This is a genomic window from Rhodospirillales bacterium (assembly GCA_016710335.1).
GTDB lineage: Bacteria > Pseudomonadota > Alphaproteobacteria > Rhodospirillales > Defluviicoccaceae > JADJXQ01.
The window spans coordinates 630374-687244 of the sequence record JADJXQ010000001.1 but is presented as its reverse complement, the minus strand read 5'-3'; the positions used below and the strand labels follow the sequence as shown (position 1 = coordinate 687244).

Below are 56871 nucleotides of genomic sequence, written 5' to 3'. Positions count from 1 at the left end.
TGGAAATTCTGCGCCCGCTCGACCGGGTTGCGCTCCGGCATCGGAGTCTGGTGGGGCGGCAGCTCCTTCAGCTTGCGGATGCCGCGCTTGTTGTCCTCGAACAGTTGCTTTTCGAGGTTGCAGGTGTGGGCGTAGTCGGCGTTCGCCGCCGCCTCTTGGCCCTTGAAGCGCTTCTGGCGCGCCATCAGCTCGCGGAAGTCGACGGCGTGGCCGTCGAAGTCCGGGCCTTCGACGCAGGCGAACTTGACCTCGCCGCCGACGTTGACCCGGCACGAGCCGCACATGCCGGTGCCGTCGACCATGATCGCGTTGAGCGAAACCATGGTGCGGACGCCGAACGGGCGGGTCGTCTCGACGCAGGCGTGCATCATCGGCAGCGGCCCGATGGCGACCACCAGATCGGGCGCTTGGGTTTCCAGCACCTCCTGCAAAGCTCCGGTGACCAGGCCCGGCTTGCCGTAGCTTGCGTCGTCGGTGCAGACGATGAGTTCGTCGCAGTACTGGCGGAACTTGTCCTCCCAGAACACCAGGTCCTTGTTGCGGAAGCCGACGATGCCGATGGTTCGGTTGCCGGCGGCCTTGAAGGCGCGGAGCTGTGGGTAGATGGGTGCGACCCCGAGTCCGCCGCCGACCAGCACCACCGTGCCCACCCGCTCCACATGCTGCGGCAGGCCGAGCGGGCCGACAAAGTCGAGGATCGTGTCGCCGGCGGCGTAGTGGTCCCGCATCTCCAGCGTCGTCTTGCCGAGCGCCTGGATCACGAGCGTGATCGTGCCGGCCTCGCGATCGTAGTCGGCGACGGTCAGAGGAATGCGCTCGCTGCCCTCGTGCAGGCGCACCATGACGAAATGCCCCGGCTCCGCCGCCCGCGCGACGTCCGGCGCGTGCACCTCCCATAGGAATGTGGAGTCGGAAAAAACGTTGCAGCGGACGATGTCGTACATGGCCGGTCGGAGCCTGTTCCGTGGCCGCCGGGCGCTCGCCCTGCGCGCCGCTAAGACTTATTCTGGTACTATAATACGAATTTTCCGGCGGTCAACGGTTTCGGCCATGTTGCGTCGAGCCGGTTGGCATTGCGGGCCTGTCCACGGGGCAGGCGTGGCATGGAGTACTCAACGCCGCCTCTCGCGATCCGCCGCAGGGCGTCAGACACCGGCGGTCGAGGCTGCCCGTTCGTCGGTGCTCGCTCGGGGCTGCGGCCGGCGCCGGTCGATAAGGTTGAGCATGGTGGCGATCGTGATAGAGCCGAGGGTCGCGCGGGTAATATCGTCGATCTCGCTGAGGACCTGACGCAGCGCGCGCCCGGCCTCGGTAGCCTCGCCGGTTCCCTGCGCGTCGGGCTCGGCGATGTCCTCGAACAATTGCACGATGTCGAGCAGAGTCGTGCGCCGGGCGTTGCCGCAGAACTGATGACCGCCTCCGACGCCCCGCACCGAGCGCACCAGGTTGGCGCGCCCGAGGGCATGCATCACCTTGGCGAGGTGATGGGTCGACACCCCATACGTCTCGGCAATCTCGACCACGGAAAGCTGCCGATCGGGATGGCGCGCCAGTTCGAGGAGTGCATAGATGGCGAGCTGACTGGCAATCTGAAGTTTCAAGGCGAATTGGACCCTCTTTGCGGCTAGTCGATCTTCGTTTCCAACTGGAGGTACGGCCCCGCCATCATTCCTTCGCTGCGAAAGAACGTCATGTGCAGCGCGTTGTCGCGGGCCACCATGGTGCGCATCGTATCGATGCCGGCGCTTCTGAACTCGGCGGAGATGGCGAGGAACAGGTCGGTGCCGACGCCGCGCAACCGTGTCTTCGGATCGACCGAGAACGCGATGATCCAACCGCACGGTTCGGACCCGAATTCCCAGGCGCGGATCTCGCCGATCAACAGACCAACAATGGCATCTCCGTCTTCGTCTGTGGCGGTTTCCGCCACAAGAAAGAACCGCTCATGCAGGCGTCGCTCCCCATAACGCTCGAACACGTCGGCCCAATACTCCGGCTTGGCCAGGCCGGTCACGGCCTCGTCCAGGCGGATGATCGCCGGGACGTCCGCGATGCGCGCGCGGCGGATGTGGATGTCGCGAGGCCCCGCGACCGAGCGTGCCGCCGGCGCCGTTGTCGTTGTCGTTGTCGTTCCGTCCGGCAAAACCGCCATGAGGTCTTCCAGTCAGGTTCGGGCACCGTGCTCCGCCTGGTCGGCGCCGCTGTCCCGGTACAAGGCCATCCCGACCCTAATCTTAGCATTCTGGTACCAGAATGCCATATGGGGTTCTCCGCGATGGATGTGAACTATTCTCAATTTTTGCGCCGCCGTACGACGTCGGATCAAAACCCCTTGACGGCGGACAAATAAGCATTATGGTACTCGTTTACTAGTTTAAGGGGATTGCGGCGTTCTTCACGCTGCGACCGCAGCCTGGGAGGTTGGCATCGTGTCAGTGCGTCCGTCGCCAGTTGGGCTAGCTCTGCGTCCGCTAACGCCGGACGATCTCGACGCCGTAATCGCCATCGATCGGGCGCATTCCGGCGCGTCGCGCCTTGGGTTCTACCAGAAGCGACTGCAGGCGGCGCTCCGCGACCCCAAGGGTTTCGTCTACGTCGGCGCAACGCTCGATGATCAACTGGTCGGCTTCGCAATGGCCCGTCTGCTCGGTGGCGAGTTCGGCCACGAGAATGCCGCGGCTGCGCTCGACGCCATCGGCGTCGATCCCGCCTACCTCGGCCGCGGCATCGGCAGCGCCTTGATGGCGGGGCTGGACGAAGTGATGCGCAGCAAGGGCGTGCGGGAACTGGAGACCCAGTCGGAGTGGACCGATCATGATCAGCTGCGGTTCTTCGCCCAGATCGGATTCCGACACGCGCCTTGCACCGTCCTCGAACGGGACGCGGCGCCGCTCAACGAAGCGCGGTAGGAGACAGTTTGTCATGCCCAACACCATCCAGTCGTCGCCGGTGGCCGAAGACGCGCGCGAGATCGATTACAGCATGCCTCTTGACGAAAACGGCGACGTGCTGATGCGCGACCGCATCCCCGTCCGTTCCCTCGCCGAGAGCGACCTTCCGGCGCTGATCGCCATTGACCGCCGGGTGACCGGCCGCGACCGCACGCCCTATTACCAGGCCAAGGTGCGGGAGGCCCTGTTCGAATCGGGCATCCGCGTCTCCCTGATAGCGGAAGCGGACGACCATCCGGTCGGATTCATCATGGCCCGCGTCGACTTCGGCGAGTTCGGCCGCACCGAGCCGGAAGCCGTCATCGACACCGTCGGCGTCGATCCCCGCTACGGCCACCACGGCGTCGGCGTCGCGCTGATGTCGCAGTTGCTGGCCAATCTGGCGACCCTGAGGGTCGAGCGGGTGCGCACCCAGATCGACTGGAACGATCTGCCGCTGCTCGCCTTTCTCGACCGCTGCGGCTTTCGCCCGTCCCAGCGCATCGCCTTCGTCCGCCCGATACCGGCGGGGCCGGAGCGACCAGCCGGCCGCTGAAAGAGCCGTCAGTACAAGCCTGTTGGCGGTCCAGGCGCGGCAATCCAGGCGTCACGCCGTGCTCGGGTCGCTTTATGAGCGCCGCCTCCCCGCGATCGCCTGTCGGAAGCGGCCAACGATGGTCGGGCCGGGCGACACCGGTATGCCGCGCCCCAGCACCGACCAAACCCACAACCGGCAGGCGAACTTCCCGGCCCATGTCCTCCCCGTCCGGCCACATGTTGCGGCGATTTGGGCCGTTTCGCCCCATTCTTGTGCAGTTTGATACAGGCAAAATAGGCTTAAAATCCTGAAATCAAACGAGATGTGTCCAAATCCGCGCCGGAAACGTATGCAGATGTATGCAGATGTACTCATTTTCGGCCGCAACACATTGATATCGCGCGATTCTACCAAAAGCGGCATTTATTCTCAAACTCTCTGCCGCACGACCGCGCAGCAGGCGCCAGGACGCTCCGCGTGCGCGCCAAGCCGCTTTCGGCACTGCGTCCGTTTATGGCCTCGACCGCACCGCCGTTCAAGGCAAGTCCCCGCCGTTGCGCCGCCGCTGGGTCGCCGACTTTCGGCTCAGGTGAAGGGCGTGTCGGTCAGGCTCAGCTTCGAGCGGTCGTGCGGGTGACAATGACCGCTGCCAGCCTCCTCGCGTCGGTTCCCGATACAAGGCCCGCATGGCGGAGATTTGGACATGAGCCGACGAAGATCGTGACATCCGCATTGTCGGCAGTGCGGACGGAGCGGCCATTCAATTCACCGATACATATGGCGGCTTTCGCAAATCGAACGATAGCGTTAGAATTTTGAAGGGCTGCGCCGGTGGTGAAGACGGCACTACCGCCACAACTAGTAAGATCAACCTGTCAGGTTAGCGCCGAGGCGAGCCCGCCGACCCAACCATTGAAAGATCGCGCAACAGACGTACAGATAATTGCGAAAGACCGGTAGTGGTGTGTGAAGTGTGTGAACTCCGCTCTCTACCATGGCACAATCGCCCTACTATCAGCTTCGTGCGTTTTTTTCAGTACTGCGGGGAAAATTGATTTTGTACTATTATCACGATGGGGAAAACGAGGTAGGCCCATTCAGCGCTGACAGGCTAGTCAAGCTGGCTAGCTCTGGATTGCTAGGTGCCGGTACCCTCGTAAGAGCCGCCAACAACGAGACATGGGTGCCTTTTGGCGAACTGGAACTGACAGACGATGCAGACCCTTCACCGGCCGCTGAAACCGGTGGCAGTTTGGATGGCAGCATCCCGCCCGCCAGATTTCTGGCGCAGTGGAGTTGAATGAGGCTGATGCTTCCACTCTGTTGGCAGAAAAAAAGATCGATTCAAAAGAAGCTGAGACTGGCCCGACACCAGGAGTTTCCCCCTCTGGATGGCTCGCACTGCCCCCTACCCCATGGAGACGCTATGGCGCGCGAATGCTTGATACCTCCCTGAATGGGTCGATCATGTTCTTGTTGATTGCTGTAGCGTTCTACGCCATCGCCCCGGCTTCGGCCGACGAGTTTTTCCTATTCTTCGAAGCCGATGGAGCGCGAATCGTTGATGCTGTATTGACGGCTATTTTTGCCAGCTTCTTGAATGGCTCGTTGATTGGAGTAAGCGGTTTTACATTGGGTAAATGGATTTTTGGAGTGAAGGTCACTAGGCTTGACGGTACCAAACTTGGGATAGGGGCAGGACTGTCTCGAGATTTCACTGTGCTATTGAAAGGTCTTGGTCTGGGGATTCCAGTTGTCGCGCTTTTTACTTTATGGTTCTCATACAAGGCTCTGAGTAAGAATAAATCGACAAGTTGGGACCAGGGAAATTATATTGTTTGGCACCGACCGAGCGGCACATCTCAGTACGTCCTCAATGTTGTTGGAATCCTCCTTACTGTAATTGTTCTTGGTGGGTTAAACGCGATGGGCGGACTCTGAATCGAAGTGCGATCGTAGATGCGATACTTCGTTGCGTCCGTCATGCTGCTCTTGGCTAGTGGGATTTGTTCGGTTGGAGCGGGTTCATTTAGCTACCTAGCGGATGACGTTGTCACGACCCACGGAATCCTCAGCACCCTGTGTTTGGCCTTCTTTCTTCTGGGTATCGCTGTCGCGGTATTGGCCAACACTGAGGTGAACGGCGAAATCCACCTGCCGCGGTCACTTGCGGCACTCGCATGTCTTCTCCTGCTTGTGCCGCACGGAGGAATCGCAATAGGACGGATTGTGAACTTCCAGCCGTCTCTCGAAATAATGCGAGCTGCACACGATGCGGACGGAACGAAAGTTCAAGTTGATCGGGGCTTTGCAGTACTGAACGGTGAAATTGGCTACGAAACACTCGTTTCCCTCCAATCTGTCTTGGATCGCGAGCCAAGTTCAGCAATTCTGCTGAGTAGCGAGGGTGGGCTGCTTGATGCTGCAATCGAAATTGGGCGGATCCTAAGAGAGCGCCAAATTGATGTGCTAGTAGACGAGAACTGCGAAAGCGCGTGTGTCATCGTCGCTCTTTCTGCCGAACGTTTGTTTGTCGCGGCTGACGCGCGGTTCGGCTTCCACAGGGCTAGTGCGCCTGCCAGCCGTGATAGCCAACTTGGCAGGTATATCGGGAAAATGGCAACTGACGATTTGTTGTCCTCACTACGTTCGCTGCGAATACCAGATTCCGTACTGACGAGAGCTGAAGAGACGCCAGCATATGAAATGTACTATCTTTCTGGAGATGATTTGGTTCAACTCGGTTTGGCACGGGATTGTGCTGAGTACTGGAAATGAATCTAATTGTGCCAATCCGCCGGCGACGCGACGAGGCCATGCTTGACCGGATTGAAATGCACATAGTCCACATGCGCCGCGAAATCCTCGTCGTCGCGGATCGCATGCTCCCAGAAGCGGCGCTGCCAGATGCCGCGCTCGCCGTTGGCGTGGCGGACGCGCGACAATCGCTCCGTCTTCGGCAAGCCGCGGGCGAAAACGGTCTTGATCGGACGCCAGCGGGTCGAAAAGTCGGCGTCGCCCGGCGGGAGTGTCCAAACGGCGTGCAGGTGGTCCGGTAGCACGACCCAGGCGTCGATGCCGAAGGGACGGCTCTGCCGAACCCGCCGAACCGCGTCGCGCAACAGGTCGATCCGGTCGGCAAGCAACGTGTTGCCGCGCCGCTGCAGGAGATTGGCGGTGAAGAAATAGCAACCGCCCGGCACGCGATGGCGGCGGAAATCGGGCATGGGTCGACCCCGTTCTTCTCGTCAGCGTATCCGATCGGCTTCATGCTTCGGAATACGCCTTCGGCTATTCCGACCTACGACTGTAAAGCTACCATCCGCTTGCTTCCGCTACGGGTCATGATCAGGTTCCGTCGCTCGGCGTCATGTTGCTGGATTGCCGTGCGTCGGCGGCGCAAAGGCTCGCAATGACGTGCCCCATGGATGCCGGCGCTACTCGATCGTGGCGTCGGTGATGGTGAATGCCTTGGCGCGCTCGATCTGCTCGGACGCCAGCGGCACCGTCTTGCCGGTCTCCAGGCTGGCCTGAACGGCGGTGACGTCGCTGGTCGCCACCAGCACGCCGCTCTCCACGTCGAACATCCGGTGCAGAAAACGCAGGTGCTTCTTGCCGACGGCGATGAAGCCGCTCTGGATGCGCACCAGTTCGCCGCCGCGCAACTCCCGCACGTACTGGAAGTGCTGACGGACGACGGCGATCCGCAGCCCGGACGCCTTCACCGAGCGCGGACTGAAGCCGATGGCGTGCATCAGGAACCACGTCGCCTGATCGAAGCGCTCGATGTAGAGGCGAGAGTTCATGGTTGCCTCGGGGTCGTACTCGGAGGCCATGACGGCTCCGAGGAAGCTCGCGATCCACTGGTCGGAGTGCGGGTGTGCGTCGCTCATGTAATCCACCTGGAACCTGCCCCGGCCACCACCGGTGGACATTGCGGGGAACGTTGCCGCGGCCACTGCCGATCCTGCATTATAATGCATGTTCGGCGGTCAACAAGAGGGAACCGACGGCTCCGCCAAAGCCGCGCGTGAAAACAACGGCTATACCAGTTCTCGATCCGGCAAATCGATGTCGGTGCGGCGCCACAAGATGAATCATTATGCATGTTGGCTTCAGTTCAATATTGTGCGTCGCATCCCCATGATGATACTCTAGTGCCGCACAAGAGATCGGCGCACGGGCCGCAGGGGGGCCGGAAAATTGCGCCGCACGTGTCCGCGACAAGGCGGACCATCGGCAGGAGGAAAAATCATGCACGATCGAACGGCCGGCATTTCGCGCCGTGATACGCTCCGCTTCGCCACCGCGGCCGCCGTCGCGTCCGTCATCCCGACCCGATCGCCATCGGTCAGCAGGCCAAGGTGCGTATCGGTTTTCTGCTGCCCTACAGCGGCACCTACGCGGCGCTCGGCGACGCCATCACCAACGCCGTCGAGCTGAAGCTCGCCGAGACCGGCGGCAAGCTGGGCGGCCGGGAGGTCGAGCTGATCAAGGTCGACAGCGAAGCGTCGCCGCCGAAGGCCGCGGAACTGACTACCAAGCTCATCAACCAGGAGAAGGTGGATTTCCTGGTCGGACCGGTGCACTCCGGCGTCGCCATGGCGATGGTCAAGATCGCCCGCGAGGAGGGCACCATCACCATCGACCCCAACGCCGGCGCCGATGCGGTGACCGGCCCGTTGTGCGGACCCAACATCTTCCGCACGTCGTTCTCCAACTGGCAGCCGGGCCATCCCTTGGGCAAGATCCTGGTCGACGAAGGCAAAAAAAACGTCGTGCTGTGCTCGTGGAACTACGCAGCCGGCAAGGAAATGGAGCAGGGGTTCAAGGACGGATTCCTGCCGGCCGGCGGCACCATCGTCAAGGAGATCGGCGTTACGTTTCCGGAAGTGAACTTCCAGGCGGCGCTGACCGAGATCGCCTCCATCAAGCCCGATGCGGTCTATTCGTTCTACGCCGGCGGCGGCGCCGTCAAGTTTGTCAAGGACTGGCATGCAGCCGGCCTCCAGGGCATCGAACTGGTCGGGCCGGGGTTCCTGACGGAAGGCGTCACCGGCGCGCAAGGAGAGGCTGCGGAAGGAATCCGCACCACCCTGCATTACGCAGATAGCCTCGACACTCCGGCCAACAAGGCGTTTCGCGCCGCCTACAAGGACAGGTTCGGCAAGGAAGCCGACGTCTACGCCGTGCAGGGCTACGACGCGGGCGAATTGATCCGCATCGGGCTGGAGGCGGTGCAGGGCGACACCGGCGAGCGGGAGGCGATCATAGAGGCCATGGCCGCGGCCGAGTTTTCCTCGCCCCGGGGGCCCTTCAAGCTGTCGCCCTCCCACAATCCGGTGCAGAACATCTACCTGCGCCAAGTCCGCAACGGCGACAACGTGGTCGTCAGCACGGCCGCGGAGGCCCTGTCCGATCCGGCCAAAGGCTGCAAGATGACCGGCTGAGCCGGCCTGGATATGCTGCGGCCGCTGCCCGGCTCACGGGCGGCGGCCGCCCGCACCTGCCCGACGAGACCGTACACCCTGCACCGAACCAACCGTTGCGCGCGATGGACCCGACGTTCTTTCTCATCCAGACCCTGAACGGGCTCCAGTACGGGCTGCTGCTGTTCCTGATCGCCAGCGGGCTCACCATCATTTTCGGGATCATGGGGGTGATCAATCTGGCGCACGGCTCGTTCTACATGCTCGGCGCCTATCTAGCCTTGTCGCTGACCCAATGGACCGGCAGCATCTTTGGCGCCATTCTGCTCGGCGCGCCGCTGGCGGCGCTGTTCGGGCTGGTGGTCGAGCGGGTGTTCATCTCCCACCTTTACCGCCGCGAGCATCTGCAGCAGGTGCTGCTGACGTTCGGGCTCATTCTCATTTTCAACGAACTGCAGTCGCTCTTGTGGGGCGATGATCCGCACGGCGTGCCGATTCCGGCGCTGCTGAGCGGCTCGGTGGCGTTGACGGAGACGCTCAGCTATCCGGTCTACCGGCTGTTCCTGTCGGCCTGCTGCCTCGCCATCGCCGGCGCCTTGTACCTTTTGATCCAGCGCACCCGCCTCGGCATGTGGATCCGCGCCGGCGCCTCCAATCCGGAGATGGTGCAGTGCCTTGGGATCAACACCGGGCTTCTTTTCGCCACCGTTTTCGCGATCGGCGTGACCCTCGCGGCGCTGGCCGGCATCATCGCGGCGCCGGTCGAATCGGTCTATCCCGGAATCGGCGAACAGGTGCTGATCATCTCTTTCGTCGTCGTCGTCATCGGCGGCATCGGCTCCATCAAGGGGGCATTCGTCGGCGCCCTCTTGATCGGCCTCGCCGACGTCTACGGCAAGGTGTTCCTCCCAGACTTCGCCGCGGTGACCGTCTACGGGCTGATGGCGGCGATCCTTCTGTGGCGCCCGGCCGGCCTCTACGGCCGGGTGGCGTAGCCGCGATGATCACCCTCCCCGGCCGCGGCGTGATGCTGGCGCTGGTCGCCATGGTGATCGCCCTGGCCTTGGTCCCGGTGCTTGGCGAGACCTACGCGATCAAGGTGGCGACCCGCATGATCGTGTTCGCCATCTTCGCCATGAGCCTCGACCTGCTGATCGGCTACACCGGCCTGGTGAGCTTTGGCCATGCGGCGTTCTTTGGGCTCGCGGCCTACGCGCTGCAACTCTTCGCGCCCGAAAGCGAGGCCGCCAACCTGTTGCTGGCGCTGCCGGTCAGCCTCGGCGTGACGGCTCTCGCGGCACTCGTCATCGGCGCGTTGGTGGTGCGGACCAGCGGCATCTATTTCATCATGGTGACCTTGGCCTTCGCGCAGATGTTGTTCTTTCTGTTTCACGACTCGCCGATCGCCGGCGGCTCCGACGGCGCCTACATCTGGTTCAAACCGGCAATGACCATCGGCGGGGTTACGATCCTGGATTTCGACAGCCGCGAGACCCTCTACTATTTCGCGCTCGGCGCATTGGTCGCCTGTTACGCCGGGCTGGTGGTGGTGCTGCGCTCGCCATTCGGCGAGGTGATCCAGGGCATCAAGGTCAACGAGCACCGCATGCGGGCGCTCGGCTACGACACCTACCGCTTCAAGCTGGCGAGCTTCGTCCTCTCCGCCACCATCGCCGGGCTCGCGGGGTTCCTGTTCGCCTGCATCGACGGCTTCGTGGCGCCGCAGTTGCTGGGCTGGCGGGAATCCGGCATTGGCCTGGTTATGGTCATCCTCGGCGGCATCGGCACCCTGTTCGGCGCCCTGATCGGTGCGGTGGCGCTGATCGGCGTCGAGGAGATCGTTCGCGACCGCGCCATCGTCGGGATCCTGGCCGAGCACTGGCAGATACTGATGGGGGCGTTCGTGATCGGCGTGGTGCTCCTGCTCAAGAACGGCCTCGCCGGCGTCTTGCTGACGACCGCGTCCGGCGTTCGCAAGAGCAGATCCACCCCGGCATGAGCGACTCTGCGCCGTCGACGCCTGCGCCGTCGACGCCCACACCGGAAACACCTGCGCCAGAACCCGCGGCTTTGGAGACAAGTGCGCTGTCGAAGAGCTTCGGCGGCGTATTCGCGGTCCGCGAAGTCAGCGTGGCATTCGCACATGGCTGCGTCAACGCCATCATCGGCCCCAACGGCGCCGGCAAGACCACCCTGATCAACCTTCTCTCCGGCGACCTCAAGCCGAGCAGCGGTCGCATCGTCTATGGCGGCCGCGACATCACCGCGCTACCGCCCCACCGCGTGTCGCAGCTCGGCATCGGCCGCAGCTATCAGATCACCAACATCTTTCCGCCGTTCACCGTCGGCCGCAACGTCTGGCTGGCGGCACAGTCACGACTGCCTTCGAGTCTCCGCTTCTTCCGGCCGGCGGTGCGCCGCCGCGATGTGGCCGAGCGCGCCGAGCGGGCGCTGGTTGCAGCGGGGCTTGCCGACAGCGTCGACCGTATCGCCGGGACCATCAGCCATGGCGAGCAGCGCCAACTCGAGATCGCCATGCTGTTGGCGACGGAGCCGCAGGTACTGTTGCTGGATGAGCCGCTGGCAGGGATGGGTCCGGAGGAAGGCGTGGGCATCGTCCGGCTGATCCAGGGGCTGAGGGGCGACCACTGCGTCGTTCTGATCGAGCACGACATGGACGCGGTGTTCGCGGTCGCCGACCGGCTGACGGTGATGGTCGGCGGCGCGGTTCTGGAAACCGGCACGCCTGCTTCGATCCGGGCGAGCGACACGGTGCGCAAAGCCTATCTCGGCGACGCTCTTGACGGCGCACCGCAGGGGGCGACGGCGTGAGAGAGCGCGATGTGCCCGCCGCGGCCGAGACGGTGCTCGAACTTCGCGACGTCCACACCCACTACGGCGCCAGCCACATCCTCCGCGGCGTCTCGTTCTCGCTGCGGCGCGGCGAGTGTATCAGCCTGATGGGGCGGAACGGCATGGGCAAGACCACGGCGCTCCGCTCCATCATGGGGCTCGTTCGACCGAGCCGCGGGTCGGTGGTCGCGTTCGGTCGCGACACCCGGCGTCTCGCCACCTATCGCATCGCCGCGTCGGGGGTGGCGTACGTGCCGGAGGGCCGCGGCATCTTCCCCAACCTGACCGTGCGCGAGAACCTGGTGATGGCGGCGCGCGCGGGCGTCGGCGGCCGCCGGGACTGGACGCTGGAGACGGTGCTGGAGTTGTTCCCCAACCTCGCCGAGCGCGCCGGCAGTTCCGGCGCCGCGCTGTCCGGCGGCGAGCAGCAGATGCTGACCATTGGCCGGGCGTTGATGACCAATCCGGCGATCATGCTGCTGGACGAAGCAACGGAGGGCTTGGCGCCGCTGGTCCGTGAGGAGATCTGGCGGGTGATCGCACGCATCAAACGTGCCGGCATCGCCTGCATCGTCGTCGACAAGAACGTCGGTAAGCTGATCGACGTCGCCGATCGCCACGTCATCCTGGTCAAGGGCGAAGTGGTGTTCGACGCCGACGGCGCCGCCCTGATGCAGGACCCCGACTTTCTCCACCGGCACCTGGGCGTGTAATCGGCCACGCGTCTTCGGGTCGCGCTGATCGAGAGCACGGCCGCCACCCGAAGAATTTGCAGGATTTCCGTTCGTTTTTTGCGGTCGGACACAGGCCAGACAGGCCTAAGATACTGATTTCCTTCAGAATGTGTCCGAATCCGATACGAAAATGTATGCGGATGTAGTCGGATGTATGCCGATGGCGCGCCGGGAGACCGGCGAAATCAGGGGTGCGAGTCGCCCGCGGTCGGGCGCGCCTATCGGATCAATGAAGGCATGTAGACGCCGGCACGGCGCGGGTCAAGGCTGAGCGATACCGGCGAGAACCGGGTTCGGGAAAGTGCAAAGCCATGATCCGCCGGCTCGGCTCGATGTCTCGGATGCACGATTGGCGGATTACGCTTCGCTAATCCACCCTAAGGTTTTCTACGGTGTTGATGGCTGGAGGCGTTGAGTCGGGATTTGGTGCCGAGCGACAGGACCCACAGGCCGACGAAGATGGCGGCGGTGCCGGCGAGCCAGAACGGCCAGCGTTGGTGGATCGAGAATTGATCACCCAGCCCGCGAAACAGGTAGGCGCCGGCGAAGGCGATCGCCGCCCCGACGACCCAGTAGAGCCATCGGGGCAGACGCAACCAAATTGGCGGAGAGCGGGGCGGCTCCGTCAATGCCGACCAGCCGTGTTAGAACGCGCCCCCGCCCGCGGCTCGCACCACGGTGATCAACACCGCAGCGAACACTGCCGAGGTGATGACGCCCGAGATGTTGCAGCCGAGCGCGTGCGGCATGATGATCGCGCCGGGGTTGACCTCGGAAACGCACTTCTGGGCGACCTTGGACGTGGTCGGCACGCAACTCACGGCGGCGATGCCGATCACCGGGTTGTAGTTGATGCCCTTGCGCTTGTACCAGAAGTACAGCACGTAGCCGCCCATGAGGCCGCCGAGTCCCGAGAAGGTGAGCGCGATGATGCCGATGATCAGCAGGATCAGCACCTCCGGCTGGAGGATGGTGCTGGCTTCACACAAGACGCCCAGCAACAGGCCCAGGAAAAACGTCGCGCCATAGAGGATGGTGCTGCTGAACAGTTCGTGGAAGTGGGTGAGACCGCTCTCGCGGATCACCACGCCGGTGAACAGCGACAGAAACAGCGGCGAGGCCACCGGGAAGAGGAGACAAAGAGCGGTCGCCGCCACGACGGCGAACACGATTTTTTCGTCAGGCGTGATCGTACGGGTTTTCTCGGGCGGCATCGCCAGTCCACGGATGTGTCGCGGAACCAGCGCCTTGATCATGAACGGATATCCGCCGTAGGTGAGGCCGAGATAGAGGTAGGCCACCACGGTGATTGGCACGAACAGGTCCTCGGACAGCATCAAGGCCGCGAACAATACCATTGGTCCGTCGGCGCCGCCTATGGTGGCCGTGGCCGCCGCGTCTGCCAGCGGCAGACCCAACAGGATCGCGAGCGGCAAGGCGACAAACGTCCCCAATTCGCCGCAGAGGGCAATGAACATGCTCTTGAACGGACGCGCCATGACGAACCCGACGTCGAGCAGCGAGCCGATGCCGAGGAACACAAGGCAGGCGATGAGACCGTTCGAGAAGGTGAACGAGTAGACAGGCTGCAGCCACTGGATCTGTAGCATGTTGGCCCACTGCGCCCCCTCCGAGATGAGGGGACTGAGGAACAACGTGCCCTTACCCATGTGCGTCACAGGGTCCACCTGATCCGGGAGCACCATACTTGGTGGCACGAACATGACGGCGGCGTTGATGGCCGCCATGCCGAGTCCCATCGGGATCATGATCAGGGCCTCGAGCACGCCCTTCTTGCCGAGATAGATGAGGAGGAAACCGGTCGCGATGAGGGCGATCCTCCCGATCATCAACGCCGGATCGGAATCCGCTAGGGTCGCGATACCTTGGAAGATCTGCAGGAATTCGATGTCGCCCATGGCGCTGCTCCGCGCCTAGGAGATGGTCATCAGGGGCTGACCGGCGTCGACCGCTTCACCGACCTTGACATGGATCTTCGATACCGTGCCCTCGTGATCCGAGGCGATGACCTGTTTCATCTTCATCGCCTCGATGATCGCGACCTGATCGCCGGTCTTGACCTTGTCGCCTTCCTTGACGGAGATCTCGATGATGACGCCGCCCATCGGCGCGGTCTTGTCGCCAGCGCCCGCCGCGGGTGCAGCGGCCGGTTTGGCGGCCGGCGCAGCGGACGGGGCGGGCCGGGCGACCGGAGCGGCGGAAGTCGCCGTCATCCCCGGCGCGGGATAGAAGGTGCTTCCGGCGTCTTCGCTGACGTCCTCCACAGTGACGTCGTAGACCTTGCCTTCAACGGTAATCTTCAACTGCTTAACCATTTTCCCTACCCCTCAACTTCGAAAATGTCACCCTCAGTCGGCTGAGCGCCGGGGCGAATGCGATGTCTGATGAATGGCCCGGCCGGTGGTGCGCCATCCGACCGAGGTCGTGGCCTCGGCGATGTGAACCAGCCGATGCGCCCCGATGTGCGCGTAAACAGCCGCGGCGATGACCGCCGCGTGTTGCGCCGTTTCGTCGATCGGCTCCGGCTCGGCAGCAACGGAGATCCTGACCGCTGCCGACGCCGCCGCGGCCTTGCCCCCGCCATGCATCCTCTCGAGCGACTTGACGATACCCCAGATCAGGAGGGCCGCCGCAAGCGAGACGACGATGGTCATCACGTAGCCGAAAAACGCAGTACCTAATGCACCGCCGACGGAGGTCGTCACTGCTTCCTGCATTCTTTCTTCCCTTGTTTCATGGCCGTCAGCTCTGTTTCAGCACCGCCAGGTCAAGGCCCGGCGCGTGGAACCGGCGGTTAGAGTGGGATGTTGCCGTGCTTCTTCGGCGGGCGCATTTCGCGCTTGTTCAGAAGCTTGCGCAGCGACATCGACAGGACGGAGCGGGTGCGCGCCGGCGCGATGATGTCGGTCACGTAGCCACGCGCCGCGGCCATATAAGGCGACGCGAATTCGGCTCGATACTCTGCCACCAGCTCCGCTCTGAGCTTGGCCGGATCCTCGGCCTGCTTGAGCCGGTCCCGATGCAGGATGTTGACGGCGCCATCGGCGCCCATCACTGCGACCTCGGCGGTCGGCCACGCGTAGACGACATCGGCGCCGAGATCCTGGCTGCACATGGCGAGGTAGGCGCCGCCGTACGACTTGCGAAGCAGCAGGGTGATCTTCGGCACCGTGCAGCCCGAGTACGCGAACAGCATCTTGGCGCCGTGGCGGATGATGCCGCCCCGTTCCTGCTCGATGCCCGGCAGGAACCCGGGAACGTCGACCAGGGTGGTGATCGGGATGTTGAACGCATTGCAGAAGCGAATGAAGCGGGCGGCCTTGTCGGACGAGTCGATGTCGAGGCAACCGGCCTTTTCCATCGAGTTGTTGGCGAGGAAGCCGACGACGATGCCCTCGACCCGGCCGAACCCGACGATCATGTTCTTGGCAAAACCCGCATGGACCTCGAGGAATTGGCCGCCGTCGACGAGGCGCAGCAGAATGGCGTGCATGTCCATGGCGGACGACGGATCCGACTGCACCAGCTTGTCCATGCCGCTGTCGTCCGCCATCGTCACGGCCGGGGTCGGCCGGTGCGGCGGATCGTCGGAATTGTTCGAAGGCAGGTAGCTCAACAACTGCTTGGCGATGTCCAGCGCGTGGCGGTCGTCATCGGCGACGAAGTGGACGTTGCCGCTCACCGTGGCGTGCATCACCGCGCCGCCCACGTCCTCCATGCTGACCTCGCGCCCGGTCACCGCCTTGATAACCTGCGGACCGGTGATGAACAGCTGGGCGTTGTCGCGGGTCATGATGATGAAGTCGGTCAGCGCCGGCGAATAGGCGGCACCGCCGGCGCACGGCCCGGCGATGATCGAGATCTGCGGCACGACGCCCGAAAGGATCACGTTGCGGTAGAACACCTGGCCGTAGCCGGCCAAGGCGTCTACGCCCTCCTGGATGCGGGCGCCGCCGGAATCGGCGATGCCGACCAGCGGCGTACCGTTCTTCAGCGCGTAGTCCATGCCCTGGATCATGCGCCGCGCATGCATGTTGCCGAGCGAGCCGCCGAGCACGGTAAAGTCCTGGCTGAAGGCGGTCACTTGGCGACCATCGACATAGCCGGTGCCCGATACGATGCCGTCGCCGGGATAGTCCTCGTCCTGCATCCCGAAAGACGTGCACTGATGCTTGATGTAGGCGCCGATCTCCTGGAAGGTGTCCGGCTGGAACAGGTATTGGAGCCGTTCACGAGCGGTCATCAGGCCTTTCTCGTGACGTTTGGCGATTTTTGCCGCACCACCGCCTTCGAGGACTTTCTTGCGACGTTCCCTGAACGTTTCGAGAATTTTGGCGTCAAGAGGCATGTTCTTCGCAATTCTCCTGGGTGGCGCCGGAGAGGCGCTCCGGTCCACGTGTCCCCATCCACCCGGCAACGGTCGTCATCGCCGGAAACGATCCTGCGGCCCTTGACGTTGACGTTTTGCACAACGTCAACGTTCTGCCGCGCAACTCCGAATTTTCCCCCTAGCCGGCGCACATTCCGGCTGCACGAGGCAGCGGAAATTAGGGCGGACCCGACAAGCTTGTCAAACTAATCCCTCGTTCCGCATGGACGGCTGCAGTATCGCCCGAGCGCGGCGCGCGTGGCTAATTCGCGTTCACACGTACATGCTTGCGAGCTTCGCTCGGCGGCGCCGTCACGGAGCCGCGTCCAGGTGCGGGTTGAGCGTACCGACGTTCGGGGTGGTGCGAGGCAATACCTGGAACGGCACCTTGTCCTCGACTGGACACGGCGAACGGGAGGCCTTGCGCACCATGGCCATAAGCGCGGTTAGCACCGCAACGGCGGCGATGGCGTAGAACAGGCCCTGCGGGCCGGTTGCCTCCATTGCAGCCGAGGCGGCGAGCGGACCGAGCGCCGCCCCGACCCCGTAGGTGACGATGAGGCCGCCGCTGACGCCGAGACGTTGTCGCGGCTCGATGCGGTCGTTCGCCTGAGCCGCACACACCGGATAAAGAGAAAACAACGTGCCGCCCAACAGCGGCGCCAACAGCCGCAGGTCGAGGGCGCCGCCGTCGTGGGTCACGATGACGGCGCCACTGACCGCCGCGATCAAAGCGCTGATCGCGGCGATAACGACCCGGCGGTCGACGCGGTCGGAGACGTAGCCGATCGGCCACTGCATAACGATGCCGCCGACGATGGCGAAGCCCATAAATTGTGCGATTTCCGGCAGCGACAGCCCAACCTGTTGCGTGAACAGCGGAACGAGCCCGTAGAAGGCGCCGAGCATGCACCCCGAGGCAAGGGCGCCGACCGCGGCGATCGGCGAGCCGTTGAACAGGCGGACGATGGAGATGCGTGCCGGGCGAGGACGTTTCGGGCCGGCGATGCGCGCCGCGGCCACCGGGACGATCGCCAGCGAGACGAGGACGGAGGCGACGACGAAGAGGCCGAAGCCGGACGGATCGTGGATCGGCAGCAGAATCTGGCCGAGCCCCTGGCCGAGATAGAGCACTACCATGTAGAGAGACAGCAGCCGGCCGCGCACGGCGTCGGTCGCCTGCTGATTGAGCCAGCTTTCCGTACACATGAACAGTCCCGCGAGGCACACGCCTTGCACAACGCGCAAAGCGGCCCACGATGCCGCCCATGGGAACAGCGGGTGCATCAGCATCGCAGCCGACAGGAACGACGCGAACGTCGCGAAGGCGCGAATATGGCCAACGCTGGCGATGAGGCGGTTGCCGAACAGGGTGCCGATCACCAGCCCCATGAAGTACGCGGCCGACACCGCGCCAATCACGTGGCTGGCCGCATCGGCCGCGCCGAGACGCACCGGAATGGCGCTGCCGACCACGCCGGCACCCGCCATCAACAGAAACACGCCGCAGAACAGGCCAAAAAGGGAGAGCGCGATGGCTCTCATCGAAAACACTCCCTCCGTCCGTACCGGAGGCGGATGAACATGGCTGCTGCTGTTCCGGATCCGCCCCTGAATTGAATTTGCAAGATGTCTAACCTCGCTCTATCAGAGCGTCCCGATGGCGTGAACAACCAATGCAGGCCGTTGGCGGCCGACCTCGCTCAAGAATCCGGTAAGCCTCTTCCAGTGAAGGACTTTCCCCGAGGCCCCCCGGCCGATACGGACCCTCCGTTGAGACGTCCGGTTGGGTCTGCCGCTCTTGATTTCCGGAGGGAGGCGAGGCCATAACCGTGACATGGACGGCAACAGCGCAAACCGGATCGGCATCGTCGGCGCCGGCGCGTGGGGGACCGCGCTCGCGACGGTCGCGGCGCGGGCGGGTTGCGACGTCATGCTGTGGTCGCGAGAGCCTGACGTGGCGGACGACATCAACGACCGGCACGAGAATGCGCGGTTTCTTCCCGGCGTTCGACTAGGCGCCGCGATCCGGGCAACCGCTGATATCGAAGCGGCGACGAACGCAAGGACGGTTTTGCTCGCGGTTCCGGCCCAGCACCTGCGCACCGTCCTTGCGGAGGCTGCCGGATCGTGGCGGCACGACACCTGCGCGGTGATTTGCGCCAAGGGCATCGAGACCGAGAGCGGCGCGCTGATGAGCGCAGTCGTCGCCGAGGCGCTGCCGGCGGCGCCGGTTGCGGTGTTGTCCGGACCCAGCTTCGCTGCGGAAGTGGCGCGGGACCTGCCGACCGCGGTCACTCTGGCCAGCGCCGATGCCGGGGTGCGGACTGCGGTTCCACGAGCGCTCGGCACCCCGCATTTCCGCATCTATTCCAGTTCGGACGTGGTCGGCGTCGAAATCGGCGGCGCCGTCAAGAACGTGCTCGCCATAGCAGCCGGCATCGTCAGCGGCCGCGGCCTCGGAGAGAACGCCCGCGCCGCGCTGATCACTCGCGGCCTCACGGAGATGGCTCGGCTGGCGGCGGCGCACGGGGCGGATCCGGTCACCCTCATGGGCCTTTCCGGCCTCGGCGACTTGATCCTCACGGCATCGGCCACGCAGTCGCGCAATTTTTCGTTGGGCGTCGCCCTCGGGCGGGGCGAAGCGCTGATGGATATTCTTGCAGCGCGAAACGGCGTCACCGAGGGGGTGACGACGGCGCCGTCCGTTGCCGGACTGGCGCGACGGCGCGGTGTCGACATGCCGATCTGCTTCGCCGTCGATGCCGTGCTCCATCGCGGCGCCGACATCGACGCCACGATCGCCGCGCTCTTGTCCCGGCCGCTGACCACCGAAGAGTTGTAAAGCACCATGTTCGCAGCGACGACCAAGGGATGGATGGGAGAGAAGGAGGCGCCATGTTGTTCATGATCACGTGCTGGGACAAGCCGGGCCGGGAAGCGTTGCGGCTGGAGACCCGATCGAAGCATCTCGAGTATCTGGGGCGTTTCAAGGACCGGGTGTTCGCCGTCGGACCGCTGCAGAGCGACGACGGGACCGCCATGATTGGAAGCCTGCTGCTCATGGAATTTGCGGACAGGCAGGCGGCCGAGGCCTTCACTGCCGACGATCCCTACGCTCGGGCGGGGCTGTTCGAGAGCGTCATCGTCCGCCGCTGGAAAAAGATCATGCCCGCGGACTGACTGCGGCGATAGCGGGTGGGCGATAGCGGGTAGGCGATAGCGGGGGGCGCGGAGATCATCATGGCGTACTGGCTGGTGAAGTCGGAGCCGGAGGCTTGGTCGTGGGAGCGGCACGCCGCAGCCGGGGTCGAGCCGTGGGACGGGGTGCGCAACCACCAGGCCAACAACAACATGAAGGCGATGGCGGCGAGCGACCAGGCCCTGTTCTATCATTCCGGCCGCGACAAGAGCATCCGGGGGGTGCTGGAGGTGGTGCGGAAGTGGTACCCGGATCCGCAAGATGCGTCCGGGCGCTTCGGCATGGTCGACTTCAAGGCGCTGTTCCCGCTGCCCCGTCCGGTGCCGCTCGCCGAAGTCAAGGCCGAGCCCCGCCTCGCCCACATCGCCCTGGTGAAACACACCCGGCTCTCGGTGATGCCGATCGACGATAACGCCTGGCGCCTCCTCTGCAGGATGGGCGGCGTCGAAGACACGGACGAGGGGAGCGGCGCCTCGTGACACTCGTCGCGGTCTGTGCGGACGACGATGTCGAGGAGGGCGGCTCCGCCGGGTTCAGACTGGAGACCCAGGACGGTCCGCTCCGCTTGATGGTGATCCGCAAATGCGGTGCGCTGCACGTTTACGTCAATGTCTGCCCGCATCGCCGCTTGCCGCTCGACTTCCACCCCGGCCGCTTCCTCACCGAGGACGGCCGGCATATCCTCTGCACCAACCACATCGCTCTGTTCCGCCTCGAGGACGGAGTGTGCGTCGACGGACCGTGTCGCGGCCAAGCCTTGCAGCCGGTGCCGTATACCGTGAAGGGCGGCGTTCTCTTCGTAACCGTCGGACCGGAACGGCAGGCCTGACCGTGGGCGCCGCGCTGAACCGCACTTGTGTCCGCCGGCGAATTCGAGATAAACCAGAGCCGAATTGCAACGAAGCTGGCGCCCTCCGGGCCGCCCAACAAGATCGCAAATGCTTTTAGACCCCGTGGGGAGGATCACGACGCCATGACAGACCAGATCTATCCGGTACCCGAGTCGTTCGCCAAGGACACGTGGTGCACCAAGGACCAGTACCAGGCGATGTACAAGCGCTCCATCGAGGATCCGGAGGGCTTCTGGGCCGAGCAGGCGAAGCGCATCCACTGGTTCCAGAAGCCGACGCAGATCAAGGACGTCAGTTTCCAGGCCCCCGATGTCCACATCAAGTGGTTCCATGACGGCACCCTCAACGCGTCCTACAACTGCCTCGACCGGCATCTGGAGGCGCGCGGCGATCAGGTCGCGCTGCTGTGGGAAGGCGACGACCCGAGCGTCAGCAAGTCCGTCACCTACCGGCAGTTGCACACCGAAGTGTGCAAGTTCGCCAACGTTCTGAAGGCCCACGGCGTCAGCAAGGGCGACCGCGTCACCATCTACATGCCGATGATCGTCGAACTGCCGGTGGCGATGCTGGCGTGCGCGCGCATCGGCGCCATCCATTCCATCGTGTTCGGCGGCTTCTCGCCGGACTCGCTGGCGGGCCGCATCCAGGACTGCGACTCGACGGTTGTGATCACGTCGGACGAAGGGCTCCGCGGCGGCCGGCCGATCCCGCTGAAGGCCAACACCGACAAGGCGCTGGAGGCCTGTCCCGGCGTCAAGACGTGCATCGTCTTCAAGCACACCGGCGGCAAGATCGGCTGGGTCGACGGTCGCGACATGTGGTGGCACGATCTGATGGCGGACGCCTCGTCGGACTGCCCGGCCGAGCAAATGAACGCCGAGGATCCGCTGTTCATCCTCTATACGTCGGGCTCGACCGGCAAGCCGAAGGGTGTGCTGCACACCACCGGCGGCTACATGGTCTACACCTCGATGACCCACCAGTACGTGTTCGACTATCGCGACGGCGACGTCTACTGGTGCACCGCCGACATCGGCTGGGTCACCGGCCACAGCTACATCGTCTACGGGCCGCTCGCCAACGGCGCCATTTCGGTGATGTTCGAGGGGGTGCCCAACTATCCCAGCCCGTCGCGGTTCTGGGAGGTGGTCGACAAGCACCACGTCAACATTTTCTACACGGCGCCGACGGCGATCCGCGCCCTGATGCGGGAGGGCGAGGCTCACGTGACCCGGACCAGCCGCAAGTCGCTGAAGCTGCTCGGCACCGTCGGCGAGCCGATCAACCCGGAGGCGTGGAACTGGTACTACACGGTGGTCGGCGACAGCCGCTGCCCGATCGTCGACACGTGGTGGCAGACCGAAACCGGCGGCATTCTCATCACCCCGCTGCCGGGCGCCATCGCGCAGAAGCCGGGCTCGGCGACCCTGCCGTTTTTCGGGGTCCAACCGCAGATCGTCGATGCCGACGGACAGGTGCTGACCGGCGCCACCTCCGGCAACCTCTGCATCACCGACGCATGGCCGGGGATGATGCGCACCGTTTTCCAGGACCACGAGCGGTTCATTCAGACGTATTTCTCCACCTACAAGGGCAAGTATTTCACCGGCGACGGCTGCCGCCGCGACGAGGACGGCTACTACTGGATCACCGGCCGGGTCGACGACGTGATCAACGTCTCCGGCCACCGCATGGGCACCGCCGAGGTGGAGAGCGCGCTGGTCGCCCATCCGAAGGTCGCCGAGGCGGCGGTCGTCGGCTTCCCGCACGACATCAAGGGCCAGGGCATCTACGCCTACGTCACGCTGAACGCCGACGAGGAGCCGTCGGAGGATCTGCGGAAAGAACTGATCAAGTGGGTCCGGACCGAAATTGGTCCAATCGCCAGCCCCGACGTCATCCAGTGGGCGCCGGGCCTCCCCAAGACCCGCTCCGGCAAGATCATGCGCCGCATCCTCCGCAAGATCGCCGAAAACGACGTCGGAGCCCTGGGCGATACCTCCACCCTGGCCGACCCGGCGGTGGTCCAGGACCTCATCGACAACCGCGCCGGCGCGGCAGTATAGCACCCTGATCTTTCAACGCCCGGCAACGGCGGGACCCAGTCGGTCCCGCCGTTCCAGGTTTCGCCTCTCGAATCCACGCAGGGCGCTCGGAGCGGTGTATCCGCGAGCGGGGGAAGCGGGGCCCTGTTTCGATCTGCGGTTTTGATGAACGTCAATGACATTCGCTGCTGATTGCGCGACGGTTGCACTCTCGACTGCGACAGGAGTCAAGCATGATCGACGTGGCAACGCTGACGGAACAGCACAACGCCATTCGCGAAGCAATGGCCGAGGTCAGCCAGACCATTGATCGCGGCAACGTTGCCTCCCATGCAATGGCCCTCCACACGCTCTTGAACGAAATAGCAGGGAAAGTCCAAGAGCATCTCCGTGTGGAGGATCAAGACCTCTATCCGTTGCTGGTCCAGGACAGCGACGTCAAAGTCAAGAAGATCGCCACGCAGTTCCGAGACAACATGGGCGGATTGGCAGAGGAACTCAGCGGGTATATCGAGCGGTACAGCCGCGACGGTGATATCGTCAAGGATATCTCCGTTTTCAGCTACGAAACGCGCGGCATCTTCGAGCGTCTGCGCCATCGCATGCGTCGCGAGGAAGAAGACCTCTATCCCCTGCTTGCTTCCGGCGTGTGACGCTGCGAGCCTTCAATCCCGGCACATCCGCATCCGGAACTCAATCCCCCTTCGTCGCGCTCATACTTGACGCCCGGCACCTTCGCAAAACATCATTCGCAGCGCCTGCCGTAGATGACGGATGATCCGTTCCGCCTTTCGGCGGGCAGGCGGCTTTCATGGATCGGCGAAGGCGATGAGGCGGCCGCAGGCTAGGGCGCCGGTCCAGCAGACGAGGGAGATGGCGGCGTGGACGGCGAGGCGGCGGCGGCTGGCGGTCTCGAGAAGGAAACCGTGGGCGCGGTGGAGCGCCAGTGCGGAGAGGGTTCCCGTAACCACCAGCGCCAGCTTCGCCTGCAGGACGCCGATGCCTGCATACTCGCGCGCCCGCACCGAGAACAGCAGGATCCCGGCTGCGACCGCCAGGGCCAGCCCGGCCGCCGCCACCGGCACCAGCACCCGCACCAGCGCTGCCCGGGGAACGGCCGGCCAAGCGCCGAGGAAGCGCAGGTGCAGCGGCATGCTCGCGCCGACGAGCAGCGCGATGCCGAAGATGTGGGCGGCGTTGACCGCGGCGTAGCCCCAGCGCGATGTCCGCAGCGCCTCTGCGACCGCCCAGCCCTCTGCCCCGGCCAGCACCGCATCCACGGTCCTCAGTCGCGCCCGGGATAGAGGATGTACTCCCGCTCTCCGAGATAGAGGCGCTCGACCTTGAGGCGCTTCTCGGACGGATCGGCCGCCGGCTCGCCGATTGCCCGGATCTCGACCCCTTCGGCAAGGTCGCCGTCTTTCAGGCCGGCGCGCTCGTTGCGCCACGGCTGGCCGACCTCGACGACCCAGGTTTCGCCGTCGACGTCGACCTCAAGGATGCCGTGGGGATTGCCCAGCCTGACCGCCTTGATCACGCCCGTCAGTTCGATGTTGCCGCTGGTCGTCCACGCCCAGCCGTGATGGGCAAAGGCGCCGGTTGCCGGGAACAGCAAAGCGATGGCGACCAGCGCCGGAACGAGCAGTCTCATGATCGTCTCCCATCCTTGTGCAGGACGTGGGCCGAACCCTCTGTGCCACCGCGCCGGAATCCCGCCGCGCCCGTCCTCAGCGATTGTCCCAGGAAAAGACTTGGGGAGACTCCGCCGGAGGTCAACTCTCCGGGGCACACGGCCGGCCGGGTGATCACAACAGGCCGAGCAGGCGGTTGCGGTCCTGGGCGACCAGCGGGGCGAAGCGGCGGCGGCGGGTTGACCAGGATTCCGTCTTGGCCTGGTCTTCGATTGTGCGCGCCAGCGCCGCCACGTCGCATGCTTCGCCGCGTCGACGGGCCTCGGCCATGCGGCGCGCCGTCTCGGCGTTGGTGTCGCGGATCGGCGCCCCGACACCGGACTGGAACTGCGCCAGCGCGGCGAGCCAGCCCTGAACCTGGCGCGGCGACAGGTCGATGTCGCTGGCGGGATCCGCCGCCGTCAACAAGGCGGCGACGATCGCCGGCTTCGGATCCGGAAGCTCGCTCTCGTCGCAGACCTCCTGCGGGCCGAGTTGCAGCGCTTCGAGCGTGCTGCGGTAGCGCCCGATGATGGCGGCCACATCATCGGATGCTTGGGGCACGTCGCGCGTCATCGAACGCCTCCTGTGCTGGAACTTCGTCCAAGCCCGGCTCGGCTTCGACATCGTCAACTGCGTCGAGTATGGGGGCTTGGTGGAGCCACGCGAGGAAAAGGGTGTAGCCGAGCGCCAGCACGACCGAGCCGACGAACAGGCCGATGATCCCCGACGCGAGGAAGCCGCCAATGGCCCCGACGAAGATCACCACCATCGGCACGTTCAGCCCGCGCCCCAGAAGGACCGGCTTGAGGAGGTTGTCGGTGGCCGTCACGAAGACGCACCATACCAGGAAGACGACTGCGGTCACCGTGTCCGCCGCGGAAAACACATAGATGACGGCCGGGACGATGACGGGCGCGACGCCCACCTGGATGACCGATAGCAGGAGGCAGATCAGTGCCAACAGCCCGGCGGCCGGTAGTCCTACCGCCAAGAAACCGAGCCCCGCCAACAGCGATTGGATGAGTGCCACGCCGAGAATGCCGCGGGCGACACTGCGGATCGTCGACTGGGCAAGCGCCGCGTACTCGGGTCCGCGCTCGCCGATCAGGCGAGTGGCAACGGCATGCGCCGAGCGCTGGCCGCCGTCGGCATGGGCCAGCATGACGCCGGCGAGGATGATCGCGAACACGAACTGCAGGATCGCGAACCCGACCCCCGCCGCCGCGGCCAGAAGCCACGATCCGACGTCCTTGAGCTGAGGGCCGATCTGCGCCAGCGCCGCTTCCAGATTGACCGATGCGAGCGTCCAGAAGGCGGCGATCGGGGCGCCGATCACCGGCCACCGGCCGACGCTCTCCGGCGGTGGCGGGATCGGCAGCCTGCCGTCCGCCAGGTACGTCGCCAGTTCCTGTGCGCCGTCGACGAGAGTGCCGGCCAGAAGCACCGTCGGCCCGATCAACAGAACCAGCCCTAATACGGTCAACGCAGTCGCCGCGAGGCCGGAACGCCCGGACCACGCCGCCCGCAGCCGCTCGTAGCCGGGGAACGACGCAATGGCGATGATGAGCCCCCACACCACCGGGATGATGAACGGGCGGACGATCTGGAAGCACCAGGCGATAAGCAGCAGCACCAGTCCGATGCGGATGGTGATCTCCAACGCCCGGTTGAGCGAGACCTTCTCGCCCGTCGACGGGCCGGTCAATGTCACGGGTGCGTTACCTCTCGACAAACCTGGATCGTCATGGAACAGGCGCGGTTCGGCGCGTGACCGTGGCCGTGGGCCGTGCGCAGCCATCCACAGTACCACGCCACATACGTTTGGCCACGGCTTCGTGGCTGTTCAAGCGGCGGACCTGCGCCTCAGGCCGGCGATGGTGACGCCGATCTGCCCGACGATCAGCGGCGTCAGGCTGCCGATCAGCACCACGGCCCACTCCTTCGGCCCGATTTCCACCGTGTGCAGGAGCGAGGACAGGAACGGGATGTAGACGGCGGACAGCAGCAGCACGCCACACACCGCGATCGCGCCCCAGACGTACGGGTTGCGCACCAGATTGTTGGTGAAAAGGCCGCTGTCGCGCGCGCGCATGTTGAACACGTGCCAGAGGCGGGCGAAGCCGTATGTCAGGAACGAGATGGTCACCGCCGTCGCCTCATCCACACCCAGCACCAACAGCGCATAGGCGAAGGCGGCAAGCATGGAGGCGGCGATCAGCGTGCCGAAGCCGCCGATCGTCAGCCAGGAGTTGCGCGTCAGCAGCGGCTCCCGCGGATCACGCGGCGCATGGGTCATCACCTCGGACTCGCTCTTGCTGACCCCTATCGCCAGCGCCGGGAAGACGTCGAGCAAAAGGTTGAGGAACAGGATCTGCAGGGGCAGCAGGGGCAGCGGCGCGTTCATCAGCGCCGCAGCGGAAACGGCGATGATCTGGCCGAGGTTGCCCGACAACAGAAACACCACGAACTTGCGGATGTTGCTGAAGATCGCGCGGCCCTGCTCGATCGCCATGACGATGGTCTCGAACGCGTCGTCCTGGAGCACCACGTCGCTGGTTTCACGCGCCACCTCAGTGCCGCGCTTGCCCATGGCGATGCCGATATCGGCTTTCTTCAGCGCCGGCGCGTCGTTGACGCCGTCGCCGGTCATTCCGACGATTTCGCCTTCGTCCTGGTAGAGGCTGACCAGGTTCAGCTTCTGCTCGGGCGACACGCGCGCGAAGATCGAGGTCTTCCAGATGCGCTCGCGCGCTTGCTCATCGGCGGCGTCGAGATCACCCAGGTCGCGGCCGCGCAGCACCGACGGCTGCTTCTCGTCGACGATCCCGATGGCGTGGGCGATGTTGGCGGCCGTCTCCGGCTGATCGCCGGTCACCATCACCACCCGGATGCCGGCGCCGCGGCACGCGGCGATGGCGCCCTTGACGCTTTCCCGCGGCGGATCGTAGAGGCCGACAAGGCCGAGGAGGGCGAGGTCCCGGTACGGCTCGGCGCCGGCGTCGTTGACCGTCCGCTCGGCCATCGCGAGAACGCGAAGGCCTCTCGCCGCCATGTCCCGGTTGCGCTGCAGCCACTCCTGCCTCGCGTCGTCGCTGAGCGTCTGGTCGCCGCCGTCGTGGCCACGCACGTGCGTGCAATGGCGGAGCACGGACTCCGGCGCACCTTTGACCGCGACCAGATAGGCGCCGTCGTCGGTGCGATGATACGTGGCCATCATCTTGGTTTCGGAACCGAAGCTTTCCTCCCGCTCCTCCGGCAGCGCCTCGATGAGGTCCCGCCGCCGCATGCCGGCCCAGGCGGCGGCCTCCAGCAGCGCCACTTCGGTGGGATCGCCGCGAGACCCCATCTGCTCGTTCCCCGGCTCGCCTTCGCCGAGCGCGGCGTTGGTGCAGAGCACGCCGGCCCGCAACATCGCCTGCAGGTCGTGCCGCCGCTCCACATCCACCGGCTCGCTGTTGTCCTGGAATTCGCCCAGGCCGCGGGTGCGAACCACGTCGATGTTGCCGGCCGGCAGGGCGACCTGATGCAGGGTCATGCGGTTCTCGGTGAGGGTGCCGGTCTTGTCGGTGAAAATGACGGTGGTGGCTCCCAAGGTTTCGACCGCCGAAAGCTCTTTGACCAGGGCGTTGCGGCGCGCCATGCGCCACATGCCGCGCCCGAGTGCTACGGTCGCGACGATCGGCAATCCCTCCGGCACGGCGGCGATCGCCAGGATGATCGCCGTCTCCACCATCAGGAACAGCTCCTTGCCGGCAATGATGCCGGACACCGCGACGACGATGCCGACGGCGATGACCAGATAGATGAGACGCTGGCCCAGATGCTCGAGCCGCCGCTCCAGGGGCGTGCCCTGATCCTCCGCCGCGCTGACCATCTCCGAGATTTTGCCGATCTCGGTGGCGGTGCCGGTGGCGACGACGACGCCGATGGCCTCGCCGCGGGTGACGGCGGTGCTGCTGAACGCCATGTTGGCGCGCTCCGCCAGCGGCGGGTCGTCGTCGTCCAGTGCATTGGAAGACTTGCTCACCGGGACCGACTCCCCGGTCAGCGCCGACTCGTTGCAATGCAGGACACCCACGTCGACGAGGCGGAGGTCGGCCGGCACCACGTTGCCTTCCTCGAGGATGACGATGTCGCCGGGCACCAGTTCGGCGGCATCGATCTCGGTGCGTGCGCCGCCGCGGATCACCGCAGCCGTCGTCCGGCCCATCTTGCTCAAGGCTTCCATGGAGCGCATCGCCTTGAACTCGGTGACGAAGCCGATCACCGCGTTGATCAGCAGGGCGGCGGCGATGGCGATGCTCTCGACGACCTGCCCGAATGCCGCGGCAGTCGCTGCGGCGATCAGCAGCAGGATGACGACGGGGCTCTTGAATTGAGCGAGAAGGATCGCCCAGGCGCTCCTCGCCTGTTTTTCCTCAAGGCGATTGGGGCCGTGTTGCGCATAGCGGCGCGCCACTTCGGCCTCGTCAAGCCCGGCCTCTGAGGTTACGTCGAGAGCCTTCAGGAGTTCGGCGACTGTTCTGGAATGGGCGTCTGTGAGCACGCGCGGATCCGGTGGTGGTTGTGCAAGGTCCCCGGCCCCTTACCCGACGCCGAGCCGCGCGGCAAGCGCGAGAGTGAAGAGCAGGTCGGTATCAGCGCGAACGACCGTGTCTACTTCGCAGTATTCTTGCTGTCCTGCTCCGTAACCGGTTCCGTCACTTCGATTTCGACCGGCGCCGTGCCGTCCTGGGTCATGCCCAGCTTGTTTGCCGCGGCCTTCGACAGATCGATGATCCGTCCCTTGGCATACGGTCCCCGGTCGTTGATTTCGACCTCCACCGTCTTGCCGTTGTCGAGGTTCGTGACCTCGACCTTGGTGCCGAGCGGCAACTTGCGATGCGCCGCGGTCATGTCATCCGCATCGAAGCGTTCGCCGCTCGCCGTCTTCTTGCCCTCGAACTCCGCACCGTACCAGGATGCCGAACCGCGCTGGGTGTCTGCTTCCGGTTTGGCCTTTGGTTCTTCGTACGCCAACACACCGAACACGATTGCACACACACTGCAACGGCGAGCCGACCGAGAAGCGCGCCGCGGGTCCTGCCGATGATCATGTTGCGAGCCCTTTCGGCTGTCCGTTCCATCTCATACTCCTCGCATGCCCTTGCGGCTGAACTGAACGCCGTCGAAACCCAGTTCCCGACCACTTCTGTGTGCCGCTTTTGCGACACGAACGCACGACCCGACCGAAATGTTCCACAACAGCGTGTATCAGCGCGGAGCGGCGGGACGTGCTTGCAATTCCCGGCAGGGCGTGTATGAGGCAGACGACGCCGTCAAGCTGCGGCGCGCAGGTGGATCGCGTGGTTCTCGACCGCCGCCGCGGGCACGATGACACGCTGAACGCTGAAGGGAACAGGGCTTCGAACGATGACGGTCGCAGGTTTCAAGATGAAGGGCGGCGTGGCTCGATTCTGGCTGGTTGCGGTCATGGCAGCCTTCGCCAGTGCAGCGCTGCCGGCGCGAGCCGCGGCTCAATCCTTTGGATTCGCGGACGTGGCACAGCGGGCGCAGGCCCTCGCAGCTGAAGCATACGTGCCGCACGCCGGCGAAATTCCCAACGCCTTGAAGCAGCTCAACTACGACGATTTTCGCAACATCCGGTTCCGCAAAGAGCAAGCCCTGTGGCGCGACCAGCGTCTGTTCGAGGTGCAGTTTTTTCATCTCGGTTTTCTTTACCAGGTGCCGGTGCGGATCAACATCGTCAGCCCGGATGGCGTGGTTCGGGTGCCGTTCCGCAAGGAGATGTTCGTCTACGAGAACGTGGAGGTGCCTGAGAACCTGTCGGAGGACATCGGTTTCGCGGGCTTCCGCGTCCACTACCCGCTCCATACGCCAGACTACAAGGACGAAATCGCGGTTTTTCTCGGCGCGTCATATTTTCGCGTGCTGGGGCGTGAGCAGCGCTTCGGCACCTCGGCCCGCGGTCTCGCGGTGGATACGGCCATGCCGAGCGGGGAGGAGTTTCCAGACTTCCGCGAGTTCTGGCTGGTCGAGCCGGAGCCGCAGTCGACGGAACTGACAATCTATGCGTTGCTCGACAGCCCGAGCGTCACCGGCGCCTACGAATTTCGGATCCAGCCGGGAAACGAGACGGTGGTCGAGGTCAGATCGCAAGTTCATATTCGCGAGGCGGTCGACAAGCTCGGCGTGGCGCCGCTGACCAGCATGTTCTTCTTTGGCGAGAACGTGCTGCGCTGGTTCGACGACTATCGTCCGGAGGTTCATGACGCCGATGGCCTGCTCACGCTCACCGGCAACCGTGAATGGATCTGGCGTCCGCTGACAAATCCGCGCGAACTCCGCGTGTCGTCTTTCCAGGATCAAGCCCCGAAGGGGTTCGGGCTGATGCAGCGCGATCGGGATTTCAGCGACTACCTCGATCTGGAGGCAGAGTATCACCAGAGGCCAAGCATGTGGATCGAGCCGATCGGCGACTGGGGGCAGGGGGCAGTTGAGCTGATCGAAATTCCGACCGAAGACGAGACCAACGACAACATCGTCGTGTTTTGGGTTCCGAAGCGGCCGGCCCAGAAAGGCGATATTTTCGAGCACCGCTACCGCTTGTTCGCGCAACTCCAGAATCCGTACCGTCCGCCATTAGCACGTACCGTTCGGACCCGCATCGGCTCACCTGCGGTTGCCGGCAGCAAAGAGGCCTTTCCGAAGGACACCCGGCTGTTCGTGGTCGATTTCGAGGGGGGCGGCCTCAACCGACTGTCTTCGGAGCATCCGGTCGAGGCGGAGATCACCAATAACGTCGGACGCGTGTTCGATGGCATCTTGCTGCAGAACAAGCAGACGAACGGCTGGCGCGTCGCCTTCCGGCTGGACCCGGACGGTGAGGAAGCCGTTGATCTTAAACTGCAGTTGAAGCTGCGCGGAAGGCCGATCTCGGAAAGCTGGACCTATCTGTGGACGCCGTCGCTCGTCGGCCGCTAACGTAAAGCTGTCGGCCGATTGCGATCAGCTGTGCTGGAGGTGCCGGAACTTTTGCACGGATCGCTGGTTAATTGCGGCAGTTCGGCGGGCGTGGGAAGAGGATGTCATTGGTGGTCGGGAGAGACACGGGCGGGGGGATAGCTCCCGGCGAACCTCCATTGGAAGAGGCGCCGCTGGCGCTGCGCCCCAGATCCGCCCTGCTCCGCCGGATCGCGTACTTCTCCGTGGTTCTGGCCACGATCGTGCTCGCCGCGATGATGCTGGCGCAGATCCTGTCCGCGAACGGATTTGAGATCATCGAGTTCGCGATCCTTGCCCTGTTCGTGCTGAACTTCGTCTGGATCGCATTTTCTTTCTGGGCGGCGGTCGCCGGATTCATTATTCGTGCCGCCCGGCTGGACCCCGTCAATCTCCGCCCGATCGAAGCCCTTGCGTCGGCAAGCGAGGGTCCGATCTCGAGCCGGACGGCCATCGTCATTCCGGTCTACAACGAGGATCCGCACCGCGTGTTCGCCGGGATCGAGGCGACGTATGACTCCCTGCGGGCCGCGGGCGGGCTGGACGCGTGCGACTTTTTCATCCTCAGCGACACCACGAAGGACGATGTCGCGGCAGAGGAGCGACGCTACTGGCGGGCGTTCTGCGCGACCCAGAACGCTGCCAACCGTGTCTACTATCGCCGGCGGGAACAGAACACCTACCGCAAGGCCGGCAACATCGCCGACTTCTGCCGGCAGTGGGGTTTGCGCTACGACCACATGATCGTCTTCGACGCAGACAGCATCATGGCGGGCGAAACGATCGTCGCGATGATTCGCCTGATGGAAGCCAACCCTCAGGCGGGGCTGATCCAGACGGTGCCGCTGCCGGTCCGCCAAGTCACCTTGTTCGGCCGCGCCCTCCAGTTTTCATCGCGCCTGGTCGGGCCCATGCTGGCGAGCGGCATGAGCTTCTGGCACCTGGGCGAGAGCAACTATTACGGCCACAACGCGATCATTCGCACCCGGGCGTTCATCGACCATTGCGGGCTGCCGACCTTGCCGGGCAAGGCGCCCCTCGGCGGCGAGATTCACAGTCACGATTACGTTGAGGCGGCGCTGCTGCGGCGCGCGGGCTGGCGCGTCTATCTGCTTCCCGATCTCGAGCGCAGCTTCGAGGAATTGCCGGGGAACATTACCGACTATGCCACCCGCGACCGGCGCTGGTGCCAGGGCAACCTCCAGCACCTCAAGCTGCTCGGGGCGCACCGCCTGCATCCTTTAAACCGCCTGCATCTGCTGCAGGGCGCCTTCTCCTATCTGTCGTCTCCGCTGTGGGTCGGGTTCCTGATGCTCAGCACCGCGGACGTCGTCGAGGAGGCGATTACCGGTCACCGCTACTTCACCGGAACGCATCAGCTCTATCCGAACTGGCCGATCTCCATGCTCACCGAAACGGTGTCGCTGTTCGCGGTGACCATGGCTCTCCTGTTCCTGCCGAAGGTGATGGGGTTGGTGCTCGTGCTCCGAGACCAAGCGGCGCGGGCGATGTACGGCGGCGGGCTTTCCGCTAGCGTCAGCCTCGCCGTGGAGACGGTGTTCTCCATGCTGATCGCGCCTGTTCTGGGCGGTCTGCACAGCTATTTCGTCGCGTCGCTGCTGGTCGGGCGCGGCGTCGCGTGGAACCCGCAGAACCGGTCGGAGCGCGGGCTGAGCGTGGGAGAAGCGGTGTCCTCGGTCGGGATCCTGTTCGTCATCGGCATCGCATGGATGGCCGTTCTGTTGTGGAATGCGCCGAGCTACGTGTGGTGGGTGATGCCGGTGCTGGCCGGCCTGATCCTTTCCATCCCGGTCGCGGTGATCTCCAGTCGTCCCGATGTGGGCAACTGGCTCCGACGACAGGGCCTGCTGCTGACCCCGGAGGAAACCGCGCCGCCTCCCGAACTCTTGGACCTGCAAACCGCAATGGATCGCGAACCGCTTGGCGATACGCAGCCCGGCGACGCGCTCGATGGGCTTGAGGTGCCTCCGTCGCAGTTCGTTCCGATGGAGCCGCAGCCTCTCGATCGACCCGATCCGAAGATGGGGAAAGCGCTGCGCCCGGATGCTGGCGCACCGGGGGCCCTGGGCGCCGAGACCCGGCGGTAGCGCGGCGGCGCTTCAGGCCGCCGCGTCGTTGCTGCCGCCGCGCAGCGGGCCCAAGGCGCCGGCGCCCACCGGCTCGATGCGCGCCGGCGGGGCGTCTCCGTTCTTGTCGACGCCGAAGTAGACGGTGTGATGCGGGAACGGGATTTCGATGCCGAGTTCGTCAAATCGCCGTTTCATGCGGCGGTTGAATTCGCGCCCGACGCTCCACTGCTGGATCGGGCGGGTCTTGATCCGCGCCTTGATGATGACCGCCGATTCGGCGAGCTTGTCGACCCCGAGCACGTCCAGCGGTTCCAGGATCTTTGGCCCGTATGTCGCATCCTCCCGCATGTCCTCCAGGATCGCCTTGATCACTTCCATGACCTGGTCGGTGTCCTCGCGGTAGGCCACGCCAATGTCGAGGACGTAGTACGAGAAATCCTTGGTCATGTTGGTGATGGTCTCGACGGCGCTGAACGGGATGGTGTGCAGGTTGCCGCTGAGATCGCGAAGCTGGATGGTGCGGATGGAAATTTTCTCGACCGCTCCGCCCGTGCCCGAGATGTCGACGACGTCGCCGACGGCGACCGCGTCCTCGAACAGGATGAAGGCGCCGGTTATGACGTCCTGCACCAGTTTCTGGGCGCCGAATCCGACCGCCAGTCCCACCACGCCGGCGCTGGCCAGGAGCGGGGCAATGCTGACGCCCAGCGCGGCGAGCACCATCAGGCCCGCGACGAAGCTGAGCCCGATGAGAATGGCCGTCTGCAAAAGCGGCACCAGCGTGCGGACGCGGGCGCTGCGCTCGATCGTCTGTCCGTCCGCGTCGCGCGGAGTGAGGTAGCGGTCGATCGCGAACATCGCCAGCTCCCATACCGCTACGGCGGCCACGGCAACGATGGCGATGTCGAGAAGCGCGCCCAAGATGGCGAGGCCATCAGGGCCGAACCACCAGGCGGACGCGCCGCTGCTCCATAGGGTCAGCAGCAGAACCGCCCCAAGCACGACGATCCCACCCCGCAGCCCCCAGGACAGCGCCGGCAGCCAGTGCGCTATGCGCCTCCGCACCAGGGTGCCATCGGCGTCCAGTACGTTCACACGGGCCAGCCGTCCTAGACGCGCGGGACGGGCCATCTGCAGCAGGGCATACATTCCGCAGAGGATGACCGCGGAAACGGCAGTGGCGCGTCCGACGAAGATGAAAGCCGTCTCCGGATCCGACACCCAGATAACGAACACGGCGACGGCGTACGCGATGGCGAACAGATGCCAGGTCGCGGCAACATGGCGAAGCACTTCCGCCCCGAAGCCGTCGGGCCTGCTCACTCCCGCCGGACCGGCGCCTATCCACCGGGCGACCGGCCGTCGGCTTACGACGATAAAAACGATACTGGCGACCAGCAGCACGAAGCCGAGCACGATTTGCAACGTTGCGACCTTCTGGCCGTCGAGGCCGAAGAGCGCCCCCGCCTCGATGGCGAAGTAGCCAAACACGAGGATTGCCGTGAACCGCCGCGCCCATCCGAACAGATGTTCCGACACGCGATCGGAAAGGGGGAAAATGCGCAATGCCGCGGCCCCCGGCGATGTCATGGCGCGGAACACCGACGTGATGACGCGAAACGCCAAATAGGCGTTGATGAACGCGAGAACCCCTGTACTGATCCACGCCGCGGGCCGGATGTAAGCCAGCACTCCATAGGCAACCGCAGCGAATGCAACGACCGGCAACAGGTCGAGCAGGGTCCGCCCAAGCAATGCGGCAAGGCGGCTCGACCAGGCTTGACGCTCGCGGCGTTCCAGCCTTCGGCGCGGAACCGCGACGGTCAGTCGCACGACGAACTGTGCGGCCAGCCCCGCCAGGAGCACGATGGCCGCGTCGGTCAGCAAGTCCGCCCACGGCGGCAGGTCGACGGCCGGATCGGAAAGCTGTTCCGCCGTGTCTTCGACCCAGTCAGGGACTTCGGCCGCGATGGCCACCAGCATTGCAACGAACGCCGCGGCTTCGTCCTTGAACGACGCCAATGCGGCGATCAGGGCCGCACCGACACCATCGGCGCGGTCAGCGGACGTTTTCGCAGGCTCTCGGGAGGCGACCAGCGCTTCAATCTGCGCGACCAGCGCGTCCCGTGTTGCCGGATCGTCGAGCGCCTGCACCAGCGCTTTCAGCGCGTCGATCGACTCCGGCGACAGATCGGCAGGTGACTTTTCCGCAGCTCCTGTGTTCGCCGCGGATGGCGTTGTCGGCGCAGACGGCGCCTGTGCCTGCGTCAGCGTGGCGGTGGCAAGCGAGAGAAGAAGGGCAAGGACCGCCGCCGCGACGCTGCGGATCCCCTTCAAGATTTTGTGCGCTGGCATCGGCGCTCCCCTTCTCTTGCGCGACCGGCATGCCATCGCCGTTTTCGGCGAGGCCTGCTCTGCAAGCTCGAACATGGCTAGGGCCGTGCCCTACTACAGGTTGTGGCCCAGATCAAGAGAAGCCGGTGGGAGTTGCCGCGACTGGGCAGATACGATGTTCAAGGGGGCGCGGCGAACGCCCGCTCGGCAGAGGCCGCGCGGGCGCCGAACTTGAAGCTCAATCGCAGGAGCGATCTTAGGTAAGACGGGTTGTCAGGATGGCGCTATGAGTCTTTGGTGGCCTCGGCCCAGGTACGCTGGAAATCGCTCCACGCTTCCTGGAAGTTTTCTCTTGCGGCGTCCCAGGCATCGGCGGACGCATCCTGGAGATCCTGCCACTTCTCTTCGACCGTCTGCCAAGCGTCGCCGAGGGCCTCGGATGCGTCCTCAGAGGCCGCGGATGCCTTCTCCTTGGCGGTCGCCGTGTACTCTTCGACCTTTTGTCCCCATGATTCGACTTCTTGGCCGGTCTCCTGGACGTATTTGTCACGCTCTGCGGCCGCCTCATCGCCGGCCCGTTGGTCGGCTGCCACAAGATACTCGTCGACACTAGTCGGTGCGCCTCCCGACACTGCGTCACCTGCGGCGGCACCCGCCGCGCTTGCGACCGTTGTGAATCCGGCCGCCATGCCTACTACGGCAAACATGACGGCGGCCGTCAGAACCTTCCGCTCTATCATCCGGCACTCCCCTTCAAAGTGGATATGGACTGCAGCTGGCTTCGCGGCGCCGGCGGTTGAGCCACCGCCCGCGCCGCTAACGCGAGTTCGTACGGTTGCCCGGCGGGCGCTACTTCCAAATCGGATCGCCGATGTCGATATCGTCCTTGTCGGTCATCGCACCTGTTGCGCCGCCGGCAACGCCTCCAAGCACAGCGCCCGTCGCCGGTGCGCCAACCAACGCACCGCCAACCGCGCCGGCTCCGGCGCCAATGCCAGCCCCGGTAAGCCCGCGCTCCGTCGCCGTATCACCACACGCCGACAAGGCCAATAATCCGACGCTGCCGATTACAAAGCTCAGTCGCGACAACATGGCTGCCTCCGCAATGATTTCATTTGGGATGCGCCGCGCTCTTGGCGTGCACCCGTGGAACGGGTAACGCCTCCTTCGACCTAAAGTTCCGAACGGAAAGTCAGCGGGGTGAAGGTTTCAAGCTCCTTGTTTGCGATAAACTGCGAGCGCCTCAGGCATCATCTCCTGGAGGCGTTTGATGCGGGATTCCGGGGCCGGGTGCGTGGAGAGGAATTCCATCGGGCGTTTGCCGCCAGCCTCCTTCATGTTGTTCCAAAGATCGATGGCTGCGCGTGGATCATATCCGGCCTCTGCCATATACATCAGGCCAATGGCATCCGCCTCCGCTTCCTGACCTCGCGAGAACGGCAGGATCACGCCGAATTGCGCCGCTGCGGCGGCAAGCTGAACCGCCGAGCCGCTGCCCGTCGCGATTCCCAAGCCCTGAAGCCCGCCTTGGATCAGAAGTTGCTGGCTGATCCTCTCGGCGCTGTGGCGTGCGGTCGCATGGGCGACCTCATGGGCAATGACCGCGGCAAGCTGATCATCGCTTTGGGCTATGTCGAACATGCCGGTGTTGACGCCGACCTTGCCGCCGGGCAGTGCGAAGGCGTTCGGCGTCTCGTCCTCGATCGCCGTGTACTCCCAATCCAGATCGGGCTGGTGACTGACGGCCGCAATGCGACGGCCGATGCGTTCCACCCGCGCCTGCGCCCGGGGGTCCTTTGAGATACGCGCTTTCGCAAGGATCTGATCATAGGCCTGGGCGCCCATCTGTTGTGCTTGGTCGTCCGATAGCATGATGAGCTGACTGCGTCCGGTGACCGGCGCCGTATCGCATCCCGCACCCATGCCGACCGCCAGGATGGCAATGATCGGCGCTGCGAAACCAAGTCTTGTCATCGTGCGCTCCTGTTTCGCCAAAGACGACATGGGCGAACATGCCGAAACAACGGGATGATGTAGAAATGTGGTCGCGGACCAGAGGTTCCAGGCGGCGGCGACGGGAACTTCTGAACAGGCGGCGCGTTCACCAGCCAGTAGAGCCATGAGGGAGGACATCATCATGGAGACCTCGTCATCAATGGATCGCGCCACGGCGTCCGCGAAGCGGGCGGCAGCCGACGCGAAGGAACGGGCGCGCGCCGAAGGAGAGCGGGTCGTTGGAGAGGCCCGCAAGCAGGCAGAATCGTTCGCCGGTGCGCGACGCGAATCCGTAGCCGGATATCTGCAGGACGTGTCGGATGCGCTCGGCAGCGCCGGCGCCACTCTCGAGGAGCGCGGCCGGAGCGGGACCGCTCGGGGCGTCCGTATTGCTGCGGAAGAGGTGAGCAACCTGGGCGATCGCGTTCACAATCAAGATGTCGGGCGCGCGGTTCACGCAATCGAAGACTTCGCGCGCAACCGTCCGGGATTGTTTTTCGGAGGCGCCTTCCTCCTCGGGTTCGCCGCGACGCGCATGCTGGCCGATCGTCCTGACCCTGACCAAGGTCGCAGACGCCAGATCGATGCACGGTCGGACGTGCAGGTCGCCGCCGGTGACGATGCCGCGATCGGCACGCCCGGAACGCCTGGCACCTCCGGCGCGAACTTCTGAGAACGGAGAGAATCATGGCAGTTCAGGAGAAACCGATTCGGGCATTGCTTGGCGATCTGATCGAAGGCGTCAACCGGCTGGTGCGACAGGAGATCCGGCTCGCACAGGTGGAGAGTTCCGAGAAGCTGAGCGAAGTATTAAGCGGGATCGCGGGGATCGCGGCCGGGCTGCTGGTCGCTCTGGTCGCCCTGCTTGTGCTGGTTCAGGCGCTCGTTGTGGCTCTGGCGGAACATACCGCATTGACGCCGGCGCTGGCGGCGCTGGTGGTTGGGGTCGTACTCGCGCTGATCGCATTCGTGCTCGTCTACATGGGACAGAAGGCGCTGCGTGCTCGTAACCTCGCGCTGCCGCGGACCGTGTCGGCCCTGCAGGACGACAAGGATATGGTGATGGAGAGAACTCGATGACCGACCACAGGAGCTCGGAGCAGCTCATGAACGAGGCGAGGAACACGCGCGCCGACATCGACGCCACCCTCGCCGAGTTGGAGGAACGCCTGTCTCCCGAACGGCTTGCGGATCTTGTTGGGCAGGCCCTGGTGCCGGCGCGGGCCGGGACGGTGCGGTTCGCCCGTAATCTGGGCGCCAGCGCCCAAGACAACCCGGTGGCGGCGACGCTTGCGGCCGTGGGGCTCGGTTGGCTGATGATGTCCAGGCGGCGGGATCGCGAGTATGTCGGCACTGCGCACGCGCCTTATGGGCGCGCGGGTCCGCATGGTGATTACGGGGACGAACCGGACGGCCGGCTGGATCCGAGCCGCCGCAGTACCGAAAACCGTACATCCATCATCATGCCGGGGGAGGAGCGGTCGATGGAGGGGCGAAACGAGAGCTTCCGCCGCCCCGGGATGGATCCGGATGCCGTGGTGACGCCGGGGGCGGGGCCATATGCCGGCGTCAACCAGCATGCGGAACGGTTGATTGTCCCAGGTGGGTCCGCGTCATCGCGAAGCGATTTCAGCAGCGCGCGAGATGGGGCGCGGGAACGGGCGGAGGACATCGCCGGCCGACTACGCGAGCGATCGGGTCACGCCTACCGTTGGGCTTCGGACGCTGCCCGTCGGGCCGGGACGCGGACCCGTGACACGTCTTCCAGCCTCGGCGATATTGTGCGCGAGCGCCCCATGATGGCGGGGCTGGTGCTGGCTGGGCTCGGCGCCCTGGTCGCCGGAACGGTTTTTGCCCGTTCGGATCGGGGCCGCGAGGTAATCAGCCGCGGTTCCTATTCCGTGAGGGACGGCTCTCGGCGCGTGGGTGAGCGCGTTCGGAGGGAGGTCGACTCCCGGCGTGGCGCGATGTCGGATGCCGGCGCCGCGGCTGAGCGTTCATTAAAAGACGTGGATGCGCGCATCAAGGACACTGCAGAACGGGCGCGCAAGAGGGCGCAGAGCATGGCGGCATCCCCTGCGGCATCGGGGACTGAACTGCCGGACAATGCACCGTCGACCGGTCCAGGGTACCGTCTGAGTCCCGAGGATGCTGCGGTCAGCGCGCCCGAGCCCCATACGACGGAGCCGTACGGCACCGCCGCTACGTCGTCGCCGTCGAGCGACACGTTGCATCCAAAGGCGGAGCCAACGATCAATATGCCGCAGCCGGTGAAGCCTGTCCCCGTCACGCCGCCGCGCTCTGGTGGCGATGGCGACGCCTCCAGCAAACCGGGACTGCCGCCGAAGCTCGACTCGACGACTGGCGACGGCCCGAAGGAGCCGGACGGGAAGCCGGCGGACGACTGGAAGGGGACAGATACACAATCGAAAACCGGTGGCCTCGGCGGCGGGACCCGCGACGGCAGGATTTGACCGGCGATGGAGAGGGTCCCGATCAAGCGGCTCAAGCATTGGCCACGCTAGCCGCACCCTGTCGGGCCGGCGCGTGATCCACGGAGGAGGGAAGCATGCACAGTATCTTTTGGTTGATCGGCGTGGTGGTTGTAATCATTGCAGTCCTGTCCCTGCTCGGGGTGACCTGAGCGGAGAGCGGCGGGTTCCGCGTGATTCATACAGGCGGGCCGGGACTCATTCGCATTTCGAAAGAGTGGCAGAGACGTGCGTCTCGCGGAGGGGGCGCACGTCCTCATCTACATCGTCGGGCGCTTGAATCGCCGTCTTTCGCGGCGGCGCAATGGACTTGATCGGCAGGAATTGCCATAACGTCAGGCAGGGGTGGATCAACCGAGCGGGCGTTGCGCGGCGTGCGTCTCTCAACCGAACAGCAGTTCAACATCGAAAGCCAGCGGCTTCAGCGGGCCGACACCCGGCGCGCCACCGTTCCGGCGCTGGAAGCGATGTTGTTCGAGCCCATTCCGGTGCTGGATCACGGCTTTGTTCGAGTCATCGACTACATGGGCGATGACGCGGCCGTGGTGCAGGCGGCGCGCGTGTCTTACGGCGCCGGAACTCGCCGCGTTCAGGACGACGCCGGACTAATCCGCTACCTGATGCGCCACCGGCACACGACGCCTTTCGAGATGTGCGAGATCAAATACCACGTCAAGCTGCCGATCTTCGTCGCCCGCCAGTGGATCCGCCACCGCACCGCCAACGTCAACGAGATTTCCGCGCGCTACTCCATCCTCGACAGGGAGTACTACATTCCCGCGCCGGAGCACCTCGCGAGCCAGTCCGCCAGCAACCGGCAGGGCCGCGGCGCGGTGCTCGCGGATGACGAGGCGAGCCACGTCCTGGGGTTGCTGCAGGCCGACGCGGAGCGGTGCTACGCGCACTACGAAGACATGCTGAACGAGGATCGCCACGGACAGCGGCGCGACGAACGTCGCGAGGGTCTGGCCCGCGAATTGGCGCGGATCAATTTAACGCTCAACACCTACACGCAGTGGTACTGGAAGGTCGATTTACACAATCTTCTCCACTTTCTCAGCCTGCGTGCGGACCCCCATGCGCAATATGAGATTCGCGTCTATGCCGAAGCTTTGCTGCAGACGGTCCGGGCCTGGGTGCCGCTGACCCTGGCCGCGTTCATGGACTACCGCATGGGCGGCGTCCACCTATCGGCCAAGGGCCTGGAGGTGGTCAAGCGATTGGTCGCCGGCGAAACAGTGGACCAGCCGACCAGCGGCCTCGGCAACCGCGAGTGGCGCGAACTGATGGAGACGCTGGGGCGGGAGCCGTAGCCATAGCCATAGCCATAGCCATAGCCATAGCCTACGAGGGGGCTGTCGGCTCAACGCGATGCGCCAGTTCATAGCATCGCCGATGTCGCGCCGATGCATGCGGTAGCGTAGCAACCGGATGGCCATGTCAGGGAGGCGTGTTTCGGAAGGGCGTCAAATGCTCGGACGCAGGGCTCCGGAGCGCTCGAGCCACTCGCGGTTTGACCGGTTCACCTCGTCGACGTCCCGTTCATCGATGATGGTCGGAAACTCGATACCGCGCGCCGAAATGCTGAACTGATGGACGCGGTGCGAGTGATCGGAGCCGTGTGCCTTGGCGATGTGGAATTCCCGGCGGATCTCGCCATCCTCGGGGATGTAGCGCAGGAGCATGATGATATCCATCATCGCCGCCAGATTGTACCGGAAGCTGGCGATGCTTTCGCCCATGCCGGGGCGCTCGTGGGTGAGTATGCACGTGACGCCCCGGTGCTTGCAGAGCGCCAACAGGCGGACAACGAAGCCGATCGCGAGCTGATTGGGGCCGAGGCGTTCGAGCACGGAGATGCTGTCGATGACAAGAAGCGCCGGCTGGAATGCCTGAAGGCGCTTCGAAAGGCGGAGGAGGTGGTGCTCGATGGTCATGGCTTCCGGATACGCCGATTCGATACGCAAACATCCGGCTTCGACCAGAGTGCCGAGATCGATCCCGGCGCTCAGCATCGCGGTGGTCAACTCCGCCGGAGACTCTTCGAAACTGGCATATAGGACCCGCTCCCCGCGCCGGGCAGCGGCCTCCGCCAAGCTCGCGGCGACGGTGGTTTTGCCGGCGCCGGTGAACCCGGAGATCAGCAGGCTCGATCCGCGCCGATATCCGCCGCGCAACAGGGTGTCGAGATCGCTGTGCCCTGTCGAGACGAGCGCCCCGGGCGTGCGTTCCTTGAGGTTCAGGGCCGTGATGGGGAACAGGTTGAGCCCGCGTTCGTCGATGACACACGGATACTCGTGGCGGCCAAAGCCTGAGCCGCGATATTTGACAACGCGCAAGTGCCGCACCGACACCTGGTCGCGCACCCGCTGATCGAGGGTGATGACGCAATCCGCCATGAAGTCCAGGAATTCGTACCGCGCCGTCGAGTACTGGTCACTGGTCAGCTTGGCGGTGAGTATGGTCGTGATGCCGCGCGCCATGAGCCGTTCATGCAGGTAATAGAGCTCGCTGCACTCCGAAAGCACGTTATCGAAGAGCCGCGACAGGACGTCGGCGCCATCGATGACCACGCGTTTGACATCGAGCTCGGTCGCGAGTTTCTCCAGACGGCCCAAGACGCCGGCCGACTTCAGGGACCCCGAGAGAATCTCCGCTGCATCCAGACGGCCGTCGACCACTGCGGCGAGACCCCGCTCCTCCAGCGCGGAGAGGTTCCAACCGAAGGTCATGGCGTTGGCGCGGATGTTGTCGGGCCGCTCTTCGAAGCTGAAATAGATGCCCGGCTCGCCCGATATCGCCCCGGAATAGATGAACTGCAGGCCGAATACGCTCTTGCCGCATCCCGGGCCTCCCGTCACCAGTGTCGTGCGGCCTTCGGGAAGCCCGCCGTTGAGAACGTCGTCGAGGCCCGGCACGCCGGTCCGGCACTTTGTCAACGGCTGTGGCGCGCAGGGAGAGATCGGCGCCGGCGCAGTCATGGCTTCTGTCATTATGGGAGTCTTTCCATTGGGATCATTGAGGTCCGCCGACACGCGACCCCAAATTTCCGGGGCCTGTGATCACCACAATATGAATGCACGGAGCCGATACGCAAGGTAAATATTCCGTTTCTAGGACCAATTTGTGACCGATTTTCGGTTCTGGCGTCTCCGGTCCCAGGAGGCTGGTGCCGTCAAAAGAAGCACGGCCCGCCACTTTGAGTCAACGCCAGTCTGGCCCGGCAGGTACCGTCAGCGGAATGCTCAGCGGCGCCTCCCATCGCGGCAGGCAACGGTGGAACAAGGCGCCGATGATGGGAGTTAGCTGTAGTGTTCGCGCTCAGAGATCATGGACTTGCACGATTCCTCGACGGCACCATCGCCCCTGACGACGATCGAGCGATCGACCGGAGGGCAAGCAAGCCCCGGCGGCCGCGCGCTGGTGTCGGCGGCGGTAGTTTTGGCTGTCCTCGCCGCCATTTATACTCTCTATCTTGGCGAGACGTTCCTGGCGCCGACATTCACTGCCGCCGTACTCGCGCTGATGATTGCTCCGATCCCGCGTGCGTTGGAACGCATCCATATTCCCGCCGGCATCGCGGCGGCGGTAAGCGTCTTTGGTTCGGTGCTGGCCGTCATCGCGCTTCTATTGCTGCTGACACCGACAGTCCAGGAATGGGTCGATCGCGCACCGGAGGTGCTGAGGTCGGTCGAGAACAAGCTGCGTCAAGTCAAGCAATCAGTGGAAGCCGTTAAAGAGGCGACCGAACAGGTTACCGAAGCCGCCACCGTCGACGCGGACCCCCAGGTCGACAAGGTGGTTATCGCCGAAGGCGGCCTGTTGACCGACGTCGCGCTGACCGCGCCCGGGATCGCCGTGCAGATGACCTACACAACGGTTCTGATGTTTTTCCTGCTCCTGGAGCGCAAGCGGTTGAAGCGCTTCGCGGTCGGGTTGCCGCGACGGTTCCCGTTGCGATTGCGGATCGCGCGGATGTTGCGCGAGATCGGCAAGTCGGTCAGCACCTACCTGTTCACGGTCGCCTGCATCAATATCGGGCTCGGTATGTGCACCGCCGCCGTGCTCTATCTGCTCGGGGTGCCCTCGGCGCCACTGTGGGGCGCCGGAATGGCCGTCCTGAACTTCATCCCTTACTTGGGGCCGGCGGTGATGCTGGGGGTCATCGGGATGGTCGGTTTGACCACCTTCGATACCATCGGGCACGCGCTGCTGCCGGTGATCGCGGTGTTCGGCCTCAATGTGATCGAGTCACAATTCGTGCTGCCGTTCGTGGTCGGCAAGCGCGCCGCAACCAGCCCGCTGACCATTTTTCTCGCCGTGGCGTTCGGCGGGTGGATGTGGGGCATGCTGGGATCGGTTCTGGCGGTGCCGACGGTCATCATCGCCATTACCGCCCTCGGCTACATCCGCCCGCGGCCTGTACGCGTGCCTCGCTTGGAGCCATGACGGTCGCGCGGGTGTGGAACATTCGTCTCGGATGAGACGTTACCGGAAGGAGCAGGCGAGGGCCGAGTGCGGGCCTAGGTGCTTGACGATAAGGCAGAGTGACGAGCGAAACCGGAAAAGGAGAGGGCAATGAAGAACATACTGGCGATGTTGGCGCTGTTCGCGGCGCTTGGAACGGCAGCGTGCAACACCACGGCGGGCATCGGGGAAGACATAGAAGCCACCGGCGACGCCATCAGCGATACGGCGAAGGACACGAAAAAGAAAATGTAGTTGCGAAGCGCGCTCCATGCTTGAACAGACCGGCCACCACCGGCATTCTTCTTGAGCCCGGCTCGAGGATCATTGGCGGGCTCGCGCGGCCGATCGTGGTCCGTCAGGAGCAGTTGCGCTCAAGCCTCGACGGGGCGGCGATGGATGAACCATCGCGTGAGCCAAGGGTCAGACCGCCTGCTACGACGCGAGCGGCGTCGTTGCTGGCTTGAACGCCTACGATGTCGCCGGTCGGAGTGCGTGAGGCCCCCACCAGGACAGCAACGCCAACAACCCCTGTCAATCCTTCCGGGCGCTTGACCACATCCTCGCGCTGCGCCGCCGTCATGACCGCTTGAATGACACGGGACATGGTTCATCCTTGCGTCAAGTTGGAAAGACAAGGAAGGTGCCCCTGTCCGTGAACCCTTTTCCAGATCCGATGTAGCAAGCGACGTACTGAAGCGACAGGCGCTTGGTCATGAACCTCTCGAACCGGGCGCCCCGTTGCTTCGTCCCGGTTACCGGGACCGCAACCTCGTTGCGTCGCAGGAAGGAGATCGTCCACGGCGGATCGTAGAAAAGGGTCATCGGCTCACCGACCGCACGCCATCGGGATCCTGCGACAACCCGGTCGAGTTCGTTCGCGTGACGGGCGACACTTGTCGAGCCTCGCGACCCACTGAAGCGCAGGACGGCCATCGTCCGCTCAGGCACCTCGACGATGCGCACCGTGGGGTCGGTCGGTTCCGGCGCCGTTTCCGGCGTGAATCCGGCCGGCAGAAAGAACCGCATAACGTAAGGTCCCGAGGCCTGCGCCGTGGTCTCGACCGGCGCCGTCATCGCGATCTTCGCGGGCGCGGGTTTGGTCTCGACCGGCGCCGTCATCGCCACCGTCATCTGAGATCGATTGGCGCCCGAGATGTAGTTGAAGAGAGCCCGAAACGCCTTGTTGCGTCCGCTGCTCTCGTCCGGCGCCGCGACGGCCGTCTCGGCGGCCAACTGCGGCGGGTAGCGACGCACCTCGGTGTTGTCATCGAGTCGGGCGACAACCTCGTAGGAGGCCTGCTCGGTTCCCGAGCGTACGCCGAACAATGAGCATCCCGTCAGCAACAGCGCGCACATTACTGAACACCCCAGCGTCCGCATCATCGAGCCGAGCCGCGAAGTTTGGCTCGGTCGACGTTACGTGAACAGGTGAATCCCGGTTCACAACCTCCGCGGCGTTCGTGGAAGGGCCGGACGCCAGCACCTACCCAGACCCGTCAGGGCTGCCGGCGACACAGGTCCGGAATACGGCTCGACGATGGATTGCCGTGATTTTTTGTGGTGCCCAGGGGCGGAATCGAACCACCGACACCGTGATTTTCAGTCACGTGCTCTACCAACTGAGCTACCTGGGCACACAGCAAGGGGCGGACCGGCCTAGGGCTGCCCGCGCGGCTGAAAGCTTATAGGCAGGATCTCCGCCTTTGTCCAGATACGGCGAATGCAGCGCAGGATGGGATCAAGGTTCATTCTCCGGGTGATCATCGGGGAGCCCGCCGTCCTCTTCCTCGACCGGCACCCGGTAGACTTCGCCGAGCCAGCGCCCAAGGTCCACGTCGGCGCAGCGTTTTGAACAGAACGGACGCAACGCCGTCGTGGCGGGTTTGCCACAGATGGGGCAACGCCGCCGGCGCCGGGGAAGAGGCGTCACCTTGGCGCCGCTGTCGTCGGTCATCGCAGGCGGGTCTTTCGTTCGTTGGCGGGTTCGACGGTGGCAGCGGCGGCCGCCGTTACAGCGAAGCGGTCCGCCGCCATATCCTCCCGGACCACCAGGCTGAGCGGCCGCCCGAGGCGCGCCTCGGCCTCGTGCCGCGCCGGCGCTGCATTTCCAGAAAGAGCCGACAGCACCGCCGCCGGCGCCTCGATCGCCCAGGCGGCGCCGGGACGCGCCCGGTCCTCGACCATGACCGCCCGCAGAGCCTCCAGCGCCACCGTCAGAGGCGCTTTCACCCTTCCGCCTTCGCACGAAGGACAGCGCGCCGTAAGGCGACACGTCAGCGACGGGCCGGTGCGGGCGCGCGTCAATTCGACCAGCCCCAGGCTTGTAAAGCCGGCGAGTTGCACCGGCCGTGGATCGCCGTCCAGTCCGTGCCGCAATGCCGCCAGAACATGCTTGCGGTCGCCGCGCGAGCGCATCGGCACGAAATCGATGACGATATGGCCGCCCACCTCTCGTAACGTCAACTGCCGGGCGATAGCCGCGGCCGCCTCGAGATTCACCGCCAAGGCCGTTCGGTCGCGACCGCCGTGTTCGGCGCCGCCGGTGTCCACGTCGATCGCCACCAGGGCCTCGGTTTCGTGGATGCTGATCCGACCGCCCCCGGGAAGGCGGACCAACGGCGACAGCAGCGCCTCCACCTGCTCATCGACGCCCTCTGCGGTGAACAATGAGTATGAGGCGCCCGGCACCTCGATCCGGTCGGCCAGAGACGGCACGCCTGCGCGAAGCTCCGCCGCAATCCGTCCGTCGTCGACGAGGATGCGGCAGCGCGATTGACCACCATGCTCCGCCACCGCCGCCATCGCCGCGCCCGGTGCACGTCGGAGCAGAACAGGCGGGCTGACGCCGTCCGGTGCACCTGCAACGCCGGCCGGACGTCGGGTCAGCTTGGCGCCTTTGTCTCCTTCGGCTTGGCGCAGCACCTGCACCACCAGCGTGTCCCCTTGTGTCACGAAGTCGCCGATCCGGCCCGCGTGGCGGTCGACTGGCCGCGCTTCGGCGAGACCGAGGAACCCCGGGTTAGCCTCACCGACGTCGACGAGCGCGGCGTCCACGGCCGACATGACCTTGATCACCCGGCCGAGGACGATGTCGCCGACGCGCAACCCGTCACCGACGCGCTCGACAATCAGCCGCAACAGTTGGCCGGCCTCATCGAGACAGGCGACGCGGGTTTCGCCCGGCGATGCGGACACCAGGATTGCGTCAATCATGATCCGCGCGCCCGGTCTGATCGCAAGTCTGTTGCATCCGAGGGCCGCGGCAGAACCCCAATCCGTTCAGCAGCGCCGCCGTTTCGAACAGCGGCAGCCCGACAACGTTGGAGTAGGAGCCGTTGATGTGACGGACGAAAGTGGCGGCGAGCCCCTGTATGGCGTAGGCGCCGGCCTTGTCCCGCCATTCTTCCGAGGCGATGTAGCCTTCCACCTCGTCCTTCGTCAGGCGCTTGAACGCGACCATGGTCAGCACCAGCCGGCTGGCGGTGCGGCCCCCGGGCGCAAAGATGGTGACGCCGCCATACACCCGGTGTCGGCGACCCGACAGCAGTGCCAGACACTGCCGCGCCTCGGCCGCGTCGACGGTCTTCGGAAGCACCCGACGGCCGCAGGCGACGACGGTGTCGGCGCCGAGAACGAACGCGTCGGCGCACCTTTCCGCGACGGCCCGCGCCTTGGCCTCGGCGAGTCGCGCCGCCAACGCGCGCGGCAGCTCATTGCGCACCGGGCGCTCGTCGACCTCGGCCGGGAGCACCGCCGCGGGCACGACACCGATCTGCGCCAGCAAATCCCGCCGCCGCGGCGATGCCGACGCCAGGACCAGACGCGGCAGATCAGGTGAGCGGGAGCCGGGTGTCAACGGATCTGGTGTCGGCTCGGCGCCGAACCGAGGGATGGGTCATTTGTAGCGGAAGGTGATGCGGCCCTTGGACAGGTCGTACGGCGTCATCTCCACGTTTACCCGATCGCCAGCCAGGACCCGGATGCGATTCTTGCGCATGCGCCCCGCAGTGTGCGCCAACACCTCATGATTATTCTCGAGCTTCACCCGAAACATCGCATTCGGCAGAAGCTCGGTCACGACACCGGTAAACTCCATGATTCCTTCTTTGGCCATTACTCTCTCTATCCGTCCCGATTGGCCCTCTAAATGCGCGCGCGCAGCGGAACGGTCAAGTGCTTTCCATGACAGGCGAAACCGCGGAGAGCCTCACAAATCGGCCATCGGCACCCCGCGAAAGCGGTCCTGAATGCGTCGGATGAGATCGTCGCGCACGCCACGGAAGGCGTGGAGGCGCATCTCCCGGCTCGCTTCCCCAAGGCTTGGATCGAGGGTATTCCAGTAGATCGTCTCGCACGCCATCACCCGCGTCACCTCCACGGCCCGGTGGTGGGCTTCGGGCGACAGCGAGATGATTTCGTCGAACGACTCGTCCTCCAGGTCATCGAAGGTTTTCGGCCGATGGCGGGTGATGTCGATGCCGATCTCCTCCATCACCGCCACCGCGAACAGGTCAAGCCGTCCGTCGCGCACGCCCACCGAGTCCACGAACACCCTTTGGCCGAGGAGTTGCTTGAGGATGCCCTCGGCCATCGGCGAGCGGATGGCGTTGCTGGTGCACGCGAACAGCACTGCGGACGGTAGCTCGGCGGATTTCCGGACCATCGCCGTCAGGCCCGAATGTGCAGGACGCAGATCAGCGTGAACAGCCGCCGCGCCGTATCGAGGTCCATGTCGGCCGTGTCGGCGAGGCGCGCGCGCAGCAACTCGGCGCCGTCGTTGTGGAGGCCGCGCCGCCCCATGTCGATGGCCTCGATGCGGCTCGGAGTGGCAGTCTTGATGGATTTGAAGTAGCTGTCGAGGACCAGGAAGTAGTCCTTGATGATGCGCCGCAGCGCTCGCAGCGGCAGCGTGAAGCGGGCGAGCGGCCGCTCGGCATGGTCCCGGATATCGAACGCGAGCCGCTCGCCTTCTTCGATCCCCAGGTGCAGAACGTAAGGGCCGGCTTCTCCGTTGCAGAGCGCGAAGTGGTTCTCCTCGATCAGGTCGAAGAGGGCGGCGCGGCGCTCGTGCTCAACCTGCGCGCTCAGGCGGATCCGCACCGGCTCTTCCAGGTGCACTTGCGCGATGCGATGTCTCGGGTCTCGAGCCGCGTCGGCCACGGCGGATCAGCGGCCGGGCGCCCGGACGGGTCTGTTGAGGCGGAGCGCCACCGACCGCGCGTGTGCGTCGAGCCCTTCGGCTTCGGCGAGCACGACTGCCGCCGGGCCGATGGCGGCGAGCCCTTCGGCGCTGCAGCCGATGATTGTGCTCCGCTTCATGAAATCAAGGGTTCCGAGGCCGGACGAGAAGCGGGCGCTGCCAGCCGTCGGCAGGACGTGGTTGGGGCCGGCGACGTAATCGCCGACCGCTTCCGGAGTGAGGCTCCCGAGAAAGATCGCGCCGGCATTCCGGACTTTCGCAGCCAAAGCTTCGGGCGCGGCGACCGCAAGCTGCAGGTGCTCCGGCGCCACCCGGTCGATCAGCGCCGGCGCCTGGTCCAGATCACCAACAACGATGATGCAGCCGTGCTCCTCCCAGCTCTGCCGGGCGATGGCGCCGCGGGCGAGAGTTCGGAGGTGCGCCTCCACCTCCGCCGCCACGCGATCGGCGACACGCTCGTCGTCCGTGATCAGGATCGACTGGGCAGAAGCGTCATGCTCGGCCTGGGCCATCAGGTCGATGGCGATCCACGACGGATCGCACCCGCCGTCGGCCACGACCAGCACCTCCGACGGGCCGGCGATCATGTCGATGCCGACCACCCCGAACACCTGCCTCTTGGCGGCGGCGACATAGGCATTGCCGGGACCGACGATCTTGTCGACGGCGCGGATGCTTGCGGTGCCGTAGGCCAGCGCAGCGATGGCCTGGGCGCCGCCGATGCGCCAGATTTCGCTGACCCCGGCGATGCGCGCCGCCGCCAGCACCAGCGGATTGAGGGCGCCGCCGGGCGCCGGCACCACCATCACCATGCGCTCGACCCCGGCCACCGTCGCCGGCACCGCGTTCATCAGCACCGACGACGGGTAGGCGGCGGTGCCGCCCGGCACGTAGAGGCCGCAGGCGGCGATGGGCGTCCAGCGGGCGCCGAGGCGAACGCCGGCCGCGTCGGTGTAGTCGAGGTCCGCCGGCTTCTGGCGGGTATGGAAATCGGCGATGCGGGCCGCCGCCATTTCCAGGACTGCCACGGCTTCGGGATCGCACGCGTCGAGCGCCGCCGCAATATCCCGTTCCGTCACCCGCAGCCGGTCGAGGGTCAGTTCCGGATCGTCGAAGCGGCGCGTGTACTCCATCAGCGCCACGTCGCCGCGCTCACGGACGTCGGCGAGGATCGCCGCCACCGTATCTCCGACGTGGGCCTCGGCCTCGCGCTTGCTCGCGATCATGCGGGCGAACTCGGCCTCGAAGTCCGGGCCGCGGACGTCAAGCCGCGTCGGCACCGTGCGCCTCCCGAAACCGGTCAAGCCAGTCTCCGATCTCGGCCGGCCGCGTCTTCCAAGCAGTGCGGTTGACGCAGAGGCGCGAGGAGATGTGCGCGATGGTCTCCACCTCGATCAGGCCGTTGGCGCGCAACGTGTCGCCGCTGGAGACGAGATCGACGATCCGTTCGCAGAGGCCGAGCGCCGGCGCAAGCTCGATCGCTCCCGACAGTCGGATGCACTCCGCCTGGACGCCGCGGCCGGCAAAATGGCGGCCGGTGATTAGCGGGTACTTGGTGGCGACGCGCACGTGGCTCCAGCTCGCGGGATCGTCTTCTGCACTCAGTTCCTCGGGCTCAGCGACGGCCAAGCGGCACAGCCCGACGCCGAGATCGAGGGGTGCATACACTTCTGCATAGTCGAACTCCATGAGCACGTCGCTGCCGGCGACCCCCAAGTGGGCGGCGCCGAAGGCGACGAAGGTGGCGACGTCGAAGCTCCGCACCCGGATGACGTCGATCGTCGGCACGCTGGTGGCGAAGCGGAGCTTGCGACTCGCCTCGTCGTCGAAGGCCGGTTCAGGCACGATCCCGACGTGAGCCAACAGGGGCATGACCTCGCGGAGGATGCGCCCTTTCGGCAACGCCAGGATCAGTTTGTCGCGGGCGTCCAACGGCTCCATGCTGCATCTCAGTCCTTGATGCGCTCGATGTCGGCGCCGCAGGCGGCAAGCTTGTCCTCGATCCGCTCATAGCCGCGGTCGAGATGGTATACGCGGTTGAGGATGGTCTCGCCGTGGGCCGCAAGGCCGGCCAGCACCAGGGACACCGATGCGCGCAGGTCGGTCGCCATGACCGGCGCGCCGGAGAGCCGCGGAACGCCGCGCACGATCGCCGAAGCGCCGTGTACGTTGATGTCCGCCCCCATCCGGCACAGCTCGGGCACATGCATGAAGCGGTTCTCGAACACCGTCTCGGTGATCATCGCCGCCCCGCGGGCGACCGTCATCAGCGCCATGACCTGGGCCTGCATGTCGGTGGGAAAGCCGGGGTACGGCTCGGTCATCACGTCGACGCCGCGCACCGGGCCATTCAAGCTCGACACGCGAAATCCGTCGTCCGCCTCCTCGATCGCCACGCCGGCCGCCGTGAGCACCGCGGCGACCGTCTCAATCAGCTCCAGCCGCGTCCCGGTCAGCTCGACAGAGCCGCCGGCGATCGCCGCGGCAACGGCGTATGTTCCCGTCTCGATGCGGTCGGGCAGCACCTGATGGCGCGCCCCGTGCAGCAGATCCCGCCCCTTGACCTTCAACGTGTCGGTGCCGATGCCGTCGATTTCCGCGCCCATGGCGGCCAGGCACCGGGCGAGGTCGCCGATCTCCGGCTCGCGGGCGGCGTTGGCGATCACCGTCTCGCCGCGGGCGAGCGTCGCCGCCATCAGGATGTTTTCGGTGCCGCCGACCGTGACTGCCGGGAACACCACGTGCGCGCCGGAAAGCCCCCCCGGCGCCTCAGCTTCCACGTAGCCGTTGGCGATGTCGATGCGGGCGCCGAGCTGGCGGAGTGCGTTCAAGTGCAGATCGACCGGTCGCGGACCGATGGCGCAGCCGCCGGGCAGGGAGACCCGCGCCCGTCCAAGCCGCGCCACCATCGGCCCGAGGACCAGAACCGAGGCGCGCATCTTGCGAACCAGATCGTAGGGGGCTGTGGTGTGAGTGACGCCGCCGGCGCGAAGGCCCAGCACCCGGCCGGCATGGCCGTCGGGCGCGTTGCCGTTCATGGTGATGGCAACGCCCATCTCGCCGAGCAGATGGGCCATGGTAGCGACATCGGCGAGCTGGGGCAGGTTGTGCAGCTCCAGCGTCTCGTCCGTTAGCAGGCTCGCCGCCATCAACGGCAGGGCGGCGTTCTTGGCGCCGGCAATGGCAATGGTACCGGTGAGCGGCCTGCCGCCGCGGATGAGAATGCGATCCATGACGCTCCGGGTTACGAATTGGGTTCCACGTCGCCGGTGCTGCCGCCACCGCCAGCCGTGTCGCCACCGCGGCTCCGGGCCTGTGCCTTGCGCCTTTTCAAGTTTTCTCGCAATTCTGCGGCAAGCCGCTCGCGGCGATCGTCGCGCACGCTTCGCTTGTGGCGCTTGCGGTCCTCGGCATCCGGGCAGCAGTCGTGTGGCGGTGTCTCGGTCACGATGGCGCGAACTGTGACCGCCGCCGCCGCCGCCGTCAAGCCGCGACAACGGGACATGCCTGTCATGGTTGGCGACACCGATGGCACAGCATCGGATCGCGTCCTTGCCAGTGAGCTTCCCCCATGGCATGGTGGCGCCGCGTCCAACCGAGGCGCGGGAGCCGCCGTAGCTCAGGGGTAGAGCACACCCTTGGTAAGGGTGGGGTCGGAGGTTCAATTCCTCCCGGCGGCACCAGTCTTGCCAAGACATTACGGACCGATCGTACCAAGCGGCAGCGGCATACGGGCCGTTGGCGGCGGGACGATGATTGTCTGGATGATCGCCGCCTTGGACGGCGCCGCCGCGGTCGGGAGCTCAATGGCTGCGAGCCGTAAGCCTCCCGTCCTCAACCCTCTCCTGTTCTTGATCCGCAAACCTCGTCGCGGCGGCGAGATGTGCTGCGGGAACACCCGGCTTCGAATTCGGTGGGGCGGCGCTCATCCGCCGGCGTATGCATTATGGCGTGTTCGGGACTGGCGGAGATGCGGTAGACTGGCGGAACAGGGAAACGACCGCTTGTACGGGAACCATGGCCAGCCGGCTGCGCATCGCCCGTTTGGAGCCGTCCGCGTATGTGCCGCTGGCGAGCGACGCAGCGGCGACCTCGGAGCTGCACGGGCGGCTGCAGGCAGTCATTCGTCGGCACTTGCCGCCGATCACCGCGTCGCTGTTTGCGGCGCCGGCGCCGACGGCGGATGGCCGCTTCGTGGAGTGGTATTCGGACCTCGCGGGACAACCGGTGCCCTTGCCGAGGCTGCCCGAGGCGGACCGGGATGCGGCCCGCAGCCTCCTCCACGACCGACTGTCGTCGCTGCGGGAGTTGGCGGAGCGTCTGCCGGCAGTTGATCCGAACGCCGCCGATCTGGCCCTGCCGCTGCGACAAGCGCTTGCTTATCCGAGCGACGACAACGTCTTCGTCGTCGGCGGGCAGCCGGTGATCACATTCTGGGGACATGGCGCCGCAAGCGGAGCTCCGCCGGCCGGTCTGCCGCCGGGAACTGCGGTTGCGGCCGATGATGGTGCCCCGGGTGTTCGTCCCCCGGGTGTTCCTCCAACGGGAGTGTCGGGCGGGCCGTCGGCAGCCGCGGCGTCGGGCGACGCCGCCGCGGCGAGCGGTCGCGGCGGGATGGCTTGGTGGCTGTGGTTGTTGGTCGCGCTTGCGCTGGCGGCGGCGCTGGCGGTGGGCGCCTGGTGGTACTTCCGGGATCTGCGGTGGCCGCCGTGGGTCGACTACCAGGGCCTGTACGAGGCGGCTGTCGACGAGGAGGCCCGACTTCAGCAGGAGGTCGACCGTCTAGAATCAGGCTTGCGGCAACGGCTGCAACGATGCGCGCTGCAAGGCGATCTCATGGCGGCCGTCAGCGAGGAGGCCGCACTCCTGGAGCGGGTCGACGTCCTGCAGACGGAGGTGGTGCGAGCGCTGGAGTTGTGTCCGCTGCGGCGTCAGGTCGAAACCGCCGCGGCAGATGGCGCCGCGCTGGGCGGCCGCGTCGGAGAACTGGAGGCGACGCTGGCGGAGACGCTGGAGGCTTGCCGGCGGGCGGCGGAGGAGGCCGAGCGGCTGGCGGCGGAACAGGCGCGGCGCGGCGCGGAGGAGGAGGCGCGGCGTAAGGCCGAGGCCGACGCGGAGCGGCGGCGGGAGGAGACGGCACGACGCCAGGCCCAACAGCCTCCGCCAGCGGCGGCGGTGCCGCCACCCACGACGCCGCCGGGACTGCCGCCGTGTCCCGGCGAGCGGCCGCCGGAAGACGCGCCGGACGTGGCCATCGTGCTCGACTCGTCGGGCAGCATGAGCATGCCTGCCAACATGAGCGCAACGAACATCATGGGCGGCATTCTCGGCGGCCTGCTCGGCCTGCCGGGCGGCGCCATTCCCAGCGGGCCGTCGCGGCTGCAGTCCGCGAAGGAGGCGGTCAACAAGGTCGTGGGCGGCCTTCCCACCGACGTGGACGTCGGTCTGGCGGTGCTGGAGGATTGCCCGCGCGCTAGAAACTACGGCTTTTTCCCGGGCTCGGACCGGCAGCGGCTATACCGGACGGTCAGTGGTCTCCAGCCGATGAAGCAGACGCCGTTGGCGGACGGCATCAGTCAGGCGGGAAGCATGGTCGATGGCGTGCGGGCGCCGGCGGTGATCGTCGTCGTCTCCGACGGCCGCGACACCTGCCGCGGCGACCCCTGCGCCGTCGCCCGCGCCCTGAAGAGCCGGAAGCCCAAGCTGACCATCAACGTGGTCGACATTGTCGGTGACGGCGCCTCCAACTGCATCGCTCGAGCGACGGGCGGGCGCGTGCTGACGCCGCAAAGCGGCATGGCGTTCGAGCAAACCATCAAGAAGGCGACCGAGGAAGCGCAGAAACCGGCGCATTGCAAATGAACCGAATGATCCGGCTGATCGCGCCTTCCGATTTGAGTTTCCGGCGGCCAGTGGTAATGTGATGCAATGATTGGCGAACTGGTCGAGTTCTTGACGCACTGGCATCCGAACCGTCTTTCCATGCCGCGGGCAGCGTCATGAGCGGCGCCCTGCTGCGCACTGGCGGGCTTCAGGACTTCCACGCCCTCGGCGCCGTCGGCAATCCGGTCCACAGCGCCGCCAGTCAATTGCGGGCGGCGATGCGGCGGCAGTTGGGCGAAGATGTCGCCAACCTGTTCGCCATCCCCAAGCAGAACCAGCGCGGCGACGCGATTGATTGGTACGCGCCCACCGACGGCAACGTTGTGCCGTGGTCGGCAGCGACGCCGGAGGAACGCGCCGAGGCCAAGGCGGCGTTGCTGGCAGCGCGCGAACGGCTGGAGGAAAAGAGCCGGGCGCTGCAGCAGGAAGGCGATACGGAGCGCCAGATCTTCGGCAAGTTGCTGGCCCAGGCGACCCGCATCCCCAGCGACGAGCACGTGTACCTGGTCGATGGCAGCCCGGTGATGACGTTCTGGGGATTCACCGAACGTGGCGCGCAGCCCGGCTACGACGTCATCGGCAGCCTTGATGCCGGCCACCGGTCCGCTTCCGTACTGCCTGCAGCGGTGCCGGATGCCGCTTACGATGATGAGGGCGAGGGGTTGGCGACGGGGCCGGTGGCCGTCGAGGAGCGCCGGCGCCGGCCGTGGTGGATGTGGCTGCTGCTGATTCCGCTGTTGCTCCTGTTGCTGGCGCTGTT

General features: G+C 65.3%; 58 protein-coding genes, 2 tRNA genes and 1 pseudogene (2 of these 61 only partly in view). 27 read left to right on the top strand and 34 right to left on the bottom strand.

Going from position 1 to position 56871, the window contains the following annotated elements:
• The 3 genes from gltA to IPM60_03200 form a co-directional block, all read right to left on the bottom strand.
• Positions 1-944: the 5' end (the start) of an NADPH-dependent glutamate synthase gene (gene gltA, locus IPM60_03210; protein MBK8906927.1), read on the bottom strand. The gene continues 2104 nt to the left of window position 1, outside the view; the window shows 944 of its 3048 coding nt (coding positions 1-944); it begins with the start codon at positions 942-944; its stop codon lies beyond the left edge, outside the window.
• A 201-nt stretch (positions 945-1145) separates the two neighbouring features.
• Entirely contained in the window at positions 1146-1601 is a 456-nt protein-coding gene (locus IPM60_03205) for an Rrf2 family transcriptional regulator (GenBank protein ID MBK8906926.1), read from the bottom strand.
• A gap of 23 nt (positions 1602-1624) precedes the next feature.
• Positions 1625-2152, bottom strand: a complete 528-nt coding sequence (locus IPM60_03200; protein MBK8906925.1) for a GNAT family N-acetyltransferase — start codon at positions 2150-2152, stop codon at positions 1625-1627.
• A gap of 277 nt (positions 2153-2429) precedes the next feature.
• Between IPM60_03200 and IPM60_03195 the strand changes: the two genes are divergently transcribed.
• The 5 genes from IPM60_03195 to IPM60_03175 all read left to right on the top strand — a co-directional run bounded on the left by IPM60_03195 (position 2430) and on the right by IPM60_03175 (position 6246).
• A complete protein-coding gene (locus IPM60_03195; GenBank protein ID MBK8906924.1) occupies positions 2430-2909 on the top strand; it encodes a GNAT family N-acetyltransferase in 480 nt (159 codons plus the stop codon).
• Positions 2910-2922: 13 nt separating this feature from the next.
• Positions 2923-3486, top strand: coding sequence for a GNAT family N-acetyltransferase (locus IPM60_03190; protein MBK8906923.1), 564 nt, complete (start codon positions 2923-2925; stop codon positions 3484-3486).
• Between the two features lie 976 nt (positions 3487-4462).
• Entirely contained in the window at positions 4463-4768 is a 306-nt protein-coding gene (locus IPM60_03185; protein ID MBK8906922.1) for a DUF4339 domain-containing protein, read from the top strand.
• On the top strand, positions 4759-5409 hold the full coding sequence (locus IPM60_03180) for an RDD family protein (protein MBK8906921.1): 651 nt from the start codon (positions 4759-4761) through the stop codon (positions 5407-5409). The genes IPM60_03185 and IPM60_03180 overlap by 10 nt, the downstream gene beginning before the upstream one ends.
• Before the next feature lie 42 nt (positions 5410-5451).
• Positions 5452-6246: a hypothetical protein gene (locus tag IPM60_03175; GenBank protein ID MBK8906920.1), complete on the top strand. Its 795-nt coding sequence runs from the start codon at positions 5452-5454 to the stop codon at positions 6244-6246.
• Positions 6247-6272: 26 nt separating this feature from the next.
• Here IPM60_03175 and IPM60_03170 read toward each other — a convergent pair.
• Together IPM60_03170 and IPM60_03165 are read right to left on the bottom strand one after the other, a co-directional pair.
• A pseudogene (locus tag IPM60_03170) lies at positions 6273-6695 on the bottom strand (transposase).
• A gap of 210 nt (positions 6696-6905) precedes the next feature.
• Entirely contained in the window at positions 6906-7361 is a 456-nt protein-coding gene (locus tag IPM60_03165; GenBank protein MBK8906919.1) for a thioesterase family protein, read from the bottom strand.
• A 486-nt stretch (positions 7362-7847) separates the two neighbouring features.
• Between IPM60_03165 and IPM60_03160 the strand changes: the two genes are divergently transcribed.
• From IPM60_03160 to IPM60_03140, 5 genes are all read left to right on the top strand, one after another.
• On the top strand, positions 7848-8918 hold the full coding sequence (locus tag IPM60_03160) for an ABC transporter substrate-binding protein (GenBank protein MBK8906918.1): 1071 nt from the start codon (positions 7848-7850) through the stop codon (positions 8916-8918).
• Between the two features lie 104 nt (positions 8919-9022).
• Entirely contained in the window at positions 9023-9892 is an 870-nt protein-coding gene (locus tag IPM60_03155) for a branched-chain amino acid ABC transporter permease (GenBank protein MBK8906917.1), read from the top strand.
• Positions 9893-9897: 5 nt separating this feature from the next.
• Positions 9898-10896 carry a branched-chain amino acid ABC transporter permease gene (locus IPM60_03150; GenBank protein MBK8906916.1) on the top strand — a complete coding sequence of 333 codons (999 nt, stop codon included), beginning with the start codon at positions 9898-9900 and terminating at the stop codon, positions 10894-10896.
• Positions 10893-11729 carry an ABC transporter ATP-binding protein gene (locus IPM60_03145; protein MBK8906915.1) on the top strand — a complete coding sequence of 279 codons (837 nt, stop codon included), beginning with the start codon at positions 10893-10895 and terminating at the stop codon, positions 11727-11729. The genes IPM60_03150 and IPM60_03145 overlap by 4 nt, the downstream gene beginning before the upstream one ends.
• Before the next feature lie 11 nt (positions 11730-11740).
• Positions 11741-12463, top strand: coding sequence for an ABC transporter ATP-binding protein (locus IPM60_03140; protein ID MBK8906914.1), 723 nt, complete (start codon positions 11741-11743; stop codon positions 12461-12463).
• A gap of 398 nt (positions 12464-12861) precedes the next feature.
• Here the strand turns inward: IPM60_03140 and IPM60_03135 are convergent, their stop codons facing one another.
• The 6 genes from IPM60_03135 to IPM60_03110 all read right to left on the bottom strand — a co-directional run bounded on the left by IPM60_03135 (position 12862) and on the right by IPM60_03110 (position 18419).
• A complete protein-coding gene (locus IPM60_03135; GenBank protein ID MBK8906913.1) occupies positions 12862-13080 on the bottom strand; it encodes a hypothetical protein in 219 nt (72 codons plus the stop codon).
• Between the two features lie 48 nt (positions 13081-13128).
• Positions 13129-14403, bottom strand: coding sequence for a sodium ion-translocating decarboxylase subunit beta (locus IPM60_03130; GenBank protein MBK8906912.1), 1275 nt, complete (start codon positions 14401-14403; stop codon positions 13129-13131).
• A 15-nt stretch (positions 14404-14418) separates the two neighbouring features.
• On the bottom strand, positions 14419-14820 hold the full coding sequence (locus tag IPM60_03125; GenBank protein ID MBK8906911.1) for an acetyl-CoA carboxylase biotin carboxyl carrier protein subunit: 402 nt from the start codon (positions 14818-14820) through the stop codon (positions 14419-14421).
• 33 nt (positions 14821-14853) lie between these two features.
• A complete protein-coding gene (locus tag IPM60_03120; GenBank protein ID MBK8906910.1) occupies positions 14854-15222 on the bottom strand; it encodes a hypothetical protein in 369 nt (122 codons plus the stop codon).
• A gap of 77 nt (positions 15223-15299) precedes the next feature.
• The gene (locus IPM60_03115; protein MBK8906909.1) at positions 15300-16853 is read right to left on the bottom strand and encodes an acyl-CoA carboxylase subunit beta; all 1554 of its coding nucleotides are present in this window, start codon (positions 16851-16853) and stop codon (positions 15300-15302) included.
• 333 nt (positions 16854-17186) lie between these two features.
• Complete coding sequence (locus IPM60_03110) at positions 17187-18419, bottom strand: MFS transporter (GenBank protein ID MBK8906908.1); 1233 nt, start codon at positions 18417-18419, stop codon at positions 17187-17189.
• Between the two features lie 292 nt (positions 18420-18711).
• Between IPM60_03110 and IPM60_03105 the strand changes: the two genes are divergently transcribed.
• The 6 genes from IPM60_03105 to IPM60_03080 all read left to right on the top strand — a co-directional run bounded on the left by IPM60_03105 (position 18712) and on the right by IPM60_03080 (position 23625).
• On the top strand, positions 18712-19719 hold the full coding sequence (locus IPM60_03105) for an NAD(P)-dependent glycerol-3-phosphate dehydrogenase (protein ID MBK8906907.1): 1008 nt from the start codon (positions 18712-18714) through the stop codon (positions 19717-19719).
• A 53-nt stretch (positions 19720-19772) separates the two neighbouring features.
• Positions 19773-20057, top strand: a complete 285-nt coding sequence (locus IPM60_03100; GenBank protein ID MBK8906906.1) for a YciI family protein — start codon at positions 19773-19775, stop codon at positions 20055-20057.
• A gap of 60 nt (positions 20058-20117) precedes the next feature.
• A complete protein-coding gene (locus tag IPM60_03095) occupies positions 20118-20555 on the top strand; it encodes an EVE domain-containing protein (protein ID MBK8906905.1) in 438 nt (145 codons plus the stop codon).
• Positions 20552-20905 carry a Rieske 2Fe-2S domain-containing protein gene (locus tag IPM60_03090; protein ID MBK8906904.1) on the top strand — a complete coding sequence of 118 codons (354 nt, stop codon included), beginning with the start codon at positions 20552-20554 and terminating at the stop codon, positions 20903-20905. Before IPM60_03095 ends, IPM60_03090 begins: the two co-directional genes overlap by 4 nt.
• Before the next feature lie 144 nt (positions 20906-21049).
• Positions 21050-22993, top strand: a complete 1944-nt coding sequence (gene acs, locus IPM60_03085) for an acetate--CoA ligase (protein ID MBK8906903.1) — start codon at positions 21050-21052, stop codon at positions 22991-22993.
• Positions 22994-23205: 212 nt separating this feature from the next.
• Positions 23206-23625: a hemerythrin domain-containing protein gene (locus IPM60_03080; protein MBK8906902.1), complete on the top strand. Its 420-nt coding sequence runs from the start codon at positions 23206-23208 to the stop codon at positions 23623-23625.
• Positions 23626-23781: 156 nt separating this feature from the next.
• On the opposite strand, the gene IPM60_03075 is transcribed toward IPM60_03080, so the two are convergent.
• The 6 genes from IPM60_03075 to IPM60_03050 all read right to left on the bottom strand — a co-directional run bounded on the left by IPM60_03075 (position 23782) and on the right by IPM60_03050 (position 29688).
• Positions 23782-24252, bottom strand: a complete 471-nt coding sequence (locus IPM60_03075; GenBank protein MBK8906901.1) for a hypothetical protein — start codon at positions 24250-24252, stop codon at positions 23782-23784.
• Between the two features lie 5 nt (positions 24253-24257).
• Positions 24258-24623, bottom strand: coding sequence for a hypothetical protein (locus tag IPM60_03070; GenBank protein MBK8906900.1), 366 nt, complete (start codon positions 24621-24623; stop codon positions 24258-24260).
• Between the two features lie 154 nt (positions 24624-24777).
• Positions 24778-25218: a hypothetical protein gene (locus IPM60_03065; protein MBK8906899.1), complete on the bottom strand. Its 441-nt coding sequence runs from the start codon at positions 25216-25218 to the stop codon at positions 24778-24780.
• Positions 25187-26443, bottom strand: coding sequence for an AI-2E family transporter (locus IPM60_03060; GenBank protein MBK8906898.1), 1257 nt, complete (start codon positions 26441-26443; stop codon positions 25187-25189). The genes IPM60_03065 and IPM60_03060 overlap by 32 nt, the downstream gene beginning before the upstream one ends.
• Before the next feature lie 45 nt (positions 26444-26488).
• Positions 26489-29191: a cation-transporting P-type ATPase gene (locus IPM60_03055; GenBank protein ID MBK8906897.1), complete on the bottom strand. Its 2703-nt coding sequence runs from the start codon at positions 29189-29191 to the stop codon at positions 26489-26491.
• Positions 29192-29301: 110 nt separating this feature from the next.
• Entirely contained in the window at positions 29302-29688 is a 387-nt protein-coding gene (locus tag IPM60_03050; GenBank protein MBK8906896.1) for a septal ring lytic transglycosylase RlpA family protein, read from the bottom strand.
• A 369-nt stretch (positions 29689-30057) separates the two neighbouring features.
• Between IPM60_03050 and IPM60_03045 the strand changes: the two genes are divergently transcribed.
• Both IPM60_03045 and mdoH read left to right on the top strand, forming a co-directional pair.
• On the top strand, positions 30058-31629 hold the full coding sequence (locus IPM60_03045) for a glucan biosynthesis protein (protein MBK8906895.1): 1572 nt from the start codon (positions 30058-30060) through the stop codon (positions 31627-31629).
• 110 nt (positions 31630-31739) lie between these two features.
• Positions 31740-33755: a glucans biosynthesis glucosyltransferase MdoH gene (gene mdoH / locus IPM60_03040; protein MBK8906894.1), complete on the top strand. Its 2016-nt coding sequence runs from the start codon at positions 31740-31742 to the stop codon at positions 33753-33755.
• Positions 33756-33767: 12 nt separating this feature from the next.
• On the opposite strand, the gene IPM60_03035 is transcribed toward mdoH, so the two are convergent.
• The 4 genes from IPM60_03035 to IPM60_03020 form a co-directional block, all read right to left on the bottom strand.
• Positions 33768-36092 carry a mechanosensitive ion channel gene (locus tag IPM60_03035; GenBank protein MBK8906893.1) on the bottom strand — a complete coding sequence of 775 codons (2325 nt, stop codon included), beginning with the start codon at positions 36090-36092 and terminating at the stop codon, positions 33768-33770.
• Between the two features lie 263 nt (positions 36093-36355).
• A complete protein-coding gene (locus IPM60_03030; GenBank protein ID MBK8906892.1) occupies positions 36356-36811 on the bottom strand; it encodes a hypothetical protein in 456 nt (151 codons plus the stop codon).
• 109 nt (positions 36812-36920) lie between these two features.
• The gene (locus IPM60_03025; protein MBK8906891.1) at positions 36921-37163 is read right to left on the bottom strand and encodes a hypothetical protein; all 243 of its coding nucleotides are present in this window, start codon (positions 37161-37163) and stop codon (positions 36921-36923) included.
• Positions 37164-37280: 117 nt separating this feature from the next.
• The gene (locus IPM60_03020) at positions 37281-38045 is read right to left on the bottom strand and encodes a M48 family metallopeptidase (protein MBK8906890.1); all 765 of its coding nucleotides are present in this window, start codon (positions 38043-38045) and stop codon (positions 37281-37283) included.
• A 163-nt stretch (positions 38046-38208) separates the two neighbouring features.
• Here IPM60_03020 and IPM60_03015 point away from each other — a divergent pair, with 163 nt between their 5' ends.
• The 4 genes from IPM60_03015 (at position 38209) to IPM60_03000 (ending at position 41871) form a co-directional block, all read left to right on the top strand.
• Complete coding sequence (locus tag IPM60_03015) at positions 38209-38739, top strand: hypothetical protein (protein ID MBK8906889.1); 531 nt, start codon at positions 38209-38211, stop codon at positions 38737-38739.
• 14 nt (positions 38740-38753) lie between these two features.
• Complete coding sequence (locus IPM60_03010; protein ID MBK8906888.1) at positions 38754-39146, top strand: phage holin family protein; 393 nt, start codon at positions 38754-38756, stop codon at positions 39144-39146.
• On the top strand, positions 39143-40540 hold the full coding sequence (locus IPM60_03005) for a hypothetical protein (GenBank protein ID MBK8906887.1): 1398 nt from the start codon (positions 39143-39145) through the stop codon (positions 40538-40540). Before IPM60_03010 ends, IPM60_03005 begins: the two co-directional genes overlap by 4 nt.
• Before the next feature lie 392 nt (positions 40541-40932).
• Complete coding sequence (locus IPM60_03000) at positions 40933-41871, top strand: FAD-dependent thymidylate synthase (GenBank protein ID MBK8906886.1); 939 nt, start codon at positions 40933-40935, stop codon at positions 41869-41871.
• Between the two features lie 153 nt (positions 41872-42024).
• Here the strand turns inward: IPM60_03000 and kaiC are convergent, their stop codons facing one another.
• Positions 42025-43551, bottom strand: coding sequence for a circadian clock protein KaiC (gene kaiC / locus IPM60_02995; protein MBK8906885.1), 1527 nt, complete (start codon positions 43549-43551; stop codon positions 42025-42027).
• A 337-nt stretch (positions 43552-43888) separates the two neighbouring features.
• Here kaiC and IPM60_02990 point away from each other — a divergent pair, with 337 nt between their 5' ends.
• Both IPM60_02990 and IPM60_02985 read left to right on the top strand, forming a co-directional pair.
• The gene (locus IPM60_02990; protein ID MBK8906884.1) at positions 43889-45007 is read left to right on the top strand and encodes an AI-2E family transporter; all 1119 of its coding nucleotides are present in this window, start codon (positions 43889-43891) and stop codon (positions 45005-45007) included.
• A gap of 129 nt (positions 45008-45136) precedes the next feature.
• Positions 45137-45280, top strand: coding sequence for an entericidin A/B family lipoprotein (locus IPM60_02985; protein MBK8906883.1), 144 nt, complete (start codon positions 45137-45139; stop codon positions 45278-45280).
• A 366-nt stretch (positions 45281-45646) separates the two neighbouring features.
• Here the strand turns inward: IPM60_02985 and IPM60_02980 are convergent, their stop codons facing one another.
• The 12 genes from IPM60_02980 to IPM60_02925 form a co-directional block, all read right to left on the bottom strand.
• Positions 45647-46354: a heme-binding protein gene (locus IPM60_02980; protein ID MBK8906882.1), complete on the bottom strand. Its 708-nt coding sequence runs from the start codon at positions 46352-46354 to the stop codon at positions 45647-45649.
• 232 nt (positions 46355-46586) lie between these two features.
• Positions 46587-46662: transfer RNA gene (locus tag IPM60_02975), tRNA-Phe, on the bottom strand.
• A 104-nt stretch (positions 46663-46766) separates the two neighbouring features.
• Positions 46767-46982, bottom strand: coding sequence for a DNA gyrase inhibitor YacG (gene yacG, locus IPM60_02970; protein MBK8906881.1), 216 nt, complete (start codon positions 46980-46982; stop codon positions 46767-46769).
• A complete protein-coding gene (locus IPM60_02965; protein ID MBK8906880.1) occupies positions 46979-48241 on the bottom strand; it encodes a ribonuclease E/G in 1263 nt (420 codons plus the stop codon). The genes yacG and IPM60_02965 overlap by 4 nt, the downstream gene beginning before the upstream one ends.
• A complete protein-coding gene (gene maf, locus IPM60_02960; protein MBK8906879.1) occupies positions 48234-48857 on the bottom strand; it encodes a septum formation protein Maf in 624 nt (207 codons plus the stop codon). Before maf ends, IPM60_02965 begins: the two co-directional genes overlap by 8 nt.
• A 66-nt stretch (positions 48858-48923) precedes the next feature.
• Positions 48924-49142, bottom strand: coding sequence for a translation initiation factor IF-1 (infA, locus tag IPM60_02955; GenBank protein ID MBK8906878.1), 219 nt, complete (start codon positions 49140-49142; stop codon positions 48924-48926).
• 93 nt (positions 49143-49235) lie between these two features.
• Complete coding sequence (locus tag IPM60_02950; protein ID MBK8906877.1) at positions 49236-49691, bottom strand: arsenate reductase ArsC; 456 nt, start codon at positions 49689-49691, stop codon at positions 49236-49238.
• 5 nt (positions 49692-49696) lie between these two features.
• Complete coding sequence (locus IPM60_02945; GenBank protein MBK8906876.1) at positions 49697-50188, bottom strand: UPF0262 family protein; 492 nt, start codon at positions 50186-50188, stop codon at positions 49697-49699.
• Between the two features lie 6 nt (positions 50189-50194).
• Complete coding sequence (gene hisD / locus IPM60_02940) at positions 50195-51454, bottom strand: histidinol dehydrogenase (GenBank protein ID MBK8906875.1); 1260 nt, start codon at positions 51452-51454, stop codon at positions 50195-50197.
• A gap of 37 nt (positions 51455-51491) precedes the next feature.
• Positions 51492-52169 carry an ATP phosphoribosyltransferase gene (locus tag IPM60_02935; GenBank protein MBK8906874.1) on the bottom strand — a complete coding sequence of 226 codons (678 nt, stop codon included), beginning with the start codon at positions 52167-52169 and terminating at the stop codon, positions 51492-51494.
• Between the two features lie 8 nt (positions 52170-52177).
• A complete protein-coding gene (gene murA / locus IPM60_02930) occupies positions 52178-53461 on the bottom strand; it encodes a UDP-N-acetylglucosamine 1-carboxyvinyltransferase (GenBank protein ID MBK8906873.1) in 1284 nt (427 codons plus the stop codon).
• Between the two features lie 11 nt (positions 53462-53472).
• Positions 53473-53733, bottom strand: a complete 261-nt coding sequence (locus tag IPM60_02925) for a hypothetical protein (GenBank protein MBK8906872.1) — start codon at positions 53731-53733, stop codon at positions 53473-53475.
• Positions 53734-53836: 103 nt separating this feature from the next.
• On the opposite strand from IPM60_02925, the gene IPM60_02920 reads away from it, so the two are divergent.
• From IPM60_02920 to IPM60_02910, 3 genes are all read left to right on the top strand, one after another.
• Positions 53837-53911 (top strand) — tRNA-Thr (locus IPM60_02920).
• 334 nt (positions 53912-54245) lie between these two features.
• A complete protein-coding gene (locus IPM60_02915; GenBank protein MBK8906871.1) occupies positions 54246-56090 on the top strand; it encodes a VWA domain-containing protein in 1845 nt (614 codons plus the stop codon).
• A 137-nt stretch (positions 56091-56227) separates the two neighbouring features.
• Positions 56228-56871 carry the 5' end (the start) of a hypothetical protein gene (locus tag IPM60_02910; GenBank protein MBK8906870.1) on the top strand. The gene runs 1066 nt beyond the window's last position, so only the first 644 of its 1710 coding nucleotides appear in the window; the start codon lies at positions 56228-56230; its stop codon lies off the right edge, out of view.

Bases quoted from the DNA above. Each gene is read 5' to 3' on its own strand.
- IPM60_03130 (MBK8906912.1), bottom strand. From the start codon at position 14,403: ATGGGCGACATCGAATTCCTGCAGATCTTCCAAGGTATCGCGACCCTA.
- IPM60_03070 (MBK8906900.1), bottom strand. From the start codon at position 24,623: ATGAGACTGCTCGTTCCGGCGCTGGTCGCCATCGCTTTGCTGTTCCCG.
- IPM60_03100 (MBK8906906.1), top strand. From the start codon at position 19,773: ATGTTGTTCATGATCACGTGCTGGGACAAGCCGGGCCGGGAAGCGTTG.
- kaiC (MBK8906885.1), bottom strand. From the start codon at position 43,551: ATGACAGAAGCCATGACTGCGCCGGCGCCGATCTCTCCCTGCGCGCCA.
- IPM60_03110 (MBK8906908.1), bottom strand. From the start codon at position 18,419: ATGAGAGCCATCGCGCTCTCCCTTTTTGGCCTGTTCTGCGGCGTGTTT.
- IPM60_03045 (MBK8906895.1), top strand. From the start codon at position 30,058: ATGACGGTCGCAGGTTTCAAGATGAAGGGCGGCGTGGCTCGATTCTGG.
- IPM60_03030 (MBK8906892.1), bottom strand. From the start codon at position 36,811: ATGATAGAGCGGAAGGTTCTGACGGCCGCCGTCATGTTTGCCGTAGTA.
- IPM60_03035 (MBK8906893.1), bottom strand. From the start codon at position 36,092: ATGCCAGCGCACAAAATCTTGAAGGGGATCCGCAGCGTCGCGGCGGCG.
- IPM60_03095 (MBK8906905.1), top strand. From the start codon at position 20,118: ATGGCGTACTGGCTGGTGAAGTCGGAGCCGGAGGCTTGGTCGTGGGAG.
- IPM60_02935 (MBK8906874.1), bottom strand. From the start codon at position 52,169: ATGGAGCCGTTGGACGCCCGCGACAAACTGATCCTGGCGTTGCCGAAA.
- IPM60_02985 (MBK8906883.1), top strand. From the start codon at position 45,137: ATGAAGAACATACTGGCGATGTTGGCGCTGTTCGCGGCGCTTGGAACG.
- IPM60_03010 (MBK8906888.1), top strand. From the start codon at position 38,754: ATGGCAGTTCAGGAGAAACCGATTCGGGCATTGCTTGGCGATCTGATC.
- IPM60_03150 (MBK8906916.1), top strand. From the start codon at position 9,898: ATGATCACCCTCCCCGGCCGCGGCGTGATGCTGGCGCTGGTCGCCATG.
- IPM60_03115 (MBK8906909.1), bottom strand. From the start codon at position 16,853: ATGCCTCTTGACGCCAAAATTCTCGAAACGTTCAGGGAACGTCGCAAG.
- IPM60_03190 (MBK8906923.1), top strand. From the start codon at position 2,923: ATGCCCAACACCATCCAGTCGTCGCCGGTGGCCGAAGACGCGCGCGAG.
- IPM60_03105 (MBK8906907.1), top strand. From the start codon at position 18,712: ATGGACGGCAACAGCGCAAACCGGATCGGCATCGTCGGCGCCGGCGCG.
- IPM60_03200 (MBK8906925.1), bottom strand. From the start codon at position 2,152: ATGGCGGTTTTGCCGGACGGAACGACAACGACAACGACAACGGCGCCG.
- IPM60_03185 (MBK8906922.1), top strand. From the start codon at position 4,463: ATGGCACAATCGCCCTACTATCAGCTTCGTGCGTTTTTTTCAGTACTG.
- hisD (MBK8906875.1), bottom strand. From the start codon at position 51,454: ATGATCGCGAGCAAGCGCGAGGCCGAGGCCCACGTCGGAGATACGGTG.
- IPM60_03145 (MBK8906915.1), top strand. From the start codon at position 10,893: ATGAGCGACTCTGCGCCGTCGACGCCTGCGCCGTCGACGCCCACACCG.
- IPM60_02925 (MBK8906872.1), bottom strand. From the start codon at position 53,733: ATGTCCCGTTGTCGCGGCTTGACGGCGGCGGCGGCGGCGGTCACAGTT.
- acs (MBK8906903.1), top strand. From the start codon at position 21,050: ATGACAGACCAGATCTATCCGGTACCCGAGTCGTTCGCCAAGGACACG.
- IPM60_03155 (MBK8906917.1), top strand. From the start codon at position 9,023: ATGGACCCGACGTTCTTTCTCATCCAGACCCTGAACGGGCTCCAGTAC.
- IPM60_02965 (MBK8906880.1), bottom strand. From the start codon at position 48,241: ATGATTGACGCAATCCTGGTGTCCGCATCGCCGGGCGAAACCCGCGTC.
- IPM60_03025 (MBK8906891.1), bottom strand. From the start codon at position 37,163: ATGTTGTCGCGACTGAGCTTTGTAATCGGCAGCGTCGGATTATTGGCC.
- IPM60_02990 (MBK8906884.1), top strand. From the start codon at position 43,889: ATGGACTTGCACGATTCCTCGACGGCACCATCGCCCCTGACGACGATC.
- IPM60_03125 (MBK8906911.1), bottom strand. From the start codon at position 14,820: ATGGTTAAGCAGTTGAAGATTACCGTTGAAGGCAAGGTCTACGACGTC.
- IPM60_03015 (MBK8906889.1), top strand. From the start codon at position 38,209: ATGGAGACCTCGTCATCAATGGATCGCGCCACGGCGTCCGCGAAGCGG.
- IPM60_03005 (MBK8906887.1), top strand. From the start codon at position 39,143: ATGACCGACCACAGGAGCTCGGAGCAGCTCATGAACGAGGCGAGGAAC.
- IPM60_03165 (MBK8906919.1), bottom strand. From the start codon at position 7,361: ATGAGCGACGCACACCCGCACTCCGACCAGTGGATCGCGAGCTTCCTC.
- yacG (MBK8906881.1), bottom strand. From the start codon at position 46,982: ATGACCGACGACAGCGGCGCCAAGGTGACGCCTCTTCCCCGGCGCCGG.
- IPM60_03065 (MBK8906899.1), bottom strand. From the start codon at position 25,218: ATGACGCGCGACGTGCCCCAAGCATCCGATGATGTGGCCGCCATCATC.
- IPM60_03120 (MBK8906910.1), bottom strand. From the start codon at position 15,222: ATGCAGGAAGCAGTGACGACCTCCGTCGGCGGTGCATTAGGTACTGCG.
- IPM60_03080 (MBK8906902.1), top strand. From the start codon at position 23,206: ATGATCGACGTGGCAACGCTGACGGAACAGCACAACGCCATTCGCGAA.
- IPM60_02915 (MBK8906871.1), top strand. From the start codon at position 54,246: ATGGCCAGCCGGCTGCGCATCGCCCGTTTGGAGCCGTCCGCGTATGTG.
- IPM60_03020 (MBK8906890.1), bottom strand. From the start codon at position 38,045: ATGACAAGACTTGGTTTCGCAGCGCCGATCATTGCCATCCTGGCGGTC.
- IPM60_03175 (MBK8906920.1), top strand. From the start codon at position 5,452: ATGCTGCTCTTGGCTAGTGGGATTTGTTCGGTTGGAGCGGGTTCATTT.
- IPM60_03060 (MBK8906898.1), bottom strand. From the start codon at position 26,443: ATGGCTGCGCACGGCCCACGGCCACGGTCACGCGCCGAACCGCGCCTG.
- infA (MBK8906878.1), bottom strand. From the start codon at position 49,142: ATGGCCAAAGAAGGAATCATGGAGTTTACCGGTGTCGTGACCGAGCTT.
- murA (MBK8906873.1), bottom strand. From the start codon at position 53,461: ATGGATCGCATTCTCATCCGCGGCGGCAGGCCGCTCACCGGTACCATT.
- IPM60_02950 (MBK8906877.1), bottom strand. From the start codon at position 49,691: ATGGTCCGGAAATCCGCCGAGCTACCGTCCGCAGTGCTGTTCGCGTGC.